Consider the following 57671-nt stretch of genomic DNA (forward strand, 5'->3'; position numbering starts at 1 on the left):
TCTGTTGTTCTGACGTGCTGCTGCTTTTACTGCTGCTTGCGGTTGTTGTCGATACGCTAATACTGCTGATTGTGTTTGACATCTTCCCTCCTGAAAATATGCCTAATACCCGAATTATTAGGGGTACAAGCCCTTATATCGGCAATTTAAACACTTTCTCGAAGGTGACATTGTTGGCAATGAAACATGAAAGACTCACTTTCCTGATAGCTAATGTAACAAAATATATCTACCAGGAAAGGGAGAGAAAAAAGGGGGGGAATACGTCAGAGATTGCGATCAGACGTAGATATCAACGCCGCCTTTTTTTCCTTTATTTTCTACAGGTTGTGATGTGTTGTCTGACGCCGCGCTAAGCGCTTTCTTTTCTGCTTCTTCTTTTTGGATGCGGGCAATTTCGGCATAGAGTGCTTGTATTTGCGCCTGGATCATCTGCTGCTGCTGTTTGATGAGTTTGCGTTCATCTTCACTTGTCGCATTGGTGGCTGACTCACCCAACTCTTTTAGCTTTTTAGTTAGCTGTTGGATTTGATTTTGTAATGCGGCAATCTTTTGCTGAGCCCCACTGCCACCACTTGTCGCAGCCTTACTCTCTGTAGTCGATGCAGCCTTGCTTGAGGTTGCTTTATTGGTTGTCGGAGCCACCGCGGCTTTTGACACCGTATGCATAGTAATCCGGCTGATATCGTTAGACATCACTTCCTCCTGAAATAAGTCAATTCTGCGGTTATTATCGGCAGTCTCGCTCTTTTCTTTACGAAAAGCTTACAAATGGAATGGGTAAGGGACTGTCAGGCGTGTGTTGCAAGGAAAAGGGGGCGCTGGCAAGAGTGTTTCCTTACTCCCTTGCCAGTAATCGCGATGAGATGACGTTAATTAACTACCGTACACGTTAATCGCGCTGTTTAGTCGCTTAGCCTGAAGGTTTAGCCCTTCTGCGGCATCGGTTGATTGCGTAACCATATCGGTGTTGCCCTGTGTCATTTGTTCTATCTGTGCAATCGAGGTATTGATCAGGCCCAATGCGGAAGTCTGCTCATGCGTTGCATTGCTGATCTCTTTGATCATGGTAGAAACCTGGAATACTTCATCAACGATGTCGCTGATATGTTTACCCGCGGTTTCTACCATTGTGCTGCCCTGTTTCACACTTTCAACGTTGGCATCGATCAGGGTTTTGATTTCTTTGGCCGCAGAAGCGGAGTGCTGCGCCAGATTGCGGACTTCGGCGGCGACCACGGCAAACCCTCGCCCTTGCACGCCAGCGCGAGCGGCTTCAACGGCGGCATTCAACGCGAGGATATTGGTCTGGAACGCAATGCTGTCTATTACACCAATAATATCGACGATCTTATCGCTGGCGCTGGAAATGGAATCCATCATGCCGATGGTTTCCTTCATGATATTGCCACCTTTAAGCGCGGTACTGCTGGCCGCTTCTGCCATTACTGTCGCCTGTGCCGCCGTTTCTGCACTCTGCTGCACCGCAACGGTAATTTCCTCAATGGCAGCGGCGGTTTGTTGCAGATTTGCCGATGTTTCTTCTGTGCGGCTATTCAAGTCGACATTGTTTTCCGCCAATTTACGGCTGACATTCGTGATGCCGTTAACTTGCGTACTGACGTCATCGACAAGCGAATGCAGATTCAGGCCAAACTGGTTAACTGAACGTAGCAGTAAGCCAATTTCGTCTACCCGATTGAGGTGGATATGTTTTACTTTACGGCCTGATACCACATGCTGCGCCTGTTTGAGTATCATCCTGATTGGCTGTGCAATTTGCTGCTGCAAAAACTGATCCATGATGACGATGAGTAGTAATGTCAGCGCCAACAGCCACAGGGGATTCATGCCACTGAAAGCAAGTAATGCGGGAATAAGCCCTGCTGCCAATACCGCGGCACGCAAGCGCCAGCGGACTGATAATTTCTGCAAAAGCGACAGCGGAGAGAAAAGCCCGGTGCGAACCACCAATCCTTTGTAGAATTTACGGCTACCTGCCTGCTTTTTCTGCACGGCGCTGTACAACATTTCGGCCGCTTTTATTTCTTCGGCGCTGGGCGTGTTACGTACCGAAATATAGCCTGCGAGCTGCTCTTGCTGGTAGACCGGCGTAACGTTGGCGCGAACCCAATAGTGGTCACCGTTGTTACGACGGTTTTTCACTAATCCGGTCCAGCTATCGCCTTGTTTCAATGTAGACCACATGTCGGCATAGGCTTCTACCGGCATGTCGGGATGGCGCACAATATTGTGCGGCTGGTTGATGAGCTGCTCTTCGGAAAAACCGCTAACCGTAATGAAGGCAGAGTTGGCATAGGTAATGTGGCTGTGAATATTTGTCGTGGACATCAATATGGTGTCCATGTCTAACAGATACTCCTGCTGTGTAACAGGTGTATTCAATCTCATTAGAAACCCCGGCGTACGTATCCCGCTCAGTTTCCAGGCTCAGCCATGCCGGCCGCTTTTCTCGCCTCAGCGGTTCTGGCTATTCCAGAGGCTAAGACGTTGCAAGGCTGCCGCGTGGCGATACTGTGAAATCTGTCAGGCATATTGCTGTGTAAATATTCAAGTTATTCAAATAGGTATACTGAAATTTTTTGGGTGGTTTACTCGCTTATATAAAATAATGCCAGTCACTATTTATAATGAGCGGGCTATTAACCCTATATTGTGCGTGATGGAGATTTTGTAACTGTATCCGTCATACTTCAAGTTGCATGTGCGTTGGCTGCGCTACTCGGTCCACTTACGTGAACTCCGCCCTGCTGGGGCCGCTGCAAGCAGCGTTCAAACCTACCTCTGGCAGATTTATCAGTCACCCGAATCACTTACTCAAGTAAGCTCATCGGACTTCTTTTCTTGCCGCCTGCCTGAAACTCGAATTATTTAGGATATATATATTTGTAACAAATATTTCATCAGTGTTAGCACGCTTTTTCAGCAAGCGTAAATTTATGATGAGGATGATTACCTGTCAATTGATTCATTTTATTGGCAATAAATAATTAGAGAAAAAATGATGAATAATAGGGGAGTAGAACATAGAATTTTTACGTGAAATGTGTTCTATATAAACATTGTTTCTGATTAAGAATAATCACTTGTTAATTTTTTTATATTGTTTCATTGCATCAATGAAATGAAATGTTGCTGCATTGCTATTTGTTATTCTTTTTCTCCGTTTTTTCACCTTCTCATTAAAGCGGAATTTATTGCAGATCAAATATACCCGTCATACTTCAAGCTGCTTGTGCGTTGGCTGCCCTTGTTACTCGGCTCATCCATGAGCCTCGCCCCGTTGGGGCCGCTGCAAGCAACGTTCAAATCTGCTCCCGGCAGATTTGTCACCCCAGTCACTTACTTGAGTAAGCTCCTGAGGACTCGCTCGGTTGCCGCGTTACAAGGCCATAAATGGGCCTTGCCCTAAAGGGTCAACGCAGAGCGTTGTTCAAAACGCTAACGTTTTGTCACGCAACTCGAATTATTTAGGGGATAACGCCATCCGCAGGCCGGAGAATGACTCTGGCCTGCGGGGAAAGATAATCAGGTTACCGGTGCTGGGTTGAAAACGGCCAAGGCGTTATGAAGTCCCCATTGATCGGACCAGGTTTTTTTCCTGCCGCTGGCGATATCCAAAATGAAATGGAAAAGCTGCCAGCCGACGTCTTCAATTGTGGCTTCTCCGGTCGCAATCGTACCCGCGTCAATGTCCATCAGATCGTGCCAGCGGTTTGCCAATGCGGTTCGGGTTGCCATTTTGATCACGGGTACGGCCAGCAGACCATAGGGTGTACCGCGGCCGGTGGTAAAGACCTGTACGGTGATGCCAGAAGCGAGCTGCTGTGTGCCACAGACAAAGTCGCTGGCTGGCGTTGCTGCGTAAATCAACCCGCGTTTGGTGGGGCGTTGACCGGGAGACAGGACTTCGACAATTGCACTGGTGCCTGATTTAGCGATAGAACCAAGCGCTTTTTCCACCACGTTTGCGAGGCCACCTTTTTTGTTGCCCGGCGATGGGTTGGCGCTACGGTCGGTCTGACCGCTGTCGAGATAATTATCGTACCAGGCCATCTCTTCCAGCAGACGTTTACCCACGTCTTCATTGATGACGCGTGGCGTTAACAGATGAATGGCGTCGCGTACTTCGGTTACTTCAGAGAACATGACGGTTGCGCCGCAGCGTACCAGCAGGTCGGATGCAAAACCAACGGCCGGATTAGCGGTGACGCCAGAAAAAGCATCGCTGCCGCCACACTGCATGCCGACAACCAATTCTGATGCCGGGCAGGTTTCACGCTGGCGTTTGTTCAATCGTTGCAGGTGCTTGTCTGCCATCGTCAGAATGTCATCCACCATCGATCGGAAACCAACGTGGTGTTCATCCTGCAAGCGGACAATACTGGTGTCATCAAGGGAGATTGCCTGCACATCCGGCGTCCCTTCCAGCAGGCGTTCCGGCTGTAATTTTTCACAGCCCAGACCCACCACCAGTATTTCGCCGCCAAAATTTGGGTTCAGTGCCAGATTGTGAATGGTGCGGATGGGAACCACTGCGGCAGGGGCATTAATTGCTACGCCACAGCCATAGAGGTGATTGAGTGCGACCACGCCATCGACGTTGGGATATCTCGGTAATAAATCGCGTTCGATAATTTTGACCACATAGTCCACTACGCCTGCGACGCAATGCACGCTGGTGGTAATGCCTAACAGGTTTTTCGTACCTACGCTGCCATCGGCGTTGCGGTAACCTTCAAAGGTGTAGCCTTCCAGAGGGGGAAGCGCGGGGGGGATTTTGGTTGCCAGCGGCAGGGTTTCTAGCGCAGGAGCCTGAGGCAATTCGACCAGGGATTCATCAATCCAGCTTCCCTGGGCAATATCGCGCAGTGCATACCCGATAATTTCGCCATAGCGGATGATTGCACCTGCTTTGGCGATATCAACAAGGGCAACTTTGTGCCCCTGTGGAACATGCTCAATTAATTCCAGATCATCATTAAAACGGGTTCCGGCACGTAAGCCATTATTATTAACAACAATGGCAACATTATCAGAATCATGAACCTTAATATAAAGTGGCTGCTCTTGTGCAGCATTACTTTCTGATTTATCTGACATGATGCAAGCCTTTATTATTGGTTTATCAGAAACGCAGTAGTCACTATTACCACGCTATTACTTCATTGCTCGCTAATGAGTATACGTGAGGTTCTCTTCTCGTACATTATGCAATTGACCTAAGCCGGCGTTTTTTGTTTCTGATTTATCAGGCTAAGTGCCAATTTTCGGTGAGTTTGATCACATTCTGCCTACACCTGGTTTCTAAGGCGGAAATGAAAATAATGTGTATGAATGTAAATAGAGAATAACGGCATTTTTCGTGAAATACCTCGCACTATATAGGGCAAGTGCACCAACATATTCCAAAGGGGATTTTTAATGTTGTGCTTTTATCTAGTGAGCACTCAGCAGGTAAAAATTATAATGTTCCTGCGAGTTGAAAATGTCAGCTAATTACTCTGAAGCTATATAGCCTGGCTATTCGCAAAAAAAAATAAAAATGGGAATTTAACTATACCCTAAATAATCCACTGATCTTCATTCTGATAACCCTACACCGTTATCTGTTATTTGGAATGAATGAGCGAACCGCGATTGAAGCAGGAGTTCATCATGAATACAGTAAGCTCAGCAGCTGGCGCGATACAAAAGAGAACAAACGCCCGCTACTGGATTGTCGTGATGTTGTTTATTGTCACGTCATTTAACTATGGAGACCGTGCGACCTTGTCCATTGCTGGTTCAGCAATGTCTAAGGAAATTGGGTTGGATGCGGTGGGGATGGGCTATATCTTCTCTGCGTTCTCCTGGGCATACGTTATTGGTCAAATACCTGGAGGCTGGCTGCTCGATCGCTTTGGCTCAAAGAAAGTCTACTTCTATAGTATCTTCACCTGGTCGATTTTTACCTTATTACAAGGGTTTGTCGATATATTCAGCGGCGCGGGCATCGTTATTTCTCTGTTCCTTTTACGCTTTATGGTTGGCCTGTGTGAATCGCCTTCCTTCCCAGGAAATAGCCGTATTGTCGCTGCCTGGTTCCCTGCACAAGAGCGTGGAACCGCCGTCGCGATATTCAACTCGGCACAGTACTTTGCGACGGTGATCTTCGCCCCTATCATGGGCTGGCTGGTACATGCTGTGGGTTGGGCGCATGTGTTCTGGTTCATGGGTGGGTTGGGTATTATCCTTAGCTTTGTCTGGCTGAAAGTGATCCATGATCCGAAGGATCACCCTAGCGTGAATCAGGCTGAACTGGATTATATTGAAGCCGGTGGCGCACTGATTAATATGGATGCCAAAGGGTCGAAGAATGCGACCGTGAAGGGTGAAAAATGGCATCAGATCAAGCAATTAATGCAGTCTCGTATGATGCTTGGTGTTTACATCGGTCAATATTGCATTAACGCATTAACCTACTTCTTTATCACTTGGTTCCCGCTTTATCTGGTTCAGGCGCGCGGGATGTCGATCCTCAAAGCGGGATTTGTCGCCTCGGTGCCTGCTATCTGCGGTTTTGTCGGCGGCGTTCTGGGGGGCATCATTTCTGATTATCTGATGCGCCGGACTAATTCACTGACCTTTGCCCGTAAAACACCTATTGTTCTCGGTATGTTGCTCTCCATGTCGATGGTGATTTGTAACTACGTTGAAACCGAGTGGGTCGTCATTGCGGTGATGTCTGCTGCCTTCTTCGGCAAAGGTATTGGTGCGCTGGGCTGGGCGGTTATGGCCGATACTGCACCGAAAGAAATCAGCGGGTTAAGCGGTGGGCTGTTCAATATGTTCGGTAATGCGTCAGGTATCGTAACGCCGATTGCAATTGGCTACATCATCGGGATGACCGGCTCTTTTAATGGTGGTCTGGTGTATGTCGGGATTCACGCGCTGGTTGCTATCGTTAGCTACCTGTTCATCGTGCAAGATATTAAACGTATCGAATTGAAGCCGTTCGTTAAGCGTTAAAGCCATTCGCTACGGCATTAATCTGCGGGTAGGAAGTAACACAAAACGCTGCGCTGTCATATTGATGGCGCAGCGTTTTGCCATTTATTTATGTCATGAAAAGTAGGGGGATATTTCTTCAACGTCGGGTGCCAATGGTACGTATTCCGGTGTTTATCAGGCAGAAATTCGCTTTTCCTCGTTTTCGTGAAACATCTCCCATTCGACTGTGATAATGACATATTTAATCTGTATTTAGACGGGGAATGCTGTGCTATTGCCCAATGAGTTGTGAAATAAGAAAACTTATACTTTTTACTGAGGTTGGTAAGGCGGTACGGATTACAACATCGCTTTCCTGACTGGTTTATTTCGGTATCGGGACAGTTATAACCTGTTTTTATTCTGATAACCCTACAAGCATGGTTCATTCCAAATCAGAGTAAAAACAAGGTCGCGCTAATAAAGTAGGAAAACAACATGAAATCATCTACTGGTGCACCATCTGTTTTTTCTTTCTGTATGACTGAATTATTTTCATCTGCCTCAATGTGTACCTGCGTTTTGGCAAACATCGGAAACCTAAGCGTAAACCCTGTGCGCTCCATTCATGACGGGAGCCTGTGATGACAAGCTTTTCAGCGACGCCTGTAATTACCGATATGAAAGTCATCCCCGTTGCAGGCTATGACAGCATGCTGCTGAACATCGGCGGCGCACATGGCGCTTACTTCACCCGTAATCTCGTCATTCTAACCGACAGCGCCGGGCATACTGGTGTCGGCGAAGCGCCCGGTGGTGAAGTCATTTACAACACGCTGGTTGAAGCGATTCCCCGCGTAAAAGGCGAACAAATCGCCCGCATGAACCGTCTGGTTCATGATATTCATCTCGGCAACCAATCTTCTGATTTTGATTCTTTCGGCAAAGGTGCCTGGACGTTTGAGCTGCGCGTGAATGCGGTGGCAGCACTCGAAGCGGCACTGCTCGATCTGCTGGGACAATTCATGGGTGTCCCTGTTGCTGAACTGCTGGGGCCGGGTAAACAGCGTGATGAAGTCACCGTGCTCGGTTATCTGTTCTATATCGGCGATCGCATGAAGACGGATTTACCTTATCTGTCGGGTGAGAAAGTATCAGGTGAGAAAGGCAAGCACGAGTGGTATCACCTGCGTCACCAGCAGGCGATGGACAGCGAGGCGATTGTGCGTTTGGCCGAAGCCACGACCGACCGCTACGGATTTAAAGATTTCAAACTCAAAGGCGGCGTGCTGCCCGGCGAGCAGGAAATCGATGCCGTGAAGGCGCTGAAGAAACGGTTCCCGGATGCGCGTATTACCGTCGATCCCAACGGCGCCTGGCTGCTGGATGAAGCGATCGGATTGTGCAAAGACATGAAGGGCATTCTGACTTACGCGGAAGACCCGTGTGGTGCCGAGCAAGGTTTCTCTGGCCGTGAAGTGATGGCGGAATTCCGCCGTGCTACTGGGCTACCAGTCGCGACCAACATGATTGCCACCAACTGGCGTGAAATGAACCATGCCGTGATGTTGCAGGCGGTCGATATTCCGCTCGCCGATCCCCATTTCTGGACGATGCACGGTGCGGTGCGTGTCGCCCAACTGTGTGATGAGTGGGGCCTGACGTGGGGTTGCCATTCAAATAACCATTTCGATATCTCCCTGGCGATGTTCACACACGTGGGTGCGGCGGCACCGGGTAACCCGACAGCGATTGATACGCACTGGATCTGGCAGGAAGGGCAGCATCTGACCAAAGAGCCGCTGCAAATTGTCAACGGCAAAATTAAGGTGCCGGATCGTCCCGGTCTGGGCATTGAGCTGGATATGGCACAGGTGATGAAGGCTCACGATCTGTACAAAAAATTACCGAGCGGGGCACGTAATGATGCCGTCGCCATGCAGTATCTGATTCCTGGTTGGAAGTTTGATCGCAAACGCCCGGTTTTTGGCCGCTAACCCTACATAGAAAAATTAGAGAGATAAGGATAAGAAAATGACATTGCAAAGTTCAACGCCGGTTATTACCCACATGCAGGTTATTCCGGTTGCAGGTCACGACAGTATGCTGCTTAACCTGAGTGGCGCACATGCGCCCTATTTCACGCGCAACATTGTGATTCTGAAAGATAACGCTGGGAATACCGGTGTCGGTGAGATTCCCGGCGGTGAAAAAATCCGCCAGACGCTGGAGGATGCTGCCGCATTGGTGGTGGGGAAAACGTTGGGTGAATACAAAAACGTGATGACGGCGGTGCGTGCGCAGTTCGCTGACCGTGATTCATCCGGGCGCGGTTTGCAGACGTTCGATCTACGTACCACCATCCATGTCGTTACAGGGATTGAAGCCGCCATGCTTGACCTGCTGGGGCAATTCCTCAATGTCAGCGTGGCTTCGCTGCTAGGTGATGGCCAACAGCGTGATGCGGTAGAAATGCTGGGTTATCTGTTCTACATCGGCGATCGTAATAAAACCGATCTGCCTTACCAGAGTCAGGCTAACGAGAAATGCGACTGGTATCGCCTGCGCCACGAAGAAGCCCTGACGCCAGAAACCATCGTGCGTTTGGCAGAAGCCGCGTATGAAAAATACGGTTTCAATGATTTCAAACTGAAAGGCGGCGTCTTGGCGGGTAGCGAAGAGGCCGAAGCGGTGACTGCGCTGGCGAAACGCTTCCCGCAGGCGCGCATCACGCTAGACCCGAACGGCGCCTGGTCGCTGGATGAAGCTATCGGTTTGGGCAAACAACTGCGCGGCGTGTTGGCGTATGCGGAAGATCCGTGCGGCGCGGAACAAGGTTTCTCCGGTCGTGAAGTGATGGCGGAATTCCGCCGTGCGACGGGGCTGCCTACTGCGACTAACATGATCGCCACCGACTGGCGACAAATGGGCCACACCATCTCGCTGCAATCGGTCGATATTCCGTTGGCCGATCCGCATTTCTGGACGATGCAAGGTTCTGTTCGTGTGGCGCAGATGTGCCACGAATGGGGCTTAACCTGGGGTTCTCACTCCAATAACCACTTTGATATTTCACTGGCGATGTTTACCCAGGTTGCCGCAGCGGCTCCGGGTAAGATTACGGCGATTGATACGCACTGGATTTGGCAGGAAGGCAACCAACGCCTGACGAAAGAACCATTGCAGATTGTTGGCGGCATGGTGGAAGTGCCGAAGAAACCGGGTCTGGGTGTCGAGCTGGATATGGATCAGGTAATGAAAGCACACGAACTGTATAAAAACATGGGATTAGGCGCACGTAACGACGCAATGGGAATGCAGTACCTTATTCCTGAGTGGACGTTTGATAATAAACGTCCGTGTCTGGTTCGCTAACGTTCTACTTTTCCGTTTTTTTAGCGCGCCGCTTCAGGTAAGCGGCGCTGGAATGACCGAGGATAAAAAATGAAGACTCCGCTGTTACCTAACCGTTTTCGCCAAGATTTGCAGCAGGGGAAAACGCTGATTGGCTGCTGGTGTGCGTTAGGCAATCCGATTTCAACCGAAGTGCTGGGGCTGGCGGGATTCGACTGGCTCGTGCTGGATGGAGAGCACGCGCCTAATGATATCGTGACGTTTATTCCTCAGCTCATGGCGCTGAAAGGCAGCCACAGCGCGCCCGTCGTTCGTCCGCCATGCAATGAGCCAATCATCATCAAACGGCTGCTGGATATTGGGTTCAATAACTTTCTGATCCCCTTCGTGGAAACGGCGGAAGAAGCCGCGCGTGCGGTGGCCTCCACCCGCTATCCGCCAGCGGGGATTCGCGGCGTTTCCGTGGCGCATCGTAGCAACAGCTATGGCACTGAGCCGGACTATTTCGCCAAGATTAACGACAACATTACCGTCGTGGTGCAAATCGAAAGTCAGGACGGCCTCGACAATCTGGATGCGATCATCGCGGTTGATGGCGTAGACGGCGTATTTGTTGGCCCGAGCGATCTGTCTGCGGCGCTGGGCTATCTCGGTCAGCCTAACCACCCCGACGTGCAGAAGGCGATCCGCCACATCTTCGATCGCGTTGCGGCGCATAACAAACCGTGCGGCATTCTGGCACCGGTTGAAGCCGATGCGCGTCGCTATCTGGAATGGGGCGCAAGCTTCGTCGCGGTCGGTAGCGATCTGGGTGTGTTCCGCAGTGCAACACAGGCGCTGAGCGACAAGTACAAGAAGTAATTCAGACCGTTGACAAACCTATTTACGGAACGAGAACGATGGTAATGGGATAGAAGAGTAAAGCGTCCGCGCCAGGGATGGCGCGGCTCGAGCTTACAGGGACGTACTTGCAGCGTCTTTACGATCTACCCATTACCATTGCTCGGTGTATTTTGTCAGCAAATTCAGTCATTCCGCCGCGAATTGGACCCGCCATGATGCGGGCCATCGTGAATTGAAGTGATATCTACATCAGACAATGAGGTTAGGGCGATGAAAATTGGTTTTATTGGATTGGGCATCATGGGAAAACCGATGAGTAAAAATCTGCTAAAAGCAGGTTACTCATTAGTCGTGATGGATAGAAATCTGGACGCGGTTGCGGAAGTCGTGGCAGCAGGCGCAACGGCGGCTGAAACGCCGAAACAGGTTGCGGAACAGAGCGACGTTATCATCACCATGTTGCCTAACTCTCCACACGTTAAAGAGGTGGTGCTGGGCGAAAATGGCGTTATCGACGGTGCGCGTGCCGGAAGCATTGTGGTGGATATGAGTTCCATCGCACCGCTTGCCAGCCGTGAAATTGCTACCGCGCTGGCGGTGAAAGAGATCGCTATGCTGGACGCCCCGGTTAGCGGCGGTGAACCCAAAGCGATCGACGGCACGCTGTCCGTGATGGTGGGCGGTGACAAGGCGCAGTTTGACCGCTGCTTTGAAATTCTGAAGTCAATGGCAGGTTCCGTTGTACATACCGGCGATATCGGTGCGGGCAACGTCACCAAACTGGCGAACCAGGTCATTGTGGCACTGAACATTGCCGCGATGTCTGAAGCGCTGGTATTAGCGACGAAAGCGGGTGTTAACCCCGATCTGGTTTATCAGGCGATTCGCGGTGGGTTAGCGGGCAGCACTGTATTGGATGCGAAAGCGCCAATGGTGATGGATCGTAACTTCAAGCCGGGGTTCCGTATCGATCTGCATATCAAAGATCTGGCCAATGCATTGGATACCTCACACGGCGTTGGTGCACAGTTACCGTTAACGGCGGCGGTGATGGAAATGATGCAGGCGCTGAAAGCGGACGATCTGGGATCGGCTGACCACAGTGCACTGGCGTGTTATTACGAGAAACTGGCTAAAGTAGAAGTTACGCGATAAGCCGTGAAGCGATAGTCACGAGGCTGGCACAGGATGCCAGCCGACTGGCAGATAAGCATTCTGATCTACCCAAGAGATTTCAGGATCTCTGCCCTGAAAGCTGATGGGTATAAGCGCTATTTCATGAGCGCGCGGATTATTGATGCAATCGGAACGTTGATGAAATCGGATCGTTTATGAAAATAGTGATCGCACCGGATTCTTATAAAGAAAGCCTGTCTGCACAAGAGGTTGCTACGCAGATTGAAAAGGGATTTCGTGAAATATTTCCCGATGCCTGCTATGTCAAATTGCCCGTTGCAGATGGTGGAGAAGGCACGGTTGAAGCCATGGTTGCTGCGACCGATGGCAAGATTGTGAATGTTAAGGTGACAGGACCGTTAGGCGATAATATTGACGCGTTCTTTGGCCTGTCTGGCGATGAAAAAACGGCGTTTATTGAAATGGCGGCGGCAAGCGGCCTAGAGCGCGTACCTTCGCAACTGCGTAATCCGTTAAAGACCACTAGCTATGGTACAGGCGAGTTAATTCGCTGTGCGTTAGATCACGGTGTTCAGCACTGCATCATCGGGATTGGCGGGAGCGCAACCAATGACGGCGGGTCGGGCATGGTACAGGCGCTGGGCGCTAAGCTGTTGGATAAGCAGGGTGAGCAGATTGGTTTTGGTGGTGGTGAACTCGACAAACTTGCCCGCATTGATATCAGTAAGCTGGATGAGCGTATCAAAGGCTGCCGCTTTGAAGTGGCCTGTGATGTGACCAACCCGTTGACGGGGAAACAGGGCGCATCAGCGATTTTTGGTCCCCAGAAAGGCGCAACGCCGGAGATGATCGAACAGTTGGATAACGCGTTGAAGCATTATGCCGCAGTGATCCGTCACGATCTGGACATGGACGTGGAACAGGTTCCCGGAGCGGGTGCCGCAGGGGGGATGGGGGCGGCGTTACAGGCCTTTTGCGGCGCTGAGCTTCGTCAGGGAATAGAAATTGTCACGGAAGCCCTGGGGCTGGATGAACTGGTTCGAGATGCCACGTTGGTGATTACTGGGGAAGGGCGCATCGACAGCCAGACGATCCATGGCAAAGTACCGATTGGCGTGGCACGAGTCGCCAAGCAGTACAATAAACCGGTGATTGGCATTGCAGGTAGCCTGACGGCAGATGTCGGCGTGGTGCATGAGCATGGGTTGGATGCCGTATTCAGTGTGCTGTACAACATCTGTTCACTCGAAGAGGCGTTGGATAATGCGGCAGAGAATGTACGAATGACGGCGCGCAATATCGCCGCGACGATCCGGTTGGCGCAGTCAGTGTCGCGCTGAGCGCTATGTGATGCGGTAGCAGGATTGTTAATCAGCGCCTTTTATCTACACGTTTTTATGCAGATGCGGAGGCGGTTTCGTGCGCTCGTCCCTTAAACGTTCAGCGTTAGGTTCTCCCTCTGTCAGGCTGCTGTTTCTTATACGAATGCAGCGACATTGTGGGTTTTGCCGTTATCCGGCGTAAAAAATTATGCTGAGGAGATAGCTGGCTTCGGATGAGCCGCAGGACGCGGCGAAAGCTTGCGCCACGTCGGGAACGTGTCGCAAGCGGTCCGTAAAGCCAGATACCGACGAAGGCCCCGCGTTAGCGGCATAATTTCCGCCAAAAAGCCTGGGGTCACGGGGCGAGCGGCGCTTGAGCCGTCCCGTGTCGGGCGCGTGCTGCGGAGTAGCATGGAATAGCCATATTGTAAGCGCACGAAACTGTCTCCGCAGTGGGGATATTGATTACGAATGCATAGATTTAACATGCGGCTGGGCGGCGTTGTTAACGTTGTCGATCTCGTCCAGCAGCTCTAGCCATTCCGGTTCCAGATCGCTGGCGTGAACGCCTTTACGCAGTTGTTGTTCCAGATAGCGACAGATGCGCTTCAGACGTGGGACCCCGCTGTAGCTGCAACTGCCGTGCAGTTTATGAACCAGTTCAATAATGTCGTCATCCGTCTGGCCGTTCAGTACGTTCTCGATCTTTCGTCGCACTTCCGGTAGGAAATCCAGCAGCATTTGTAACAGATCACGCGCCAGTTCCGGCTTGTTAGCGGCCTGTTGCTGTGCCAATGCCCAGTCGAGTGACAGTTGGCTATCATCGTGCTCGTTCAGCAGACTTGTAATATCGCCTCGATCGCGCTTCAACGGATCTTTTCGTGCATGACGTGTCAGCACGCTTTTCAGCATTTGCTCGTCTATCGGTTTAGCCAGATAGTCATCCATACCTGAGCGCAATAGATGATCGCGTTCACCCGTCATGGTCTGTGCCGTTACCGCGATAATGGGCGTAGTCGCATGATGAGGGATCTGGTGGATCAGCTCGCTGGCGCAAATACCGTCCATCCCCGGCATCTGAATGTCCATGAGGATAATATCGAGCTGATGTATTTGCGCCTGTTCAATCGCATCTGTTCCGCTTTCGCACAAGATAATCGTTTCGACCTGTTCTTCCAGCAGTGTGCCGATCAGTTTCAGATTTGCGGGGTTGTCATCTACCGCCATCACGCTCAGCGGCAGACGAGCTGGGTGGCGTAGTGCATTCTGGTGCACAGCAGTGTCGCCTGGCAGGAAAGAGAGCTGGAACAGCGTGTTATCCTGTAGTAGTGGCAACAGGCGTGATGAGGCAAGCGGCTTGCTCAGACAGGCATGCACGCCGAAGGTTTTCAACTGCTCGGCATCCATCTGCGCCAGACTGGGTAGCGCCAGAATTACGCAAGGCGCACGGCGACAGATATCACGCAGTCTGGGGGTATAGTCGAGCAGCGTATTGCGATATTGCACAGGAATACCGAGCAGTAGAATATCAAACTCCCCCTCTGGCAATTGCTCAAACGTCGGACTGTAACTTACTATCAACGGCGTCTGGCTCAGGATGTCCAGCGTGGCCTGTGCGGCGATAGGATGGTACTCCACGTAGGCCAGATGTTTACCTTGCAGCATCGTATAGGCCGGCTCGGTTGGTATGGCGTGGGGATTGAGCGGCAGCGTGATGTGGAACCAGAAGGTCGAGCCTTTATTGAGTTGGCTTTGGAAACTGATATCGCCGCCCATCTCTTTGACCAGACGCTGAGTGATGACCAACCCAAGCCCTGTGCCGCCATGACGACGTGAAATACTGGTGTCAGCCTGACGGAAAGCCTGAAACAGTTGCGATTGCTGCAACTCGGCGATACCGATGCCAGTATCGCGTATTTGCACCTCTAGCTGAATCTGATGATGTTCCTGCCGCCGCTTCTCTACTCGAATGTCAATGTTGCCCTGTTCGGTAAATTTAATCGCATTGCCCAGCAGGTTAGTGATGATTTGCTGTATCCGTAGCGGATCGCCGACATACTGTTCAGGAACATCATTCTGAATACTGAGCGTCAGCTCTAACCCTTTTTCATGTGCCGTATGTGCCAGCAACATCACAACGTCGTCCAGCGTGCTGTGCAGGGAGAATGGAATATCCTCCAGTACCAACTTTCCGGCCTCTAGCTTAGAGAAATCCAGTACATCGTTAATAATGTTCAGCAGGTTATTGGCAGATCGTTCGATAGTGAGCAAATAGTCAGTCTGGGTGGTGTTCAGTGGGGTTTTCAATGTCTGGCGGGTGAAACCGATCACGCCATTCAGCGGCGTTCTCAGTTCATGTGACATATTCGCCAGAAACTCGGACTTGATGCGTGCGGCTTCCTGCGCCCGCTTTTTGGCGAGATCCAGTTCAACGTTTTGGATCTCCATCTGCTCCAGCGTCTCTCGCAGATCGTAGGTCGCCTGATCGATGTTTTGCTGCATTTCTTCGTGGTAGGCGGTCAGCGACATCGCCATGGAGTTAATGCCATTTTTCAGCATATCTAGCTCGCCGAGCATGTAGCCTTCCACCCGACTATCCAATTGCCCTCGGCGAATGCGATCGACGGTATCCACCATATTGCGGATCGGGGTGGTGACATCGCGCATCAGACGATAGGCGAAGAGGACGGCAGCACCTAAAGATAACAGCAGCAGGAGTGCGGCGATAAAGATTTCCTGGTACTGCTGAAGCCGAATGGTGCTGGTATCCAGCTCAATAACCAGATAGCCGAGAGGCGTCGCTGTACCAGGGAATAGGGGCGCTCCTCCACCAGGCATGAATTCGCTGTCATTGACGATCGGCATGTGCAGAATCAGCGCATCACTCGTGTGGTGCAGATGCAGCTTATTGTATGAAAACGCATCGCTGCTGAGCGGCTGTAATGCCACATTATTGCGTACATTGGTGGTGGCCAATAGCTGATTACGGGCATCGAATACGCTAATGGTGCGAACGATCGCGGAGTGGCGGCGATGAAGTGTATTGATTAACGCAGGGATCGTGTCCATCTGGCGATGGGTAATGGCGTAAGCGCTGATGGTCGCCAGCGGTTCAATAATGCTGGTGCCCGAATCGGCCAACTGCGACTGCAACTGATTGTAACGATGGATAACGAAGAACGAGCTGAGCAGCAGCCCGATCATCAACGTCGGTGCCAAAATCAGTATCAACATCCGTGCACGAAGACTGTATTTGGTCATGAGGTTCCAATGTGGGAGAATTAGAGGATGCTGAGTACCCTAATGTTTATTGGGTACTACGTTTATCTGTTACAGCCGTTCAACTCAAGAGATCAATCGATAGTACATTATGGCGCAATTCTACTCTCCAAACCGGCGTGTGACGACCCGGAAAGCAGTTCCAGCGAAAAACCTCACTGTCACGGTGGCGTCACTTGACCCGTTTGGGCAGGGCGTGGCGCGTCACGAAGGCAAGACGGTTTTTGTCACAGGTGTGCTGCCGGGAGAGCAGGCCGAGGTGCAACTGACGGAAGAGAAGCGTCAGTTTTCGCATGCAAAACTTAAACGCTTGCTGACGCCTAGCCCGCAGCGCGTTGAGCCGCAATGCCCGCATTTTACCCGCTGTGGCGGCTGTCAGCAGCAGCATGCAGACATTACGTTGCAACAGAGCAGCAAAACGGCGGCATTGATGCGCATGATGACGCGGGAAACGGGCGTTGAACTGCCAGCAGCATCGCTGATTGCTGGCACACCTTATGCCTATCGGAGGCGTGCGCGGCTTGCGTTATACTTTCAGGCAAAAGAGCAGCGATTGTTGATGGGCTATCGGCAGTCAAATTCTCACGATCTGGTGGATATCAAAGCCTGTCCGGTATTGCGTCCCGAGCTTGAAGCGCTGCTGCAACCGCTGCGCGACTGTTTGAGTCGACTAAAAGCGGCAAAGCGTCTTGGGCATGTAGAACTGGTGCAAGCGGAGAACGGTCCGTTGCTGGTGCTGAGGCATCTTGATCCGTTTCATCCATCGGATGAGCAGGCGTTGCGTGATTTTGCCCAGCAGCAGAGTGTCTCGGTTTATCTGGCACCGGATGCCGATTCGCTGACGCGTCTACACGGCGAAGAGCCGGTCTATCACGTCGCCGGGCTGACGCTGGCATTTAGCCCGCGTGATTTTATTCAGGTCAATGACGCGGTTAACCAGCAGATGGTCACGCAGGCGCTAACGTGGCTGGATGTGCAACCGCAGGATAGAATATTGGACCTGTTTTGCGGCATGGGCAATTTCACGCTGCCGCTGGCACAGCGTGCTGCCAGCGTTGTCGGTGTGGAAGGGGTTACCGCGTTAGTCGAGAAAGGGCGAGAGAATGCCCGACGCAATGCGCTGTCGAATGTCACATTTTTTCACCAAAATCTTGAGGATGACGTCACGCAGCAGCCGTGGGCGGCTCAGGGTTTTGATAAGATATTACTTGATCCGGCACGTGCGGGCGCAGCAGGCGTGATGGAGCAGATAACCAGACTGGCACCGAAACGGGTGGTGTATGTTTCCTGTAACGCCACGACGCTAGCACGCGACAGCAAAGTATTACTCGCAGCCGGTTACCGGCTGGCGAATGTCGCGATGTTGGATATGTTTCCACATACCGGACACCTTGAATCGATGGCACTGTTTTTGCACGATTCCGGCACGCGGAAGGCGTAATAAGCAGAAGTACAGCGTCGCTTGCAAGGTGAAGGGGAACGTAGGGAGAAATTATGGTTGCGGTAAGAAGTGCGCATTTGAATACGGCAGGTGAATTTGTCCCTGACGCGTGGATTGCTTCACTGGGCATTGCCAGTCAGCAATCGTGTGAACGTTTAGCCGAAACCTGGCGTTACTGTGAACAGCAAACGCAAGATCACGCCGATGCCTCGTTATTGCTGTGGCGCGGCATCGAAATGGTGGAAATCCTGTCCACGCTGAGCATGGACAATGACAGCATGCGCGCGGCGCTGCTTTTTCCGCTGGCAGATGCGAACGTGGTCGATGAACCGACGCTGGAAGCCGCGTTTGGGAAAAACATCGTTGATTTGGTGCATGGCGTGCGCGATATGGATGCAATCCGCCAGCTCAAAGCGACGCAGAATGATTCCGGCGCGTCTGAGCAGGTCGATAACATCCGCCGCATGCTGCTGGCGATGGTGGAAGATTTTCGCTGCGTGGTCATCAAACTCGCCGAGCGGATCGCACACCTGCGAGAAGTGAAGGATGCCCCGGAAGAAGAACGGGTATTGGCGGCCAAAGAGTGTACCAATATCTATGCGCCGCTGGCTAACCGCTTAGGTATCGGCCAGTTAAAGTGGGAGCTGGAAGATTTCTGCTTCCGCTACCTGCATCCTGATGAATATAAAAAAATCGCCAAACTGTTGCACGAGCGGCGTATCGATCGTGCGCAGTACATTGACGATTTTGTCAAAACGCTGCGCGATGCGATGAAAGAAGAGGGCGTGCAGGCAGAGATCTACGGCCGTCCCAAGCATATCTACAGCATCTGGCGCAAGATGCAGAAGAAAGCACTGTCGTTCGATGAACTGTTCGATGTGCGTGCGGTACGCATTGTTGTCGAGCGTTTGCAGGATTGCTACGGGGCGCTCGGTATCGTGCATACGCACTATCGCCATCTGCCGGACGAGTTTGACGACTATGTGGCTAACCCCAAACCGAATGGTTATCAATCCATCCACACCGTGGTGTTAGGGCCGGGCGGGAAGACGCTCGAAATTCAGATTCGTACACGTCAGATGCATGAAGACGCCGAACTGGGCGTCGCAGCACACTGGAAATACAAAGAAGGCACCGCCGTGGGCGGGCGTTCTGGCTATGAAGGCCGTATTGCCTGGCTGCGTAAACTGCTTGCCTGGCAGGAAGAGATGGCCGACTCGAATGACGTGCTGGACGAAGTCCGTAGCCAGGTGTTCGACGATCGCGTCTATGTCTTTACGCCAAAAGGCGACGTGGTCGATCTTCCCGCCGGTTCCACGCCGCTGGACTTCGCTTATCACATCCACAGTGATATCGGGCACCGCTGCATCGGGGCGAAAATCAGCGGACGGATTGTGCCATTTACCTACCAACTGCAAATGGGCGATCAGATTGAAATTATCACCCAGAAGCAGCCAAATCCAAGTCGTGACTGGCTGAATCCGAACCTGGGGTATATCACCACCAGCCGCGGACGATCCAAGATCCAGAACTGGTTCCGTAAGCAAGATCGCGACAAGAACATTCTGGCGGGTCGACAGATTCTGGATGACGAGCTGGCGCATTTGGGGGTTAGCCTGAAAGCGGCGGAAAAACTGCTGCTACCGCGCTACAACGTGAATTCGCTGGATGAATTACTGGCTGCGATTGGCGGCGGTGATGTTCGCCTGAACCAGATGGTGAATTTCCTGCAATCGCAGCTAAAACAGCCGAGTGCGGAAGAACTGGATCGCGAAGCCCTGCGCCAACTGACGCAAAAAACACATCAGCCGCCAGCGCGCAGCAATAACAAAGACAATGGCCGTGTGGTCGTTGAAGGTGTTGGCAATCTGATGCATCACATTGCCCGCTGCTGCCAGCCAATTCCGGGTGATGAAATCACCGGATTTATCACACGCGGGCGGGGAATTTCGATTCACCGTGCTGACTGTGAACAGTTGGACGAACTGCGCGCCAGCTCGCCGGAGCGGATTGTGGATGCGGTATGGGGTGAAAGCTACTCCAGCGGTTATTCGCTGGTGGTGAGGGTGATTGCTAACGATCGCAGCGGCCTGCTGCGCGATATCACCACGATTCTGGCGAATGAGAAGGTCAATGTACTGGGCGTCGCCAGCCGTAGCGACACCAAGCAGCAACTGGCAACGATTGATATGGATATCGAGATCTACAATCTGCAAGTGTTAGGCCGCATTCTGGCGAAGCTCAACCAACTGCCGGATGTGATCGATGCGCGGCGTCAGCAGGGGGCATAAATATTGATTTCATCATCAGCAGACAACTGAAGCGTTTTTGTAGGTTTGGTGAAGGGTTTCGTGCGTGAGTAGCTGTGTTGTTCTTTTGTAGCTCCGTAGCCACGCCCGACTGAGGGATGCTCAGACGCCGCATCCCTCAGAACCCTGGCTTTTGGCGAGAATTGTGCCGCGATGCGGTTACTTCGATGTACATGCCCGCTGTCGAGCCACCTGTGACGCGCTCCCGGCGCGGCACAGGTTTTCGCCGCGTCCATGCGGCTCACTCGGCGGTCATGTGCATCTCAGCACAATTTTTTACGCCGTTGAAATAAAAATAGTGATGTCTTTGCGATTTTTAGCCGAAGTTGGCTGCCGTATTTTGCTATTTCACACAAATTTTTTTCAGGAATATTATGACTTTACCTTTGACGAATTTATCCTCCGTCGAGCGCCTGCTCGCCATCATGAAAACCCTGCGCGATCCTGAAAATGGTTGTCCGTGGGACAAGAAACAGACGTTTGACACCATCGCGCCTTATACGTTGGAAGAAACGTATGAAGTGCTGGATGCCATCAGCCGTCAGGATTTTGATGATTTGCGCGGTGAGTTAGGGGATTTACTGTTTCAGGTGGTGTTTTACGCGCAAATGGCGCAGGAAAAAGGCCTGTTCGATTTCTCCGATGTCTGTAACGCCATCAGCGACAAGCTGGAACGCCGGCACCCGCATATTTTCGGCGATCTGACGCTGACGGACAGCGATGCCGTGCTGGCAAACTGGGAGCAGACCAAAGCGCAGGAGCGGGCGGAGAAAGATCGTCATTCGCCGTTGGATGACATTCCTGATGCGCTGCCTGCCTTAATGAAAGCGCAAAAAATTCAGCAGCGTTGTGCCTCTGTTGGCTTCGATTGGGACAGCCTGGGGCCGGTGCTCGATAAAGTGTACGAAGAGATCGACGAGGTGATGTTTGAGGCGCGGCAAGCCGTTGTCGATGAAGAAAAATTAGGTGAAGAGATTGGTGATTTATTGTTCGCCACAGTCAATCTCTCTCGTCATCTGGGGCACAAGGCTGAGAATGCATTACAGGCGGCAAATCGCAAGTTCACGCGTCGTTTTCGCGAGGTAGAACAAATTGTTACGGCATCGGGAAAAACGCTGGAACAGGCGACGCTGGATGAAATGGAAGCCGCATGGCAGCAGGTGAAAAAACAGGAAATAGGCCATTAATCCGTTTTTAATCACAAACCCTGTTTTTATCGATTTTAATGAATATATTTTATTGTTATTAAAGGTAATTATTGGTTGTGGTGAGAGCGGTTTTACTTCACCTTCGAGGGTGTTGGAATCGCCACATTGTGTAAAACGAACATTTGTGGCGTTCATCAGGTTCAGGTATACTACTTTCCCGTCTTGGTACCTCCATCGTCTTTAAACCTAAACTCTCAGGTTCAGCATGACAACTAATTATATTTTTGTGACCGGCGGGGTCGTTTCCTCTCTGGGTAAAGGCATTGCCGCAGCCTCTCTGGCGGCTATTCTTGAAGCCCGTGGCCTCAACGTTACCATCATGAAACTGGACCCGTACATCAACGTGGATCCGGGCACGATGAGCCCGACGCAGCACGGTGAAGTGTTTGTCACCGAAGACGGCGCCGAAACCGATCTGGACTTGGGTCACTACGAGCGGTTCATCCGCACCAAAATGTCTCGCCGCAACAACTTCACCACTGGCCGTATCTACTCTGATGTCCTGCGCAAAGAGCGCCGTGGCGATTATCTGGGCGCGACCATTCAGGTGATCCCGCATATCACCAACGCGATTAAAGAGCGCATCATTGAAGGTGGCGAAGGCCACGACGTCGTTCTGGTCGAAATCGGCGGTACCGTCGGCGATATCGAGTCTTTACCGTTCCTTGAAGCGATTCGGCAGATGGCGGTGCAAGTGGGCCGCGAACACACGCTGTTTATGCACCTGACGCTGGTGCCGTATCTGGCGGCGGCGGGCGAAGTGAAAACCAAGCCGACGCAGCACTCCGTTAAAGAACTGCTTTCCATCGGTATTCAGCCTGATGTGCTGATTTGCCGTTCCGACCGCACCGTGCCGGCCAACGAGCGTGCAAAAATTGCTTTATTCTGTAATGTGCCAGAAAAAGCAGTAATATCCCTTAAAGACATTGATTCGATTTATAAAATCCCGTCGCTATTGAAATCACAGGGGCTGGACGATTATATTTGTAAACGATTCAGCTTGAACTGTCCCGAAGCCAACCTGTCAGAATGGGAACAGGTTGTGTATGAAGAAGCGAATCCGGGCGGCGAAGTCACTATCGGTATGGTCGGCAAATATGTTGCGCTGCCGGATGCCTACAAGTCTGTGATTGAAGCACTGAAACACGGTGGTTTGAAGAATCGCCTGACGGTGAACATCAAGCTGATCGACTCACAGGATGTTGAAACCCGTGGTGTCGAAGTATTGAAAGATTTGGACGCTATCCTGATTCCTGGCGGTTTCGGCTATCGTGGCGTCGAAGGGAAAATCATGTCGGCGAATTACGCCCGTGAGAACAACATCCCTTACCTGGGCATTTGCCTGGGGATGCAGGTCGCATTAATGGAATTTGCCCGTAACGTTGTTGGGATGGAAGGGGCAAACTCAACGGAGTTTGTGCCAGACTGTAAGTACCCTGTCGTTGCGTTGATCACGGAATGGCGTGATGAGAACGGCAATGTTGAAGTCCGTGATGAAGCCAGCGATCTGGGCGGCACCATGCGTGTTGGCGGGCAGCAATGCCATCTGACCGAAGGTAGTCTGGTGCGTCAGATGTACGGTGAGCAAACGATTATCGAACGTCACCGTCATCGTTATGAAGTTAACAACATGCTGTTGAAACAGATTGAAACGGCGGGATTACGGGTTGCTGGTCTTTCCGCCGACCGCAAACTGGTGGAGATTATCGAGTTACCCGATCATCCTTGGTTCGTTGCCTGTCAATTCCACCCGGAATTCACATCAACGCCGCGAGATGGACACCCCCTGTTTGCCGGCTTTGTCAAAGCCGCTGGCGCGTACCAGAAGCGTCAGGTGAAGTAAGAGTTATATCAGCAACGCGCGATCGCTATCGCGCGTTGCTCGTCTAGGGTTTTAGTTCTATCTAAAGTTTTAGTTTAACTTGTACTGAGGAAAATCTAATGTCCAAAATTGTTAAAGTCATCGGCCGTGAAATCATCGACTCACGCGGAAACCCAACTGTTGAAGCTGAAGTTCATCTGGAAGGTGGTTTTGTAGGTCTGGCTGCTGCGCCATCAGGGGCTTCTACTGGCTCTCGCGAAGCGCTGGAACTGCGTGACGGTGACAAATCCCGTTTTCTGGGCAAAGGCGTAACGAAAGCCGTTGCTGCGGTTAACGGCCCGATTGCTCAGGCTGTACTGGGTAAAGACGCGAAAGATCAGGCTAACATCGACAAGATCATGATCGACCTGGACGGTACTGAGAACAAATCTAAGTTCGGTGCTAACGCCATTCTGGCCGTGTCTCTGGCTGCCGCTAAAGCTGCTGCTGCGTCAAAAGGTCTGCCACTGTATGCTCATATCGCTGAGCTGAACGGCACCCCAGGTAAATATTCTATGCCTCTGCCAATGATGAACATCATCAACGGTGGCGAGCACGCGGATAACAACGTTGATATCCAAGAGTTCATGATTCAGCCTGTTGGCGCAAAAACGCTGAAAGAAGCCATCCGTATGGGTTCTGAAGTGTTCCACACCCTGGCTAAAGTTCTGAAATCCAAAGGTATGGGTACTGCTGTTGGTGACGAAGGTGGCTATGCGCCAAACCTGGGCTCCAACGCTGAAGCGCTGGCCGTTATCGCAGAAGCGGTAAAAGCAGCAGGCTACGAGCTGGGCAAAGACATCACGCTGGCGATGGACTGCGCAGCGTCTGAATTCTACAAAGACGGTAAATACGTTCTGGCTGGCGAAGGCAACAAAGCGTTCACCTCTGAAGAATTCACCCACTTCCTGGAAGATCTGACCAAACAGTACCCAATCGTGTCTATCGAAGACGGTCTGGACGAATCTGATTGGGCTGGCTTCGCTTACCAGACTAAAGTTCTGGGCGACAAAATCCAACTGGTTGGTGACGATCTGTTCGTAACCAACACCAAGATCCTGAAAGAAGGTATCGAGAAAGGCATCGCTAACTCTATCCTGATCAAATTCAACCAGATCGGTTCTCTGACCGAAACGCTGGCTGCAATTAAAATGGCGAAAGACGCAGGCTACACGGCTGTTATCTCTCACCGTTCAGGCGAAACTGAAGATGCAACCATCGCTGACCTGGCAGTAGGTACAGCAGCGGGCCAGATCAAAACGGGTTCTATGAGCCGTTCTGACCGTGTTGCTAAATACAACCAGCTGATCCGTATTGAAGAAGCACTGGGCGACTCTGCGCCGTTCAACGGCCTGAAAGAAGTTAAAGGTCAGTAATTACGTCTCTGGTGTAATCCGGTAGCCGAGAAGGCAGCCTGATACGCACCAACGTGATTAACCATAAAAATCCAGAAGCGCGAAAGCGTTTCTGGATTTTTTTATGGCGGACATCCTTGTCCGCCACCCTCCGGGCCGTTGCTGCGCAACGTTGAAAAACGCTCCTGACGTTTTTTTATGGCGGACATCCTTGTCCGCCACCCTCCGGGCCGTTGCTGCGCAACGTTGAAAAACGCTCCTGACGTTTTTTTATGGCGGACATCCTTGTCCGCCACCCTCCGGGCCGTTGCTGCGCAACGTTGAAAAACGCTCCTGACGTTTTTTTATGGCGGACATCCTTGTCCGCCACCCTCCGGGCCGTTGCTGCGCAACGTTGAAAAACGCTCCTGACGTTTTTTTATGGCGGACATCCTTGTCCGCCACCCTCCGGGCCGTTGCTGCGCAACGTTGAAAAACGCTCCTGACGTTTTTTTATGACGGACATCCTTGTCCGCCACCCTCCGGGCCGTTGCTGCGCAACGTTGAAAAACGCTCCTGACGTTTTTTTATGACGGACATCCTTGTCCGCCACCCTCCGGGCCGTTGCTGCGCAACGTTGAAAAACGCTCCTGACGTTTTTTATGGCGGACATCCTTGTCCGCCACCCTTCGGGCCGTTGCTTGCGCAACGTTGAAAAACGCTCCTGACGTTTTTTTATGGCGGACATCCTTGTCCGCCACCCTCCGGGCCGTTGCTGCGCAACGTTGAAAAACGTTCCTGACGTTTTTTTATGGCGGACATCCTTGTCCGCCACCCTCCGGGCCGTTGCTGCGCAACGTTGAAAAACGTTCCTGACGTTTTTTTATGACAGGCATCCTTGTCCGCCATCCTGCGGGCAGCTGCTGCGCAACGTTGAAAACGCTTTCGGCGTTTTTTCGACAGGACATTCCTGTCCGCCCTATTTCCTGTTACAGGGAGGAAGATACCTACAATTTAGTACTCTTCATACACCCTGTTTTTATATTTGAATATTTAAAATTCAACGTTTTATAAAATAAATCCCTCTATCGCTCTCCTTATTTTCTTCTTGTCATGTCTGTATAGTATGCGTCGATATATAAATAATTACATATCGATAATTGACATAATATTGACTAACAGGGATATAGCGGATGAAAGCCCGAAAAAATAATAGAAAAAAAGCACAGTGGTTATTGCCAGCATTAATGGTGGTTGTTCCACCCGTATTGAGCGCCGAATCAGCAACAATCAAGGACAGCGAAAAGACAAAAGCGGCTGATGTGATGGTCGTCAAGGCCGATCGCAGCGAGGCGAATGCGAATCTGGCTGGTGCAGGTATGACGGTCGACGATGTAGAGATCGGACCATTAGGCAAACGCTCAAGGTTGGATACGCCATATTCGACCACGACCGTGACGGAAGCCATGATAGCCAATCAGCAGGCAAAAAATGTTAACGATCTCCTCAAATATAACGCGTCCAGCCAGATGCAGGCGCGCGGCGGCATTGACGTAGGTCGTCCTCAAAGCCGTGGTATGCAAGGAAGCGTGCTGGCGAACAGCAGATTGGATGGGTTAAATATTATTTCCACCACCGCTTTTCCGGTTGAGATGCTGGAGCGACTGGATGTGATTAATAGCCTGACTGGCGCACTGTATGGGCCTGCCAGCCCAGCCGGACAGTTTAACTTTACGCAGAAAAGGCCAACGGCGCAGACGTTAAACCGCTTTACCGTCGGCTATTCCGGTAAAGGTGCGGCGATGGGTCATGCCGATCTGGGTGGGCATCTGGGAGACGAAAACCAGTTCGGTTATCGTATAAACCTGCTACAGGATGAAGGTGAAGGAAGTATCAGCAACAGCACGTTGCGGCGGCAATTAGCCAGCGTGGCGTTTGATTGGAACCTCTCGCCTGATACGGTGTTGGAAGTCAACGCCAGCGAGTACCGTTTCCGCAAAATGGGCTATGCGGGGGATTTTGCCTATGGGCCGACGATGCAGCTACCCAAAGCGCCGGATATTACGAAACAGGGATACGGGCAGAGCTTCGCAGGACTCGATCTGATAACCAAAACGGCCAGCACACGCCTGAAACACTACTTCAATAATGACTGGTACGCTTCGGGTGGGGTGGGCTATCAAGTCGCCGATCGCGGTATGCGTTCGCTGTCGCATAATATTTTGCCATCAGGGGATGTGGAAACCACGCTGGAGCAGCAATACTCATCCGCGCGTTTCCGGGTTCTGAGCAATACGCTGCAACTGAACGGTCATATCGATACGGACGGGCCTTCCCACGATGTAGTATTTAGTACCACCGGGTATCAATGGACGATGTTTTCTTCTCCCGGCAATGATAATGAATATACGCTAGGGACCTCGCCTATTAATGCGCCGCAGCGCTATAACGATCCCAGCGATGGGCGTTTTTATGTCGGTTCTGGTCATGATAAATCCAGCCGTGCCAGCCAACAGGCTATCACCGCGGGTGATACGATCACCTTCAACGATCGCTGGTCGGCCATGGGCGTGGTGAGCCAAAGCTGGTTGACCTCACGCAACTTCACTAATGGTAATGTGCAGCGTGCGACGGGCACGAGTCCGACGCTGTCGCTGATGTACAAACCCTTACCAAACGTGATGACCTATGTCGCCTATGCTGATTCTCTGGAGCAGGGGGATACCGCTCCTAATAGCGCGGTGAACAAAGCGCAGACGCTGAAGCCTTACCGCAGTACCCAATATGAAGCGGGCGTGAAATCCCAGTGGGATGGGGTGAACCTGAATGCGGCGGTGTTCCGTCTGGAACGGCCTTTCGCCTATGTTGATCCTGCCGATAACGTGTTCAAAGAGCAGGGGAAACAGGTTAACACCGGGTTAGAGTTGACAGCGGATGGTGAAGTACTTTCCGGTTTGCATGTCTATGCCAGCACGACGCTGCTGGACCCCAAGCTGACGGATACAGGGATTGAGGCGACGACGAATAAACGGGTGGTCGGGGTGCCGAAGTTTCAGGCTAACCTGCTGACGGAATACAGCCATCCGTCTTACCCCAATATGGTCTATACCGCGAACCTCCATTACACCGGTAAACGTGTGGCCAATAATACCAACACAGCGTGGGTAGATAGCTATATGACGCTGGATCTGGGCACACGCTATGGCTTCAAACTGTACGACAAGCCGGCAGCGTTTCGCGTTTCGCTCAATAACGTCACCAATGAACATTATTGGAGCTCGCTCTTCCCTTATCGTCAGAACGGGGAGAATCGAGCCTCCAGTGCGTTTGTCGGTGACCCGCGTGAAATCCGCGCTTCTTTGACCGTTGACTGGTGAGTGTGATGCAGAAACGTAACCTTACCACGCGCTATCGCGAGTATTTGCTCAATGCGTTAGTGCTGCTGGCGGTGAGTTTCTCCGGCGTGCATCTGGTTCAGGCGGAAACGCCTGAACCCGCGCAGCGGACGATTCACTATTACGGCGATCGCACTGTGACGGTGCCCGTGACGGTTGAGCGGGTTGCCACCTCGTGGAATGCGCAAAACTCGATACTGGCGATGCTCGGCTATGGCGATCGTATTGTCGGGACGACGAAGCTCGTGCGCGATATGCCGCTGTTCCGCCAGTTTGTGCCGTCCATTACGCAGGCTTCGCTGGTTTCCCAGAGTGGAAATATGGGAATTAATACTGAAGCATTGATTGCGCGCCGTGCTCAGGTCTTTTTCGTGTCGGAAAGTGTGCCTATTGCTGAAGCCGAGGTATTGCGTAAAGCCGGAATTGCTGTGGTGCCACTGCGTTACAATTCGCTGGCGGCGATGGTGGAACGCACGTTGATTACCGGTGAGATTTTGGGGCCGGAAGCGTCGCGTCGGGCACAGGATTTTGCCGCCTACTATCAGGACAACGTCAGGCGAGTGACGGAGGTTATCCAGCGCATTCCGCCACAGCAGCGTGTAAAGGTCTACCATTCGGTTGGCGATCCGTTGACTACATCTGGACGTCCCTCATTGAATCAGGATTGGATGGATCTGGGCGGCGCGATTAACGTGGCTGAGCCGTGGTTCAGCCAAAGTGGTGTGACAACGGCACCTGTTTCACTTGAGCAAATTTTTCAGGCCGATCCCGATGTGATTATTACGATGCAGGCTGAAGATGCGAAAGCAATCCGTCAGGATGCAAAGTGGCAGCAACTGCGTGCGGTAAAAGAAGGGCGTGTTTACGTCAATCCGCTGGGCATGTTCTGGTGGTGTCGAGAAACGTCTGAGCAGGCGCTGCAATTTCTTTGGCTGGCAAAAATGCTCTATCCACAGCAGATGCAGCACATTGATATGGCAAAAGAGACGCATGATTTTTATCAGCGTTTTTACGGTATCGATTTGACTGCGCAACAGGTAGCGTTAATTTTGTCTCCCCCTGTACATTAGGGGCTTCAGTTGATGGCAGGGCCGCATTGTGATGCGGCCCTGTTTTTTTAGACACAGACATGAGGGGATGACGCTGATTACGCCAACTTCTTGAGGATTGCTTTGGCGACGACTTCTGAACTAGCCGGGTTCTGACCGGTGATCAGCTTGCCGTCTTCAACGAGGTACGGTGCCCAGTCTGGGCCTTTTTCATACAGACCGCCGAGTTTCTTGAACTCATCTTCAATCAGGAAAGGCACCACGTCCGTCAACTGAACCGCCGCTTCTTCACCGTTGGTGAAGCCTGTCACTTTACGACCTTTAATCAGCGCATCGCCATTTTCTGCTTTCACGTGAATCAGTACGCCCGGTGCGTGGCAGACAAAACCGGTCGGCTTGTTGGCGCGAACAAAGGCTTCGATGAGCGCGATAGAGACCGGCGATTCCGCCAGATCCCAAAGCGGGCCGTGACCGCCGGGATAGAAAACGGCATCAAAATCCTGTTCGCTGACGGTATCGAGTTTTACCGTATTGGCCAGTTCCTGCTGTGCGGCAGGATCGGCTTTAAAACGGTGCGTCAGTTCGGTTTGAAAATCAGCGAGATCGCTTTTCGGGTCGAGAGGTGGCTGACCACCGGCAGGTGAGGCGAGCACCAGCTCGGCGCCTGCATCTTTAAAGGTGTAATAAGGGGCGGCAAATTCTTCCAGCCAGAAGCCGGTTTTATTGCCCGTGTTGCCCAGTTCGTCGTGAGAAGTCAGTACCATCAAAATTTTCATCATTTTTCTCTCTAATTTCAGGATGAGCAGGTGAATAGACGCCGGTTACCCTTTCAGGGCGGCGACAATCGCGTCTTGTTTCTCATGGTAAGGCGCACGCAGTGTCAGGTTAGACGCGCCATCTTCACTTTGTATGACAATCGGTTTGGCGTGGCTGAAACGGCGGAATCCGTGGATGCCGTGGTACGCGCCGATGCCGGATGCGCCAACGCCGCCGAACGGGAGTGTGTCGATAGATACGTGCGTCATTACATCGTTGATGACCAGCGCGCCTGATGTCGTTCTGCTGGCGAAGCGTTGCTGCATGGCCTCATCGTTGCTGAACAGATAGGCCGCCAGCGGACGTGGATGCGCATTGATGTAGTGAATCGGTTCCTCTGCGGCCTGATAGGTTTTGATGGGCAGCAGCGGGCCGAAAATTTCTTCCTGCATGATCGTCATCTCATCGCTTACGCCGAACACCAGATGTGGGGCAACCTTGCGGCTTTTGGCGTCGTAGGGTGCTTCGCCTTCCGGTGCCAGACTGACGACGGTCGCGCCTTGCTGCTCAGCCTCTTTCAGGATGCGGATCAAACGATCGTAATGTCTGTCAGCAATGATAGATGTGTAATCCGGGTTCGCCTGTAGTGTCGGGAAACTTTTCTGCATAAACGCTTTCGCGGCATCGCGGAAGGCTTGCTCTTGACCTTCGGGCAGCAGCACATAATCCGGTGACAGGCAGATTTGTCCGGCGTTGAAGGTTTTCACCGTCAGCGTGCGTTCAACGGCTTCGGTGATGTCCGCGCTGCGATCAATCACGACAGGGGATTTGCCACCCAGCTCCAGCGTGACCGGCACCAGATTCTCTGCCGCCGCGCGCATCACCTGTTTCCCAACGGCGGTGCTGCCGGTGAAGACCAGATGATCGAACGGCAGTTCGCTGAATGCCTGACCAATTTCTGCATCACCCAGCACCACGGCCAATTCCAGCGGGTCAAAATAGTGAGCGATCAATTCCGCCAGCAGCTCAGACGTGCGCGGTGTGAGTTCTGACGGTTTCAAAATCGCAGTATTGCCAGCGGCAAAAATGTCAGCCAGCGGGCCGAACGACAGGTTCACCGGAAAGTTCCACGGACTGATTACGCCAATCACGCCCAAAGGCTGATGTTGAATCCACGCCTGCATACCGGGAGCGGGTTCATCCACGGCTTCTGGCTGCATCCAGCGTTCAACGTTGTCGATGGCGTTCTGGAGTATTTTCAGCGTGATGCCGATGTCGGCGGCGAAAGAGTGATACAGGCTGCGATGGCCGAAATCCTCACTCATGGCCTGCGCGAGAGCCGCATGGTTTTCACGGAGCAGATTGATGCTGCGCTGTAAGCGATCTTGACGCAGCGCGGCATCGGCGGGGCCAGAGGCAATGTGAGCGCGCTTCATCGTATTCAGGATGGCTTGTAAATCCTTTTTGGATTGTTGTGTCGACATATTTTGTCCTCTTTTATTCATCGAGTACCAGAGAAAACAGCAAGTTAGCCAGAATTTCCAGGTCATTCAGCATGGGTAAAGGATACGGCAGGGGTTGATCCGTCCGCCAACAAGATTATTATTCGAGGGGTATAAATAATTTTATAGGTATCATCGTATGTCGCTTATCCGTCTACGCACGTTTGTGGAAGTCTATCGGCAGCGCTCGATTAGCGGCGCGTCACGTGCGCTTAATCTGACCCAGCCGGCGGTGTCGCAGCACATTGCCGGGCTTGAGGTCGCAGTGGGGCGTCGTCTCTTTGAGCGTCAGGCTAACGGCGTGACGCCAACGTCGGCAGCAGATGATCTGGCGGCGGATCTCGGAGATAAGCTGGATGAAGCCGAAGCCGCGTTAGCCTCTGCCCGTGCGAGGTCAATGGACGTTGCGGGGACACTGCATATCATCGGTCATGCGGACTTCATGGCTGAAGTGGTGTCAGAACAGCTATTGCCGCTACTTGAGGCGGGCGTGCGGGTACACATGCATACCGGTGACGGTGACTTGATCAAGCAAATGTTGCTCGAAGGACATTGCGATCTCGGCATAACGGCGCACCCGGTGACGGATAAGCGGCTGAAAAGCGATCTGTTAAAGAGTGCGACCCTCCAGGCGGTGGCGGCGCCTGCGATTGTCGAGCGGCTATTGCGGACGGGCGATCTGCCGCAGGCGCTGGCGCAGGAACCGATGCTGGCGTATGACCTTGAGTTTCCTCTGATCGATCGCTGGTTGAAGAAGAACCGCATACAGGACAGAGGGCTGGTGCCTGCCGTGGTGAGTCAGGATCTGCGTGCGCTGCGTCGCGTGCTAACCAGAGGATTTGGCTGGACGGTGATGCCGGTGTATTTATGTCAGGATCTGCTGGATTCGGGGGAACTTGTCATTATCCCGCCGCCTGTCGGCACCACGCAGCTGGATTACTATCTGGTCTGGGTGCCGGGCGCGCTGCGCCAGCCGCGTTTAGCCCACGCGCGGCAAACCTTCCTGTGGCGCTTGCAGCACGCGGAGTAACCTCGTCCTCGGTTAAAAAAATGCTGTTTTTCAAGAGATAATGAGGCGTAGCTCGTTACCAGTTCCGCCTTCCTTTTTGCTTGCTCCTCACTTTCCATCCTGTGATCGCCATAAACGAACTGCTGGTTTCGTTCAGTTAAAATCGCTTTTTATAAAATCTTTGAAGCGGATCGCATCAATCTTCCCTGTGCTGCCAGCGTGGGGCGCGTGGTGGCAAAAGCGCAAAGGTTTTCACGATCGCCGGGCGCTACCGTATCAGCGTGACACCTTCATAATGAAAAATGTTCGGGGAAGGATGGCGATGAAAACGCGTAAGATCGGTTTGGCTAACTATTTAGCCTACGGTTCAGGGGACTTTCTTGGTGCGGGTACAACGGCGCTGACGGCCGCCTGGTTACTCTATTTTTACACCACGTTTTGTGGCTTAACGCCGATTGAGGCAACGTTTATTTTTGCGATGGCGCGCGTGCTCGATGCTGTCGTCAGCCCGCTGATGGGTTTCCTGACGGATAACTTCGGTTCAACCTGGCTGGGCAAACGCTTTGGCCGCCGTAAATTCTTTATTTTGCTCGGTATTCCCTTCGTGTTCAGCTACAGCTTCATGTGGGTGGGGGATATGAGCTATTGGTACTATCTGCTGACCTACCTGCTGTTCGATATCGTCTATACGATGGTGCTGGTGCCGTATGAAACGCTGGTGCCGGAAATGACTGACGATTTCAAACAGAAGACCAAGTTCTCCGGCGCACGCATCGCGCTGGCGCAGCTGTCTGCGATTTTGGCCGCGTTTCTGCCGGGCATCCTGCTGGGCTACTTTGGTAAAGACAACGCCATTTCCTTCTTCTATTCGAGCCTGGTGTTCTCCGTTATCTGTGCGCTGGTGCTGACGCTGGTCTATTTCTTTACCTGGGAACGGCCACGCGATCAGATGTCGGAAGCGTCGCTGCGGGCGGAGAAAGAGCGCCAGTCTCTGACGTTAGGCCAAAGCCTGAAACGGCTGAACGTTGAGCTGGTTTCCACGCTGCGTATTCGTATTTTCCGTCAGCATCTTGGGATGTATCTGGGCGGGTATATCGCGCAGGACGTGTTTAACGCCGTGTTCACCTATTACGTGGTCTTTGTGCTGATGCAAAGCCCGACGATGGCGTCTAACCTGATGGGCACCATGGCGATTCTGCAATTCATTGCGGTAATTGGCATGATCCCGCTGTGCATCCGTTTTGGACCAGCCCCATCTTACCGCTTGGTCGTGTGCCTGTTTGGCGTGAGTGCGCTTTCCTACGCGGTCCTGTGGTACAGCGGCCTGCATGACACCTTCTCTCTGCTGCTGTTGATTTCTGCGTTGGCGGGCATCGGACGCGGCGGGATCAACTACGTACCGTGGAACACCTACACTTACATCGCAGATGTGGATGAAGTGATCACCGCGCAGCGTCGTGAAGGGATCTTCGCCGGGATTATGACGCTGACTCGCAAAGCCTCTCAGGCTGGCGCGGTGATGCTGGTGGGGATTGTGTTGCAACTCTCCGGCTTCGTATCCGGGCAGAGCGTACAAGCGCCGGGCGTCAGCCACACGATTCTGATGATTTTGAGCTTCGGCACCGTAGGCGTGCTGGCGCTGGGCTTCCTGGTGTCTCTGCGCTTTAAACTCAACCTGCAAACGCACAGCGTGCTGCGGGAAGAGACGCTGAAAATGCGTGAGGCTGGGCGTCCTGTGCCGGAGAAGATTACCCCGCAGGCGCGGGCCACGGTCGAGATGCTGGCGGGTATGCCGTATGAATCGCTGTGGGGCAATAACAACATCGGCTACCTGAACCGTCATAAAGGTGACAAGCCGGTCACGCACGCCACGCAGTCGTAACTGTATTGAACTGTTAACTGATAACTCAATTGGATGAATGACTATGACCGTATTCAGTGTAAAACATAGCCCGCTTTTACGTCAGCCAGAACGCTTCATCTCCCGTGAGGATCTGAAGGCGCTGATTTGCCGTATCACCGACAATCTGGTGAATATCGAGGATAAAACCGGTGAGTTCTTGTTACGGCTGGACGATGGTCGGGTGATTGATACCAAAGGCTGGGCGGGATGGGAATGGACGCACGGCATCGGGCTGTACGGCATTTATCAGTATTACCAGCAAACGGGTGACGAGCAGATGCGCGCCATCATTGACGACTGGTTTACTGAGCGTCTGGCGGAAGGCACGCCGACGAAGAACGTGAACACCGTGTGCCCGTTCCTGACGCTGGCTTATCGCTATGAAGAAACGGGCGATGCGCGCTGGCTGCCGTATTTGGAGCGCTGGGCAGAGTGGGTGATGTACGAAATGCCGCGCACGGACAAGCAGGGCTTGCAGCACATTGTTTATAACAATGAAAACCATCAGCAGATGTGGGACGACACGCTAATGATGAGCGTGCTGCCGCTGGCGAAAATCGGCAAGCTGTTAAACCGGCCTGAGTTTGTGGAAGAAGCTACATATCAGTTCCTGTTGCATGTGCAATATCTGATGGATCGCGAAAGCGGTCTGTGGTTCCACGGCTGGACGTTTGAGGGGCAGCACAACTACGCGAAAGCGCGCTGGGCGCGTGGCAACAGCTGGCTGACGATTGTTATTCCTGAATTTATTGAACTGCTGGATCTGCCGGAAAACAACGCGACGCGTCGCTTCCTGTTGCAGGTGCTGGAAAGCCAGATTGAAGCATTGGCGAAATATCAGGATGACAGCGGCCTGTGGCACACGCTGATAGACGATCCGAATTCGTACCTGGAAAGCTCGGCTACAGCCGGTTTTGCCTACGGTATCCTGAAAGCGGTGCGCAAGCGCTACGTCGATCCGAGCTATGCTGAAGTGGCGGAGAAAGCGATTCGTGGCGTGATTAATCACGTCAATAAGGACGGTGAGTTGACGCAGGTGTCATTCGGCACCGCGATGGGCAACGATCTGGATTTCTACCGCAACATTGCGCTGACCTCCATGCCTTACGGTCAGGCGATGGCGATCCTCTGTCTGGCGGAATACCTGCGGGTGTATTTGTAAAGGGTTAACGTGAGCGTTGCCTCTTAGTCATATCGGTTATGCTGGCTAAGAGGCTCGTTTCGTGCGCGATACCGCCGCTATTCATATGCGATACCGTATACGCGCCCGACACAGGGAGGCTCAGTCGCCGCCACCCTGTGAACCCTGGCTTCCTGCTAAATTATGCCGCTGTGCGGTGCCATCGGTGTTCATGACCGCGATTCGAGCCGTCAGTGACGCGTTCCCGACGCGGCACTGACTTTCGCGGCATCCATGCCGCTCACTCGGCGGTCACGCCCACCGCTGCATAATTTTTACGCTGGATAACGGCAAAAACCGTAATAATTGGCAGCATTTGTGTATAAGAAATTAGCGAAGATAAGAGGGATGTTTTATTTCCCGCCCGCGAGGTCGATAAAATTCCCAGTGACATAGGACGCCTCGTCCGATAACAGCCAGCCTATTGCTTGCGCCACTTCCATCGGGTGACCACCCCGTTTCATCGGCAGCGAATGCTTGATGCGATCCACTCTCGCCGGTTCTCCGCCGTCAGCGTGCATATCGGTATAAATAAAACCAGGTCGCACGGCATTAACCCGAATGCCCTGATCGGCGACTTCCAGTGATAAACCAATCGTTAAGGTATCGAGTGCGCCTTTTGACGCCGCATAATCAATGTATTCATGCGGTGAGCCCAGACGGGCGGCTGCGGATGACACGTTGACGATAGCACCGCCTTTTCCGCCATGCCGGAACGCCATACGCTTGACCGCTTCCCGGGCACAGAGAAAACTGCCCACCGTATTGGTGGCAAAAATATTGTTAAGCCGCACGGCATCGAGTTGTTCAATGGTAGCTTGTGGTTTAAGCATCGCGGCGTTATTCACCAGACCTGTCAGGCAACCAAGTTCTTTATCCGTTCGCTTAAAAAGCTCGATGACCTGCTCTTCATCCGCGATATCGACCTGAACGGCGATGGCGGTTCCGCCGCTCGCGCGAATCTCGTCGAGGACGCTATTCGCACTGTCCTGCTGGGTGCGATAGCCGATGCAAATCTTATGACCTTTTCCTGCCAGATAGCATGCGGTTGCGCGACCAATGCCGCGCGAACCGCCAGTAATCAACGTAATGAATTCCATTCTGCCCCTTAGTTTTTTAGCCCCGCCATACTGTAATTCGCCGGGAGCCAGCGATAGCCGTTTGGTTTACCGTTAGCATCATACACGGCTTTAACCTGGCCTAAACCGGGGAAGGAAATGTGTGCTGCCCCAATCCATTCATTATTGCGTGCGGCCTCTGCCAGAATCTGTAAACGTGCCTCTGCGGCTTCATCCATATTGCGATCGAAGTCGATCGTGGTCAGGGGGCGAGGAAATTGTACGGCTTCGGCATGGATCGTATCGCCCCAGAGCGTCAGCTTTTGGCCGTCGCTTTCGATCTGATAAAGGCTATGCCCCGGTGTATGTCCCGGTGCTGGCACGGCGGTAATGCCAGGGAAAAGCCGCTGTTTACCTGCGAAGGTTTTCAGCCGGTTGGCGGCAAGCACGGGTTGCAATGAGTCCTCAGACTGCCCAAACGTGTGTTTTTCGCTATCCCGCACATGGTCGCTGTTAGCCGGGTTGAGCCAGAAATCCGCATCCTTCTGGTTAACATAAACGGTGGCATTAGGGAAAACCAGCTTGCCGTCACGCGAGACACCGCCGGAATGGTCAGCATGAATATGGGTTAGCAGAACGGTATCGATCTTCTCGGGTGGATAACCTGCGGCACGCAGGTTGTCGGGTAGTTTTCCACCCAGTTTACCGAATAGTGGCCCAGCCCCCGTGTCTACCAATATCAACTGTTTACCCGTATTAATCAGATACGCATTAATGGAGGTTTCCGCCTGTGGCTGGAGATTCTTTTGCGCCAGCAGGTGCAGCATTTCCTCATGGGAAATATGGGTGAGCAGCTTATCCAGTGGAATAGTGACCGTGCCGTCAGAAAGAGCCGTGATTTCAAACTGGCCTAGCATCATCCGGTAATAACCCGGTGCCTGCGTTCTTTGTTGAGGCACCGATTCTGCCTCAGCTAAAAGGGGCGTTCCCGCCAGTAAGGCGACCGATAATAACGTTTGTTTCAGAAGATTCATTTTCATCGCACACTCTTGGAAGGTGATCCTGCTTGTCAGGGACTGGAACGATTATTCTGCTGGCGGTACCATTGTTCAAATTGATTAATTTGATACTGCCTATCATGGAAAATGATTTTCGCGGCGTGGATTTAAATCTGCTGGTGACATTTCTGGTGTTGTATCGTGAGAAAAGCGTCTCTGCGGCGGCGGATAAGCTGCATTTAGGGCAACCCGCCGTGAGTGGGGCGCTGGCACGTTTACGTACGCTGTTTGACGATCCGCTTTTTATCCGCACGGGACAGGTGATGCGCCCGACGGCGCGTGCAGATTATCTGGCGGTCCAGCTGTCGCCCGCTTTTGAACACTTGCAGTCGGTGCTGGGCGAACCCGAAAAGTTTGATCCATTAACCGATTCACGCGTGATCACGCTGGGAATGACCGATTGGGTGGAAATATGGCTAATGCCGCTGCTGCTGAAACGGCTCAAAGCGAAGGCACCCGATTTGCGCATCAACCTTGTTGCCACCGATCCGTTTTTGGATGTGGCTCGGCTGGAAAATGACAGCGTCGATCTGGTGATTTCCGTTGCCAGCGCACAGGCAGGCTGGCTGAAGCAGCGTGCCTTGCTATCGTCAGGGTTCAGAGCACTTTGGCATCCGCAGCAGCTTGATCTGCCGCGTCCTCTTCCTTTAGCCGTATACAGCCAGCAGCGCCATTTATTGGTGACCTACCGTGAACGCGCACATGGCGTCGTGGACGACATGTTGGAAAAACAGGGCATGACGCGGACGATTCATTACACCACGCCACATTTCTCCGCTCTGCCGGGAATATTGCAGCAAACGCCGTCAATCGCTACCGTGCCGGAAAAGCTGGCGACGCAGTGGTGTCAGTATTATGGCTTGATCGATAGCCCTGTGCCGCTTGCGTTACCGACCTATACGCTCTCGGCGCTCTGGCATGCCAGGCAGGACAGTAATCCGGCGATAACGTGGCTGTATGGGCAAATTGCTGAGGTGGTGGCAGAGCAGGGGACGGAACCGCCCCCTGCTTGAGTGACGGCAAGGAAATTATTGAGATAATCCTGCCACACTGTAATTCGCCGGAAGCCAGCGATAGCCGTTGGTGGTGCCGTTGCGTTCCAGACGCGTGCCAACGTGGCCGATACCGGGGAAGGGCAGGTGAGCGCCCGCGACCCAGTAACCTTGGCTGGCGGCGTCAGCCAGCGCTTTATTACGGGATTCCGTCGCCTGATCCATATTTGAGTCAAAGCTGATGGTGGTAGTCGGTAAACTCATCTGTACCGCTTCTGCATGAATGATATCTCCCCATACCAGCAGTTTTTTCCCCTCACTGTCGACCATAAACGAGGTGTGTCCCGGCGTATGGCCTGGGCTTGGGATCGCGGTGACGCCGGGTAACAATGTTGCCTGCTGAGCTGGGAACGTTTTCAGCTTGTTCTCTTTGCGAATGACATCAAAGGTGTTTTGCACGCGTTGGAACGCCGCCTTTCTGTTCTCAGGCGCGTTCTTCAGGTTTTCCGGGCTGAGCCAGAAGTCAGTTTCTGGCTGGCTGACATACACCGTGGCATTTGGGTAGTTCAGCTTATTGTCCTGTACCAAACCACCAAAATGGTCGCCGTGCAGATGAGTCATCAAGATGGTATCGACCTGCTCAGGTTTGTAGCCCGCGGCAATCAGATGCGGCAGCACTTTCCCGACCGTAGGATTGCTTTGCTTGCCGTTGCCCGTGTCTATCAAAATCAGGTGTTTCCCGGTATTGACTAAATAGGCGTTGATCGAGGTTTCCACCTGCGGCGTCAGCGATTTCTCTGCCAGCAGTTCGGTGATTTTTTCCGGTGGGGTGCGCTGCAACAGCTTATCCATCGGCATGGTGTTGGTGCCGTCAGACAGGGCGGTGATTTCAAACTGTCCGAGCATGATGCGGTAATAGCCTGGTTGCGTTTTAACCTGAGCAATATCCTGTGCCTGCGCAATCGCAGGGACAAATGCACACGAGGCGAGTAATAAGGCTAATGGTTTCAATAACTTCATTTATTGTTGTCCTTGTTAATAATGAAACATAAAAAGCAGGTGAAATCGTAACAACAGATTGATTATTGACGCATGTTCCGAATTACTCAACTGTCCCCAGACTGGCGTGTTTCCGCCGCATTTGTCGCCGCATCGCCACTGTCCTGCAACGCGAAGGATTTAGGGTATACTGCGTTTTTAAGTGAGCGAGACAGTGAAAACCATGCAGTACCCGATTAATGAAATGTTCCAGACGTTACAGGGCGAAGGCTATTTTACCGGTGTGCCGGCGGTGTTTGTACGCCTGCAAGGGTGTCCGGTAGGCTGTAGCTGGTGCGATACCAAACATACCTGGGACAAACTGGCAGAGCGGGAAACCTCATTGGATCAGGTGCTGGTAAAAACGGAAGAAAGCGATGCCTGGGGCGCAGCGAGTGCGGACGATATTCTGGCACTGATGGCGCAGCAGGGCTATACGGCACGCCATATTGTGATCACCGGCGGAGAACCCTGTATCCATGATTTGGCACCGCTGACGCTACAGCTGGAAAAGCAGGGCTTCAGCTGCCAGATTGAAACCAGCGGCACGCACGACGTGCGCTGTTCGCCCAAAACCTGGGTGACGGTATCGCCGAAGGTGAACATGCGTGGCGGCATGAAGGTACTCGATCAGGCGTTACAGCGGGCGGATGAGATCAAACACCCGGTGGCGCGTGAACGTGATATTGAAGCGTTGGATGCGCTGCTGGCGCGGCTTGATGATGATAAGCCGCGGATTGTGGCGCTACAGCCGATCAGCCAGAAAGACGATGCGACCAAACTGTGTATTGAGACCTGTATCGCCCGCAACTGGCGGCTGTCTATGCAGACACATAAGTACCTGAATATTGCCTGATATCAGAGGGCGTGAGAAAGGGGCTCACGCCAGACGATAACCGCATTCACTCGCCTTTATAGACGCAGCCAGCGGTACAGGTTTCTTTCACCATCACGGCGCTGAGCAGTGGTAACGTCGGTTTCAACTGCTGCCAGATCCAATGCGCCAGCACTTCGCTGGTCGGGTTCTCCAGACCGGGGATCTCATTCAGATAGTGATGATCCAACCGCTCCCAGGTCGGTTTAAACGCGGCTTTCAGCTCAGAGAAATCCATCACCCAGCCGGTATACGGATCGACTTCACCAGTAATTTCCAGTCTCACCATGAAAGAGTGCCCGTGCAGTCGACCGCACTTGTGGCCTTCCGGCACGTGAGGCAAGTGATGTGCAGCTTCGAACTGAAAATCTTTAAAGAGTGTAGTGACCATAGCGAGGTTCCCGGTTTCGTTCTGAAAAAGGCGCTTTCAGAACATAGTATGCAAAAAGCCGTCGCATACTACCCGAAAGTCCTTATTCTTCCAACTGCACGATCGCGGCGTGATGCCAGCCGGATGGCAGCGGATCGGGGCGGTGGATCGTCATGTGGCTGGTGGTCAGGTTCAGTACGCCGCGGGCAAAGAGTGCGGGCATGCCGTTAGGGTAGCGCTCAACACCGAAGGCGCAGCCCGTTTCAGGATCGACCCGATAGGCATTGTCCAGCCCCATTCCTGTTGGTCGCTCCGGGTTGCAGGGCGGGCGCACATCGTACATGCCCTGTTCCGGTGAATCGCTCTGCCGCTGTTCGAGATGCACCGCGTGGAAATGGATATCACGAATGTAGCCTGCGGGCGTGCTGTGCAGGTTAATCGCCCCTTCGCTGATCCCCGCGATCTGAGAAAACTGTACTGCTTCGATCCGACCGGGTTCGATGGCCGGATCGCGATAACGCACGGAGATAAAGATCGGATCGGCTTTGCCCCAATGGCACGGGTGCGCGGCGACGCACTGGAACGTGATGTTGCTGAATTGCAGGCGTCTGAATGTGCCGCCATCGCGGGAGATCAGGCCGATTGCGCGGTTAGTGTCGTAAATAGCGCAGTTGCTGACGGAAATATCCTCAATATCGGCAAAGGTTTCGGTACCAATTTTCAGCGCACAACTCTTGGAACGCAGCAGGCAGTTACTGATGACAACCTGCTGCACTTTACGTTGTAGATGGGGCGGTTTATGGGTGGTTTTGATACACAGCGCATCATCGGCGGCACTCAATGAACAGTTGCTGATTTGCACCTGCTGGCAGCTATCAAGATCCAGCGCGTCGGTATTCGCCATGCTCAGATCGTTATCAATTGTCAGACGTTCGACAATGATCTGGCGACAACTGACCAGATGCACGGTCCACATCGGCGCATGTTCAATCGTAAAATCACACAGGCGGACGTGTTCGCAATCCTCAAAGACCACAATGCGTGGGCGATGCTGCGCGGGTAGGCGATAGCCCTGATCGTCCGGCTCCGCAGAGAAATAGGCGTCGGCATTTCCCATGATCTTACCTTGACCGCAGATCGTGATATTGCGCTGTTGATAGGCATAAAGAAACGCACGGTGCGACAGTTCGGCCATGCTGATCGTCTTGGCCTGCGTAAACTGTTCATAGTCCCCGCTGACGATGAGCTCCGCACCCGCCTCCAGTTGCAGACAAAAATTGGAGGGCAACAGTAATCCCCCTAACAGATAACGTCCTGGCTCCACCGTCAGGGTGCCGCCGCCCTGTGCCGCAATTCGATCGATAGCCTGCTGAAAAATGGCAGTATCCGGTGTGACGCCGTCGGCGGCAGGGGAGTATGACTGAATAGAGTGTTTCATGATGAGATCCAATGTTGTCCTTCATGATCGCATTGCAGCACGTTTTGGCGTGTTCGGCAGGAGCTGTCACGATGAAATCTGCGGTGCTTGGAGCAGGCTTCACAGCGCAGGGCATACTGCTCAAGAGAATGTGAAAGGCATAACGAAGAGGGCGGTGCAGTGCTTCATACCGTGTGTGTTTCATCACGCTTTTACGTCGACTTTTCTTTTTTGCAGCATACCTGAGGTGGTCTTGTTGTTTTTGTGTGTCTTATTTGTGAATTAAATCTCTTTTTGGTGTGATGCGTCGGTTAATGATGTGAGGCACCTCCCTACTGCGCCAGATAGCGCTCACGCGGTGTGATTGAAACGCTCACTAACGCTGCGTTGTCAGCGATATTTCTTCCGCCAGCCCCGCAAATCACGCGTTTTCTCGCTGTGGCGACTGGCGCGATAAAAAAGGTTCTGCCTATCTTGTCAGGGGCGAGAAATGTAGCCATGTACCCTACCTGTTCTCATCTATACGCCACACCAGACACACCACAATAATAATGTCGTTGGGGGAAAAATGAGATTACCTGGACTGATTGCCATCGCCTTCTCTGCGCTCTGTTCGTTCGCGCAGGCTGCTGAACCCGTGGAATTACGCCTCTCCTGGTGGGGAGGAAACAGCCGTCATCAGGCAACATTGACCGCGCTGGAAGCGTTTCAGAAACAATATCCGCATATCAGCGTAAAGCCCGAATACACCGGTTGGGATGGGCACTTATCTCGCCTGACGACGCAGATTGCCAGCGGCGAAGAACCGGATGTGCTTCAGGTTAACTGGAACTGGCTGCCGATTTTTTCCAAGACGGGCACCGGGTTTTATGACCTGAATAAGCTGACCGGTACGCTGAAATTGCAGGATTTCCCCGAAGATGCGCTGAAACCGGCGACCATCGACGGCAAGGTGAACGCGATTTCCACCTCGCTGAATGCGCTGGTGATGTACTACAACACGGAAACCTGGAAGAAGGCCGGGCTACCGTATCCCACCACCTGGGATGAGCTGTTCCATGCGGGTAAGGTATTTAAAGAAAAACTGGGTGATAACTATTTCCCCATTGCTTCGCCTGCGCAGGATAGCGGTGAAGGCGTGCTGGAATTGATCAACTACTACATGACGCAGAAATATCAGATCGGCATGATTGACGAAAAGAACAAGCGCTTTAACTACAGCGAGGCGCAATGGATCGAAGCATTCCGTTTCTACAAGCGTTTGATCGACGAACATGTGATGCCGTCCTCGAAGTATTACAATGCGTTTGGCAAAGTTGGCATGTATGAAACGCGCCCCTGGATTAACGGAGAATACGGTGGTGCGCACCTGTGGATTTCGGTGGTGAAAAAATACGCCGATCCGCTGGTCGCGCCCGGCAAGCTCGAATTAGGACCGTACATCATGACGCCGGGATCGGAGAATTCAGGACAGTTCTTCAAACCGTCGATGTTGTTTGCCATTAGCAAAAATACCAAACACCCGAAAGAAGCGGCGCTGTTGCTGAACTATCTGATGAACGATCCTGAAGGCGCGCTGCTGATGGGCACCGAGCGCGGTATTCCGCTCAGCCGCATCGCCAGACAAGCGCTGGAAGAAAAGCAGAAGCTGGATACCAACGATCTGTCGGTTGCCGGATTATCGCTGGCGCTGCAAAAACCGATGCAAACGCCCGTTTCCTCTTATCTTGAAGATCCGCAGCTTGCTAGCCTGATCCTACAAACCATTGAACAGCTCGATTATGGCAAAAAGAGCGTGGAAGAATCGGCGAAAAATTTCAGCAGTTCAGGTGAGCGTATTCTGAAACGGGTGGTTCGCTAATCGAATGAAGGGCTAAGATCGTGACTGGCCGGTGCGTTACGTGAGTTCAGCCAACTGCTGTTGCAGGCTATCGGCTAACGCGCGTGGACGCCCGGCATCAAACATCACATGCAGACTCACCGGATAATCCCGGTGTTGCAGACAGAAATCCTCCATCTCATGTCCAATGCCGTATAGCGCCTGAATATTGGTTTTGGCGATTTCCCGCAGCGTCCAGTTGTTCTCCACCCGTTTGCCGTAGTGCAGCGTAAAGAAGGCTTTCTGCGCGTGAACAAAGGCGCGGCAATACAGCGTCAGACCGCGCCATTCCTGCTGCCAGCGTACTCTCAGTGCTTCCGGCATCGTGTGTTCGCGGGAGAATTGCAGTGCGGCCTGCTGGCACTGTTCCGCCAACTGCCAGGCGGCATCTTTCTCTTTCGCAATGTGGTAGAGGTTCTGCGACGCCAGCTCCGCATGCTGCGGATCGAACGTAATGTCCTGACCGGAGCCCGGCAGCCAGTGGTTACGATTGAGCTGACCGTACAGGCTCCAGATCGCCTGACCAAAGCTGGTCGGCAGCAGGCTGTGGCGATGAAAAACGTGGTGGCGGGCATAGAGCGACAGTGAAATGGCCTGATGCGCCTGATCCAACAAGGTCTGCATGGTGTGCAGTATGTTATCGTCCGGCTGCCACTGGTAGCGTGCCAGTAGCCACTGTGCAAACAGCGTATTTTCGTTTGCTGATGCAGTCTGGTTCGTGAGTAATCGGGAGCAGGCGAACAGGGTGAATTCACTTAGTGTACCTATCACGCTGTGATTATCTACGCCTTCCCAACTGATGCGGCACAGGGCGCTGACAATCGCGGGATTTTTCTCCCGACACCACAGTAGTCGACCCTGAACTTCGGTGTAGCGTAGAAAAGGGAGATTGCCCCAGCCGACTTCTTCGCCTGCCAGATCCAATTCAACCCAGACTTCACGCCCGCTGACGTCCAGCAGCGTCGGATTATTGGGAAACTCAGGCCAGAAGCGTTCTGGCGTGACTTTGATCGCGACGGAAACGGACTCCGGCAGTGTGCGAATCGCGTTCAGAACGTTACCGATATCCTGATGGCTGGCGGGAAAGGCGCGCAACACCAGATGGCGCTGGTGATAGTGCATCACACGGGCGACGGCAGAGAATAAGCGGTGATAGATCTGCTCGCTGGTGGCGTTGGTCGGCCAGTGTGTGGTGACGGGAACGGTGCCGTTAATCTCATCGCCGGAAGGCGCGGAAAAGCGCAGCAGGCTGTCGCTGTTGGAGATCGCCAGCAGCAGGCCGCTCAATCGCGGAATTTGCTGCATCAGCAGTTCGACTTTGGCGGCAAGGTAGTCGCACCAAAAATCGGTATCCATGCGGAGGCTATGTGTGTCGTCCAACAATTCCGGGTGATGAAGCAGGAGATCCGTGGGAAACGACAGCTCTTTGCATTGCAGATACAGCGCCAGACCCTGTTCACGGCAGTGCGCTGCGATCTGATTCAGGTAAACACAGCGGGAACGCTGCTGGCTGCTGATGCGATCGTCAAAACGCGCGTTATTGTAGGCTTCTGGCGTTACCAGCTTATCCAGCAAATCTGCCGCACCCAGCACTAGCGTATTGAAGCCGTGTTCACGGGCGTAATCGATGACCGAGAGGACCTGTTGCCAGTGCCAAATATCCTGCGTATTGAGTTCCAGCGCGCGCCGTTGCCACATCATTTTTCTCCCGTTGCCACTGGCGTGAGTATCGCATTGATGTGTTATCGCAAAGGATAAATTCCTGCGGCGAACGCCAGAAATGTGAGCCTGTTCGCTAATGTTGATTGCCTAAGAGGCTAGTCGCGGGGGATTTGTCGTGGGCATTGATGCCACAAATGCGTTGACCAACGGGGAATTAGACAGCTGAAACCGAGCATATACCCCAAATAATTCGAGTTGCAGGAAGGCGGCAAGAGAGGGAGTCCCGATGAGCTTACTCAGGTAAGTGATTCGGGTGAGTGAACGCAGCCAACGCACCTGCGGCTTGAAGTATTACGGGTATATCAGTTAAAACCCTTCCAGCAGCCTTAATTGGCTGAATGTTAATGGGCGATAGAAAATATATCCTTGAATCCCAATGGGATGGTATTTATTTAACCGATTCAAATCGGTGGCCTTTTCAACACCTTCACAGATAATATTAACCCCAAGTGGAATAAGTTTGTTCAATAAGGCTTTTAGCTTTTGTGATTTTGTCTCTTCTTTACCGATGCCATCGATAATGGAACGATCGATTTTTATTGTATCAAAGTTAAACAGGCTCAGGCTGTCTATCTGTAGATTTCCTGCGCCGAAATCATCTAATGAAATCATAAAACCATATTGTTTTGCTTGGTGTAAAAAGGGAATTCCATCAATTAACTGTTGTCGGGTCGTTTTTTCACTGATCTCTATTTCTATATTCTGCGGTCTGACTTTATGCATTACGCATTTTTGATACAATTTTTCCAAATAGGCAGTGTTATTAAAAAGCAAGTGTGACAAATTAAATGATATTGTCATGCTGCTTTTGTTTTTTATTACCTGGCAGACCACATCAAACATAAAGTCTGTTACTTCATCAATTGCTTCACACTGCTCAATTTTATCTATTGTCTGTTGGGTTGGTGCTAACACACCTTCTGAGTTATAAAACCTGGCAAGAGCCTCATAACGGAATATTTTATTTTGAGGGAGATGGATAATAGGCTGAAACTCTGCTGTCAGCCTAAAAATTTTCCCATCGATATTCAATGTTGTTGTATTCATTTTACTGATTACTCACCCTCTCCATAGAAATAGCAATTCCATAACATTGCTCGTCTGGATTCTACACAGTAATTTGGAATGTTTGGAAATTGTTTTAAATGATCAATAATTCTTGTTTGATAGTCAATGGCTATTGATTAAAAAATAATGATCGTTTAAATCTATGTATGTATTGGTTTTTTATTCCTTTTATTTGTATTTTAATGGTGTTTAATGTTGGTTGTTTTTGTTTTATTGGGTTTAATATTCTTTTTGCTCTAATTTTAGTCAGTTTTTGGGGCGTGTGTGGCCGTTGTGACTTCTGAGCATCCTTGTTAGGATGATAAACAAGGATGAAATCGTCGTTTCGTAATGATATTGGGATGAGAAAAAATAAGAGATTGAGCCTGGTTGACGTTTTACCCAGGGAGGTAGGCATTTTTATAAATCATTAAACCCTACGATAGAATTCGTTTTTATTAAAAAGAGAGAAGTCCTTTTTGGGATTTTTTGGGATATATCACCATCGCGTTAATAGGTGGATCTTATAGTGGAAAAGTTTTCTCCCCCTCCCGCTAAAGTGATTAGCGCATTGCTGCAACATACCTATGTGATGTCTATCTATGCCAAAGATATGCTATATGCATTAAAGGCAGATGTTGCGGAACTGAATCTGGATAAAAGCCGAATCGTGTTGGATGTGGAATATTCTGGCTCGGATATCGACAGATATCTTGCAGATGGTGGTTTGAATTTTGATCTGGAGGCACTCAAAGGGACGGAGAACATCGAACGAGAAACTTACAGTCTTTGTAATATTCCCACACAGTTATTCAAGATGGACAGTATGTTTTATCGTCTGGAATGTCGTCTGCCGGAGTCTGTTTTCGTTACGGAAAACAGAGGGGCGATTCGTATTCCTTTTATTCTTGGCATGCAGGCTCGTGCTCGCATTGAAGTCTATATGCACACGCTTAATGTGCCTGGAACGTTGCGCAATTTATCGACCGGTGGGTGTATGGTCGAAATCGATCTGGTTGAGAGCATTGCGATTGAAGTGGGTCAAGACATCCCCGGCGTCGCACTTGAATTCCCTAACGGAGAAAGCTTTTATGCTGAGGGGAAAATTCGCCATATACGGCCTTTTGGGAATAATGGCTACGCCGCTGTTGGCATCCAATTTATCAATTTGTCTTCATCACAGTCTGAAGCGTTGCTCCGTTATACGAATGAATCGGAAAGAGAAGCCGCATACCGAACCGGCGTGACTGGCAGCATGGTGTATTCATCCCCCTTGTTCATTCCGGGCACTAAGGAGAAAAGTCTATTGCTGCGAGAAAGTCAGGAGCGAGAGAAACGTACCCGGCAGACGCCGATGGAACGCGGGGTAATGGAGGTCGCCCATCGGCTTCAGATTGGGCTGATGTACATGAAAACGCGCAATCAACTGCCCGTTGAGATCTTCTATGACTGTGTTGACACTCTGCTTTATATGGTCAAAAAAGAGAGAAAGGCTTTTTTGTATGCGCTGTCGTTCCTGCGTGATGAGGCGGATTGGGTCAGACATGCCGTGCAGGTCGCGGGGAAACTGGCCGATATGCTGTTACTTTCCGATCCCCATGCGCCTCACGTGCGTGAGGCGGTGCTAGGCGCGTTACTCCACACCATGGGCAAGCCGCTGCTGGTGAACGCCAGCCTTCCGTCGCTGAAAGTGAATATGAACCCGGCGCAGAAAGCGATCCTGAGTGGTCATGTGGGTGTGCTGTGCGCGAAATTACGTGAGCTAAATTGGGTGATCACCCCCACGTGTCGTGATGTGATTGAGAATGCTAACGAACGTTTGGACGGCAGCGGCTATCCACAGGGCAAACATGCCGATCGGCTATCGGAACTCGCCCGCTTAGTCTCCGTGATTAAGGCGATTAATAAGCTAAGGCATACGCGCAATGGCATTTCTCCTCGCACGCCATTGGCAGCCTACCGGAAAATCTATGAGGCGAACGGTGCCTATGATAAGGCTGTATTGGTCAATTACGTGCAGATTTACGGTCTCTATCCAATAGGCAGTCTGGCTAAATACTCGGGCGGATTTCTTGGCTGGGTAATGGATATTGATAAAAAGGGTAAACCGATCGTGGTGCATCTCGTCAAGAATCTGCGCTTTCCTGATACCAATATCAGCAGCGTCGTCTCTAAAGGAGATTTGTTGCAGGTCGGTCAGCTCGAAAACGTCGTACATCCCGACGATTTTGGCATGAAAGTCCTGAAAATTTAACCCACATCCTGTTTATATGGGGCTGCGTGGCAGCTCCTTCTTCCGCATGAATTTCTACCGATATCGCCACGCAACGCCCATGCCATCGGCTATAACACTTTAAGCAATAAGGGCTATCAGAAAAACCATTTAGTCATTTTGGTTATTTAATATTTCCATCATTTCTTTAATTGTTAAGATGCAGATCGTTACCCTTATCCTCCATCCATCTTTTTATTGCATGTTTTTGTATTAGCGTCGTTGGCTAACTGCACAGGCACAAGGAAACAGAAATCACAATGACTACTCCGGTTTCCCCCACTTCATTGCTTCCGCTGAGTGCGGAGCAATTAACGCGTTTACAGGCGGCAACCGGTGATTTCTCATCGACGCAGCTGGCCTGGCTATCCGGCTATTTCTGGGGGTTGGTACAGCAGCCTGGGAACGTGCAGCCAGGCGCGATAACCGCCACGGCCACGGCGGTGTCCGCAGTCACGGTGCCAGTGCAAACCATTACGTTGATCTCCGCCTCGCAGACCGGCAACGCGCGCCGGGTCGCAGAACAGCTGCGTGACGATCTGCTGGCAGCCAAGCTGTCCGTCAATCTGGTCAATGCGGGCGATTACAAATTCAAGCAAATTGGGCAGGAAAAACTGCTGCTGATTGTGGCCTCGACGCAAGGTGAAGGGGAGCCGCCGGAAGAGGCGGTCGCGCTGCACAAGTTCCTGCTGTCCAAAAAAGCCCCAGAGATGAAAGACACTGCGTTTGCCGTGTTTGGCTTGGGTGATACTTCTTATGAATTCTTCAGCAAGGCGGGTAAGGATTTCGATAACCGTCTGGCTGAGTTAGGTGCGGAACGTCTGCTGGATCGTGTTGATGCGGATGTCGATTATCAGGGGCTTGCCGAACAGTGGCGACGCCAACTGGTGGATATTTTACAGGCGCGGGTGCCGGTTCAGGGAACGGCGGTAGCACAGATTGCCGCTCAGGGCGCACTGGATGAAATTACCAGCAGCCCGTATAGCAAAGCTTCACCGCTGCATGCCACGTTTGCCGTCAATCAGAAAGTGACCGGGCGTAACTCCGAAAAAGATGTTCGCCATATCGAGATCGATCTGGGCGATTCTGGTTTGCGTTACCAGCCGGGAGATGCGCTGGGCGTGTGGTTCGATAACGATCCGGAACTGGTGCAGGAATTGCTGGGATTACTGTGGCTGAAAGGCGATGAGTCCGTCAGCGTTGACAGCAAGACGCTGCCATTATCGCAGGCGTTGAAAAGCCACTTTGAACTGACGCAGAACACCGCACCGATTGTCGAGAAATATGCGGCACTATCGCGTAATGAAACGCTGTTGTCGCTGCTGGCCGATAAGCCTGCGCTTCAGCAGTTTGCACAGCGAACGCCGCTGGTTGATATGGTGCGACAAGCGCCGACTGAACTGACGGCGGAGCAACTGCTGGGCCTGCTGCGTCCGTTGACGCCGCGTCTTTATTCTATTGCTTCCTCGCAGGCGGAAGTCGAAAGCGAAGTGCATATCACCGTTGGCGTGGTGCGCTACGAATACGAAGGCCGCGAGCGCGCCGGTGGTGCCTCCAGCTATCTGGCCGACAGGTTGAGCGAAGACGACGAAATCCGCGTCTTCATCGAACATAACGATAACTTCCGTCTGCCTGCCAATTCTGACGCGCCGGTCATCATGATCGGGCCGGGAACCGGGATTGCGCCGTTCCGCGCGTTTATGCAGCAGCGCGATGCCGAAGGAGCTGAAGGGAAAAACTGGCTGTTCTTCGGTAACCCACACTTTACGGAAGATTTTCTGTATCAGGTGGAATGGCAGCGCTACGTCAAAGATGGCCTGCTGACTCATATCGACTTGGCCTGGTCACGCGATCAGGCGCATAAAGTTTACGTGCAGGACAAACTGCGGGAAAAAGGCGCGGAAGTGTGGCGCTGGATTCAGGATGGCGCGCACCTGTACGTGTGTGGTGATGCCAACCGTATGGCGAAAGACGTCGAGCAGGCGCTGCTGGATGTGATAGTTGAGCATGGCGGCATGGACAGTGAACAGGCCGATGAGTTTTTAAGCGATTTGCGCCTTGAGCGCCGTTATCAGCGAGATGTGTACTAATGAGTGAAAAATACGTTTTCAGTGAAAAACACCCCGGTCCCTTGGTGGTAGAAGGGAAACTCGCTGATGCTGAGCGCATGAAGACAGAAAGTAACTTTCTGCGCGGCACGATTGCTGACGATCTGAACGACGGTCTGACCGGCGGCTTTAAGGGCGATAACTTCCTGCTGATCCGTTTCCACGGTATGTATCAGCAGGATGACCGCGATATTCGTGCCGAACGTGCCGAGCAGAAGCTGGAGCCGCGCCATGCGATGCTGCTGCGCTGCCGTCTGCCCGGTGGCGTGATGACGCCAGAACAGTGGCTACGGATCGACAAATTTGCGACTGAAAATACGATCTACGGCAGCATTCGCATCACGAATCGTCAGACATTCCAGTATCACGGCATTCTCAAATCGAACGTGAAACCGGTACACCAGATGCTGAATAGCATCGGTCTGGATGCGCTGGCGACGGCGAACGACATGAACCGTAACGTGCTGTGTACGTCTAATCCGATAGAATCCGAACTGCATCAGCAGGCCTATGAGTGGGCGAAAAAGATTTCTGAGCATCTGCTGCCGCGTACACGCGCCTATGCTGAGATCTGGATGGATCAGGAAAAAGTGGCAACGACGGATGAGGAGCCGATTCTGGGCTCGACGTATCTGCCGCGTAAGTTCAAAACCACGGTGGTGATCCCGCCGCAGAATGATATCGATCTGCATGCGAACGATCTCAACTTCGTTGCGATTGCCGATAACGGCCGTCTGGTGGGCTTCAACGTGTTGGTGGGCGGCGGGCTCTCTATCGCGCACGGCGACAAAGAAACCTATCCGCGTACCGCCAGTGAACTGGGCTACATTTCCATTGAGCATACGCTGGCCATCGCGGAAGCGGTGGTGACCACGCAGCGCGATTGGGGTAACCGGACCAACCGTAAAAATGCGAAAACCAAATACACGCTGGAGCGTGTGGGTGTAGACAACTTCAAGCAGGAAGTGGAAGCACGTGCCGGTGTGAAATTTGAAGCCGTGCGCCCTTATGAATTCACCGGGCGTGGCGATCGCATCGGCTGGGTAAAAGGCATCGACAATAAATGGCATCTGACGCTGTTTATCGAAAACGGTCGTGTTCTGGATTATCCAGGCCGTCCGCTGAAAACCGGCCTGGCGGAAATTGCCAAGATCCACAAAGGGGATTTCCGGTTAACGGCGAACCAGAATTTAATCATCGCGGGGGTTCCTGCGCGTAGCAAAGCGAAGATTGATGCGCTGGCGCGTGAGCACGGCCTGATTGATGACAGCGTCAGCGAGCAGCGCAAGAATTCGATGGCCTGCGTGTCGTTCCCAACCTGTCCATTGGCGATGGCAGAAGCCGAGCGCTTCCTGCCGGAATTTGTCACGAAAGTGGAAGGGATTATGCAGCAGCACGGCGTGGGCGATGAACATATCGTTCTGCGCGTGACGGGCTGCCCGAACGGCTGTGGCCGCGCGATGCTGGCGGAAATTGGTTTAGTGGGCAAAGCGGTAGGGCGTTATAACCTGCACCTCGGTGGGAATCGAGAAGGAACACGTATTCCGCGTATGTATCGCGAAAACATTAACGAAACCGAGATCCTTGCAGAAATCGACAGGCTTATCGGGCTGTGGGCGCAAGATCGCCAGCCGAATGAAGGCTTCGGTGATTTCGTGATTCGTACCAACATCATTAAACCGGTGCTGGACCCCGCCCGCGATTTTTATGACTGACAGGAGAGCCTGATGGCCGAATTTAATCTTGAGGCGCTCAACGCGTTACCGAAAGCGGAACAAGTAGCTGAGTTGGCTACGGTGAACAGTCAGCTTGAAGCGCTGTCTGCGCAGGAAAGAGTGAGCTGGGCGCTGGAGAATCTGCCTGGCGACTATGTTTTGTCGTCCAGCTTCGGCATTCAGGCTGCGATATCGCTGCATCTGGTGACGCAACAGCGGCCGGATATTCCGGTCATCCTCACGGATACCGGTTATCTGTTTCCTGAAACCTATCAGTTTATTGATGCACTGACGGAACAGCTTAAGCTGAACCTGCAAGTGTATCGCGCCGCTGAATCGGCAGCCTGGCAAGAAGCGCGCTACGGCAAGCTGTGGGAGCAGGGCGTGGAAGGCATCGAACGCTATAACCTGCTGAATAAAGTCGAGCCGATGAACCGTGCGCTGAGCGAGTTAAAGGCGAAAACCTGGTTTGCTGGTCTGCGCCGCGAGCAGTCCGGCAGTCGGGGGGAATTGCCCGTGCTGGCGATTCAGCGCGGCGTCTTCAAATTCCTGCCGATTATCGATTGGGATAATCGGACGGTGTATCAGTATCTGAAAGAAAACGGCCTGAGTTACCATCCACTGTGGGATCAGGGCTATTTATCCGTCGGCGATACCCACACCACCCGCAAATGGGAACCGGGCATGAGTGAAGAAGAAACGCGCTTCTTCGGCCTGAAACGCGAGTGCGGCTTGCACGAAGGGTAAAAGGCGTCTGACACATTGTCGTTTGCCTGCCAGTCTCTTAGCTATATTTTTATGCAAACGCGGAGACGGTTTCGTGCGCCATAACACCGATATTTTTATGCTATCTCGTAGCACGCGCCCGACTCGGGACGGCTCAAACGCCGCTCGCCCCGAGACCCCAGGCTTTTGGCGGGAATTATGCCGCTACGCGGTGCCTTCGTCGGTATCTGGCTTAACGGACCGCTTGCGACACGATTACTCGCCCCATAAATGGGGCTCGCCCTTCGGGCCAGCACGTGGCGCAAGCTTTCGCCGCGTCCCTGCGGCTCATCCTAAGCCCGCTATCTCCTCAGCATAATTTTTTACGCCGGAGAATAACAAAATCTGCAAAGCCTGTGGATTTGTGTATAAGAAACAGTCTTTGTTAAGGGGGAGCCTCCACCCAATCACAGTTGTAAACGTGGTGTTATTCCATTACGGAACTTGTCATTCCAATTCGGCATTTCATAAGTGTTCTGTCCTCACCGTATAGTCGCATTATCTACTTTTTTGCTTAGTTAAGGCGATTGTGAACTATCTCCCTATATTTGCCGATCTTCGTCAGCGCCCGGTATTGGTCGTCGGTGGCGGCGAGGTTGCTACGCGCAAAATCGATCTGCTGCAACGCGCAGGTGCGGAGATAAAAATCGTCGCGCAGGCGCTGGCGGAGCCGTTGGCGGCGCAGCATCAGGCCGGGCAGGTTGAATGGCTGGCGCATACTTTTACGCCTGAGCTGTTATCTGGCGTGTTTCTGGTGATTGCTGCAACGGATGACGCTGAGCTGAATGCGGCCGTGTTTGACGCGGCGAACCAGCGTCATTTGCTGGTGAACGTGGTGGACGATCAGCCGAAGTGCTCGTTTATTTTCCCCTCGATTGTCGACCGCTCTCCGATGGTAGTGGCGATTTCTTCAGGGGGGCAGGCACCGGTGCTGGCGCGGTTACTGCGTGAAAAACTGGAATCATTACTGCCTGCCAGTTTGGGTACGATGGCGGACATCGCCGGAAGCTGGCGCAACAGGATTAAAACCCGACTGCATTCGATGCCAGCCCGTCGCCGCTTTTGGGAACGGCTATTTGTTGGACGTTTTGCGTCGCTGGTGTCTGCCGGACAGTTGGCGCAGGCCGAAGATGAATTGCAACAACAGTTGGTTAATCAGCAAGATGAACAGCAGCTGCCAGCGGCATCACGCGGTGAAGTGGCACTGGTTGGCGCAGGCCCCGGCGATGCGGGGTTGCTGACGCTGCGCGGATTACAGGTAATGCAGCAGGCGGACGTGGTGCTGTATGACCATCTGGTCAGCCCCGATGTGCTGGATCTGGTGCGACGCGATGCCGAACGCATCTGCGTTGGAAAACGTGCCAGTGCGCATTCGCTGCCGCAGGATGAGATTAATCAACTGCTGGTAACGCTCGCGCAGGAAGGCAAGCGGGTGGTGCGCTTGAAAGGCGGCGATCCCTTTATTTTTGGCCGCGGTGGCGAAGAACTACAGGCAGTGGCACAGGCGGGGATCACGTTTCAGGTGGTGCCCGGTGTGACGGCCGCAGCGGGCGTCACGGCGTATGCGGGGATTCCGCTGACGCACCGTGACTATGCACAGAGTGTACTTTTTATTACCGGGCACTGTCGCCCCGATGGCGATGCGCTGGACTGGTCAACGCTGGCGCGTGGGCGTCAGACGCTGGCGATTTATATGGGAACAATGAAAGCCGCGGAGATTTCACAGCAGCTGATCGCGCATGGCCGTTCATCGCAGACGCCCGTTGCCGTGATCAGTCGCGGCACCCGACACGATCAGCAGGTGCAAATCGGCACGCTGCAAGAGTTAGAACATTTGGCACGGCAAGCGCCGACACCGGCGCTGCTGGTGATTGGCGAGGTGGTGGATCTACATCACCAGATTGCCTGGTTTGGTCAGACAACGCCGACGGTGCCGCAAGACAGCCGCCCTGCGGTAGTAAACTTGGCTTAAGGAAAGGGTATGGACGAGAAACGACTCACGCATTTACGGCAGCTTGAAGCCGAAAGCATTCACATCATCCGCGAAGTGGCGGCCGAGTTCAGTAATCCGGTGATGATGTACTCCATCGGCAAAGACTCTTCGGTGATGCTGCATCTGGCGCGCAAGGCGTTCTATCCGGGATCGCTGCCTTTCCCGCTGCTGCACGTTGATACCGGCTGGAAATTTCGTGAAATGTACGAATTCCGCGACCGCACGGCGAAGGCCTACGGCTGTGAACTGCTGGTGCACCGCAACCCGCAGGGTGAAGCGCTGGGGATTAACCCTTTTGTACACGGCAGCGCCAAACACACCGACATCATGAAAACCGAAGGGCTGAAGCAGGCGTTGGATAAATACGGTTTTGATGCCGCATTTGGCGGGGCGCGTCGCGATGAAGAGAAGTCGCGTGCCAAAGAGCGTATTTACTCCTTCCGCGACCGTTTCCATCGTTGGGACCCAAAAAACCAGCGCCCAGAGCTGTGGCACAACTACAACGGTCAAATTAACAAAGGCGAGAGCATCCGCGTTTTCCCGCTCTCTAACTGGACCGAGCTGGATATCTGGCAATATATCTATCTGGAAAATATCGATATTGTTCCGCTGTATCTGGCCGCGCCGCGTCCGGTGGTCGAACGCGATGGCATGCTGCTGATGGTGGATGACGATCGCATCGATCTGCAACCAGGTGAAGTGATTGAACAACGCATGGTGCGCTTCCGCACGCTGGGCTGCTGGCCGCTGACCGGCGCGGTGGCATCTGAAGCGCAGACACTGCCAGAGATCATCGAAGAGATGCTGGTTTCTACGACCAGTGAACGTCAGGGAAGGGTAATTGACCGCGATCAGGCCGGTTCAATGGAGCTGAAAAAGCGTCAAGGGTATTTCTGAGGAATCGTCGAATGAGCCAAATTTCTTTAAAAGATGCAGCGGCAGACAATGCGGCTGAGAAAGATGCAGTCGTCATCAATAATGCGATTGCACAGCAGATCGCCGAGCAGGGCGGTGTGGAAGCATATTTACATGCGCAGCAGGATAAAACGCTGCTGCGTTTTCTGACCTGCGGTAGCGTTGACGATGGGAAAAGTACGCTGATTGGTCGTTTGCTGCACGATACGCGCCAGATTTATGAAGATCAGCTCAGCACGCTGCACAACGACAGCAAGCGTCTGGGTACGCAGGGCGAGAAATTGGATTTGGCACTGTTGGTCGATGGGCTTCAGGCCGAGCGTGAACAGGGCATTACAATTGACGTGGCCTATCGCTATTTCTCGACGGAAAAACGCAAATTCATCATCGCGGATACGCCGGGACACGAGCAATACACTCGCAACATGGCAACCGGCGCATCAACCTGCGAGCTGGCGATCCTGCTGATTGACGCCCGTAAAGGCGTATTGGATCAAACTCGTCGTCACAGCTTCATTGCGACCCTGCTGGGGATTCGTGATTTGGTGGTGGCGGTGAACAAAATGGATTTAG

General features: G+C 52.5%; 41 protein-coding genes (2 of these 41 only partly in view). 26 read left to right on the plus strand and 15 right to left on the minus strand.

The window, feature by feature from the left end; all coding sequences use genetic code 11:
- The 4 genes from EDI29_RS13395 to garD all read right to left on the minus strand — a co-directional run.
- A protein-coding gene (locus EDI29_RS13395; RefSeq protein ID WP_137741277.1) for a FlxA-like family protein crosses the window boundary here: on the minus strand, nucleotides 1-82 show its 5' end (the start). It extends 275 nt beyond the left edge of the window; 82 of the gene's 357 nt are visible here — the first part of the coding sequence; its start codon is at nucleotides 80-82; its stop codon lies beyond the left edge, outside the window.
- A 197-nt stretch (nucleotides 83-279) separates the two neighbouring features.
- On the minus strand, nucleotides 280-696 hold the full coding sequence (locus EDI29_RS13400) for a FlxA-like family protein (RefSeq protein WP_137741278.1): 417 nt from the start codon (nucleotides 694-696) through the stop codon (nucleotides 280-282).
- Between the two features lie 180 nt (nucleotides 697-876).
- Nucleotides 877-2412, minus strand: a complete 1536-nt coding sequence (locus EDI29_RS13405) for a methyl-accepting chemotaxis protein (RefSeq protein ID WP_167494510.1) — start codon at nucleotides 2410-2412, stop codon at nucleotides 877-879.
- Nucleotides 2413-3549: 1137 nt separating this feature from the next.
- A complete protein-coding gene (gene garD, locus EDI29_RS13410; protein WP_137741279.1) occupies nucleotides 3550-5124 on the minus strand; it encodes a galactarate dehydratase in 1575 nt (524 codons plus the stop codon).
- A 555-nt stretch (nucleotides 5125-5679) separates the two neighbouring features.
- On the opposite strand from garD, the gene EDI29_RS13415 reads away from it, so the two are divergent.
- The 6 genes from EDI29_RS13415 (at nucleotide 5680) to EDI29_RS13440 (ending at nucleotide 13667) form a co-directional block, all read left to right on the plus strand.
- Nucleotides 5680-7032 (plus strand): MFS transporter, encoded by a 1353-nt coding sequence (locus EDI29_RS13415; RefSeq protein WP_107170035.1) that lies wholly within the window; start codon nucleotides 5680-5682, stop codon nucleotides 7030-7032.
- 605 nt (nucleotides 7033-7637) lie between these two features.
- Nucleotides 7638-8990: an enolase C-terminal domain-like protein gene (locus EDI29_RS13420; protein WP_137741280.1), complete on the plus strand. Its 1353-nt coding sequence runs from the start codon at nucleotides 7638-7640 to the stop codon at nucleotides 8988-8990.
- Nucleotides 8991-9027: 37 nt separating this feature from the next.
- Nucleotides 9028-10368 (plus strand): glucarate dehydratase, encoded by a 1341-nt coding sequence (gene gudD / locus EDI29_RS13425; protein ID WP_039470246.1) that lies wholly within the window; start codon nucleotides 9028-9030, stop codon nucleotides 10366-10368.
- A 69-nt stretch (nucleotides 10369-10437) separates the two neighbouring features.
- Nucleotides 10438-11208 carry a 2-dehydro-3-deoxyglucarate aldolase gene (gene garL, locus EDI29_RS13430; RefSeq protein ID WP_137741281.1) on the plus strand — a complete coding sequence of 257 codons (771 nt, stop codon included), beginning with the start codon at nucleotides 10438-10440 and terminating at the stop codon, nucleotides 11206-11208.
- 222 nt (nucleotides 11209-11430) lie between these two features.
- Nucleotides 11431-12345, plus strand: coding sequence for a 2-hydroxy-3-oxopropionate reductase (gene garR / locus EDI29_RS13435; protein ID WP_273856053.1), 915 nt, complete (start codon nucleotides 11431-11433; stop codon nucleotides 12343-12345).
- A 176-nt stretch (nucleotides 12346-12521) separates the two neighbouring features.
- Entirely contained in the window at nucleotides 12522-13667 is a 1146-nt protein-coding gene (locus EDI29_RS13440) for a glycerate kinase (protein WP_137741283.1), read from the plus strand.
- Between the two features lie 447 nt (nucleotides 13668-14114).
- On the opposite strand, the gene barA is transcribed toward EDI29_RS13440, so the two are convergent.
- Nucleotides 14115-16910 (minus strand): two-component sensor histidine kinase BarA, encoded by a 2796-nt coding sequence (gene barA / locus EDI29_RS13445; protein ID WP_137741284.1) that lies wholly within the window; start codon nucleotides 16908-16910, stop codon nucleotides 14115-14117.
- Between the two features lie 109 nt (nucleotides 16911-17019).
- Between barA and rlmD the strand changes: the two genes are divergently transcribed.
- The 7 genes from rlmD to EDI29_RS13485 all read left to right on the plus strand — a co-directional run bounded on the left by rlmD (nucleotide 17020) and on the right by EDI29_RS13485 (nucleotide 29546).
- Complete coding sequence (gene rlmD / locus EDI29_RS13450) at nucleotides 17020-18369, plus strand: 23S rRNA (uracil(1939)-C(5))-methyltransferase RlmD (RefSeq protein ID WP_137741285.1); 1350 nt, start codon at nucleotides 17020-17022, stop codon at nucleotides 18367-18369.
- Nucleotides 18370-18422: 53 nt separating this feature from the next.
- Nucleotides 18423-20660, plus strand: a complete 2238-nt coding sequence (relA, locus tag EDI29_RS13455) for a GTP diphosphokinase (RefSeq protein ID WP_137741286.1) — start codon at nucleotides 18423-18425, stop codon at nucleotides 20658-20660.
- A gap of 392 nt (nucleotides 20661-21052) precedes the next feature.
- On the plus strand, nucleotides 21053-21865 hold the full coding sequence (mazG, locus tag EDI29_RS13465; protein ID WP_137741287.1) for a nucleoside triphosphate pyrophosphohydrolase: 813 nt from the start codon (nucleotides 21053-21055) through the stop codon (nucleotides 21863-21865).
- 226 nt (nucleotides 21866-22091) lie between these two features.
- Nucleotides 22092-23729 carry a glutamine hydrolyzing CTP synthase gene (pyrG, locus tag EDI29_RS13470; protein ID WP_137741288.1) on the plus strand — a complete coding sequence of 546 codons (1638 nt, stop codon included), beginning with the start codon at nucleotides 22092-22094 and terminating at the stop codon, nucleotides 23727-23729.
- A 98-nt stretch (nucleotides 23730-23827) separates the two neighbouring features.
- Nucleotides 23828-25123 (plus strand): phosphopyruvate hydratase, encoded by a 1296-nt coding sequence (gene eno / locus EDI29_RS13475; protein ID WP_107170045.1) that lies wholly within the window; start codon nucleotides 23828-23830, stop codon nucleotides 25121-25123.
- A gap of 1151 nt (nucleotides 25124-26274) precedes the next feature.
- Nucleotides 26275-28458 (plus strand): TonB-dependent receptor, encoded by a 2184-nt coding sequence (locus tag EDI29_RS13480; RefSeq protein ID WP_137741289.1) that lies wholly within the window; start codon nucleotides 26275-26277, stop codon nucleotides 28456-28458.
- A 5-nt stretch (nucleotides 28459-28463) separates the two neighbouring features.
- Nucleotides 28464-29546 carry an ABC transporter substrate-binding protein gene (locus EDI29_RS13485; protein WP_137741290.1) on the plus strand — a complete coding sequence of 361 codons (1083 nt, stop codon included), beginning with the start codon at nucleotides 28464-28466 and terminating at the stop codon, nucleotides 29544-29546.
- Between the two features lie 77 nt (nucleotides 29547-29623).
- Here EDI29_RS13485 and EDI29_RS13490 read toward each other — a convergent pair whose 3' ends face one another.
- Together EDI29_RS13490 and EDI29_RS13495 are read right to left on the minus strand one after the other, a co-directional pair.
- Nucleotides 29624-30301 carry a type 1 glutamine amidotransferase domain-containing protein gene (locus EDI29_RS13490; RefSeq protein WP_137741322.1) on the minus strand — a complete coding sequence of 226 codons (678 nt, stop codon included), beginning with the start codon at nucleotides 30299-30301 and terminating at the stop codon, nucleotides 29624-29626.
- A gap of 45 nt (nucleotides 30302-30346) precedes the next feature.
- Entirely contained in the window at nucleotides 30347-31765 is a 1419-nt protein-coding gene (locus EDI29_RS13495) for a coniferyl aldehyde dehydrogenase (protein WP_137741291.1), read from the minus strand.
- Between the two features lie 157 nt (nucleotides 31766-31922).
- Between EDI29_RS13495 and EDI29_RS13500 the strand changes: the two genes are divergently transcribed.
- The 3 genes from EDI29_RS13500 (at nucleotide 31923) to bglB (ending at nucleotide 35857) form a co-directional block, all read left to right on the plus strand.
- Nucleotides 31923-32813 carry a LysR family transcriptional regulator gene (locus EDI29_RS13500; protein ID WP_137741292.1) on the plus strand — a complete coding sequence of 297 codons (891 nt, stop codon included), beginning with the start codon at nucleotides 31923-31925 and terminating at the stop codon, nucleotides 32811-32813.
- 301 nt (nucleotides 32814-33114) lie between these two features.
- Complete coding sequence (locus EDI29_RS13505) at nucleotides 33115-34674, plus strand: MFS transporter (protein WP_137741293.1); 1560 nt, start codon at nucleotides 33115-33117, stop codon at nucleotides 34672-34674.
- Between the two features lie 43 nt (nucleotides 34675-34717).
- Nucleotides 34718-35857 (plus strand): beta-galactosidase BglB, encoded by a 1140-nt coding sequence (gene bglB / locus EDI29_RS13510; RefSeq protein ID WP_095700449.1) that lies wholly within the window; start codon nucleotides 34718-34720, stop codon nucleotides 35855-35857.
- Nucleotides 35858-36228: 371 nt separating this feature from the next.
- On the opposite strand, the gene EDI29_RS13515 is transcribed toward bglB, so the two are convergent.
- Nucleotides 36229-36975, minus strand: a complete 747-nt coding sequence (locus tag EDI29_RS13515; RefSeq protein ID WP_137741294.1) for an SDR family oxidoreductase — start codon at nucleotides 36973-36975, stop codon at nucleotides 36229-36231.
- Between the two features lie 8 nt (nucleotides 36976-36983).
- The gene (locus EDI29_RS13520) at nucleotides 36984-37967 is read right to left on the minus strand and encodes an MBL fold metallo-hydrolase (protein WP_395303359.1); all 984 of its coding nucleotides are present in this window, start codon (nucleotides 37965-37967) and stop codon (nucleotides 36984-36986) included.
- Nucleotides 37968-38071: 104 nt separating this feature from the next.
- Here EDI29_RS13520 and EDI29_RS13525 point away from each other — a divergent pair, with 104 nt between their 5' ends.
- Complete coding sequence (locus tag EDI29_RS13525; protein WP_137741323.1) at nucleotides 38072-39004, plus strand: LysR family transcriptional regulator; 933 nt, start codon at nucleotides 38072-38074, stop codon at nucleotides 39002-39004.
- A gap of 15 nt (nucleotides 39005-39019) precedes the next feature.
- Here the strand turns inward: EDI29_RS13525 and EDI29_RS13530 are convergent, their stop codons facing one another.
- The gene (locus EDI29_RS13530; protein ID WP_137741296.1) at nucleotides 39020-40003 is read right to left on the minus strand and encodes an MBL fold metallo-hydrolase; all 984 of its coding nucleotides are present in this window, start codon (nucleotides 40001-40003) and stop codon (nucleotides 39020-39022) included.
- Between the two features lie 202 nt (nucleotides 40004-40205).
- Here EDI29_RS13530 and queE point away from each other — a divergent pair, with 202 nt between their 5' ends.
- A complete protein-coding gene (gene queE / locus EDI29_RS13535) occupies nucleotides 40206-40877 on the plus strand; it encodes a 7-carboxy-7-deazaguanine synthase QueE (protein WP_137741324.1) in 672 nt (223 codons plus the stop codon).
- A gap of 46 nt (nucleotides 40878-40923) precedes the next feature.
- On the opposite strand, the gene queD is transcribed toward queE, so the two are convergent.
- The 3 genes from queD to EDI29_RS22770 all read right to left on the minus strand — a co-directional run bounded on the left by queD (nucleotide 40924) and on the right by EDI29_RS22770 (nucleotide 43182).
- Nucleotides 40924-41286, minus strand: a complete 363-nt coding sequence (gene queD, locus EDI29_RS13540) for a 6-carboxytetrahydropterin synthase QueD (RefSeq protein WP_039306667.1) — start codon at nucleotides 41284-41286, stop codon at nucleotides 40924-40926.
- An 82-nt stretch (nucleotides 41287-41368) separates the two neighbouring features.
- Nucleotides 41369-42703 (minus strand): glycoside hydrolase family 28 protein, encoded by a 1335-nt coding sequence (locus EDI29_RS13545; protein ID WP_137741297.1) that lies wholly within the window; start codon nucleotides 42701-42703, stop codon nucleotides 41369-41371.
- A gap of 311 nt (nucleotides 42704-43014) precedes the next feature.
- Entirely contained in the window at nucleotides 43015-43182 is a 168-nt protein-coding gene (locus tag EDI29_RS22770; protein ID WP_167494511.1) for a hypothetical protein, read from the minus strand.
- A 68-nt stretch (nucleotides 43183-43250) separates the two neighbouring features.
- Here EDI29_RS22770 and EDI29_RS13550 point away from each other — a divergent pair, with 68 nt between their 5' ends.
- Entirely contained in the window at nucleotides 43251-44543 is a 1293-nt protein-coding gene (locus tag EDI29_RS13550; protein ID WP_137741298.1) for an ABC transporter substrate-binding protein, read from the plus strand.
- Between the two features lie 36 nt (nucleotides 44544-44579).
- Here EDI29_RS13550 and EDI29_RS13555 read toward each other — a convergent pair whose 3' ends face one another.
- Together EDI29_RS13555 and EDI29_RS13560 are read right to left on the minus strand one after the other, a co-directional pair.
- Nucleotides 44580-46259 carry a hypothetical protein gene (locus tag EDI29_RS13555; protein ID WP_137741325.1) on the minus strand — a complete coding sequence of 560 codons (1680 nt, stop codon included), beginning with the start codon at nucleotides 46257-46259 and terminating at the stop codon, nucleotides 44580-44582.
- A 330-nt stretch (nucleotides 46260-46589) separates the two neighbouring features.
- Nucleotides 46590-47330 (minus strand): EAL domain-containing protein, encoded by a 741-nt coding sequence (locus tag EDI29_RS13560; protein WP_137741299.1) that lies wholly within the window; start codon nucleotides 47328-47330, stop codon nucleotides 46590-46592.
- A 529-nt stretch (nucleotides 47331-47859) separates the two neighbouring features.
- Between EDI29_RS13560 and EDI29_RS13565 the strand changes: the two genes are divergently transcribed.
- The 7 genes from EDI29_RS13565 to cysN all read left to right on the plus strand — a co-directional run.
- Nucleotides 47860-49584, plus strand: coding sequence for a PilZ domain-containing protein (locus EDI29_RS13565; RefSeq protein WP_137741300.1), 1725 nt, complete (start codon nucleotides 47860-47862; stop codon nucleotides 49582-49584).
- Nucleotides 49585-49862: 278 nt separating this feature from the next.
- Entirely contained in the window at nucleotides 49863-51692 is a 1830-nt protein-coding gene (gene cysJ, locus EDI29_RS13570; RefSeq protein ID WP_137741301.1) for an NADPH-dependent assimilatory sulfite reductase flavoprotein subunit, read from the plus strand.
- A complete protein-coding gene (gene cysI / locus EDI29_RS13575; RefSeq protein ID WP_137741302.1) occupies nucleotides 51692-53425 on the plus strand; it encodes an assimilatory sulfite reductase (NADPH) hemoprotein subunit in 1734 nt (577 codons plus the stop codon). The genes cysJ and cysI overlap by 1 nt, the downstream gene beginning before the upstream one ends.
- A 12-nt stretch (nucleotides 53426-53437) precedes the next feature.
- Entirely contained in the window at nucleotides 53438-54172 is a 735-nt protein-coding gene (locus tag EDI29_RS13580; protein WP_137741303.1) for a phosphoadenylyl-sulfate reductase, read from the plus strand.
- Between the two features lie 547 nt (nucleotides 54173-54719).
- The gene (gene cysG, locus EDI29_RS13585) at nucleotides 54720-56162 is read left to right on the plus strand and encodes a siroheme synthase CysG (RefSeq protein ID WP_137741304.1); all 1443 of its coding nucleotides are present in this window, start codon (nucleotides 54720-54722) and stop codon (nucleotides 56160-56162) included.
- Nucleotides 56163-56171: 9 nt separating this feature from the next.
- Entirely contained in the window at nucleotides 56172-57080 is a 909-nt protein-coding gene (gene cysD, locus EDI29_RS13590; RefSeq protein ID WP_010299862.1) for a sulfate adenylyltransferase subunit CysD, read from the plus strand.
- Nucleotides 57081-57154: 74 nt separating this feature from the next.
- Nucleotides 57155-57671, plus strand: the start of a protein-coding gene (gene cysN, locus EDI29_RS13595; protein WP_137741326.1) for a sulfate adenylyltransferase subunit CysN. It continues 911 nt past the right edge of the window; 517 of the gene's 1428 nt are visible here — the first part of the coding sequence; the start codon lies at nucleotides 57155-57157; its stop codon lies off the right edge, out of view.

The organism is Pectobacterium polonicum (genome assembly GCF_005497185.1).
Classification (GTDB): domain Bacteria; phylum Pseudomonadota; class Gammaproteobacteria; order Enterobacterales; family Enterobacteriaceae; genus Pectobacterium; species Pectobacterium polonicum.

Bases quoted from the DNA above. Each gene is read 5' to 3' on its own strand.
- queD (WP_039306667.1), bottom strand. From the start codon at position 41,286: ATGGTCACTACACTCTTTAAAGATTTTCAGTTCGAAGCTGCACATCAC.
- EDI29_RS13485 (WP_137741290.1), top strand. From the start codon at position 28,464: ATGCAGAAACGTAACCTTACCACGCGCTATCGCGAGTATTTGCTCAAT.
- EDI29_RS13525 (WP_137741323.1), top strand. From the start codon at position 38,072: ATGGAAAATGATTTTCGCGGCGTGGATTTAAATCTGCTGGTGACATTT.
- EDI29_RS13505 (WP_137741293.1), top strand. From the start codon at position 33,115: ATGAAAACGCGTAAGATCGGTTTGGCTAACTATTTAGCCTACGGTTCA.
- EDI29_RS13500 (WP_137741292.1), top strand. From the start codon at position 31,923: ATGTCGCTTATCCGTCTACGCACGTTTGTGGAAGTCTATCGGCAGCGC.
- EDI29_RS13560 (WP_137741299.1), bottom strand. From the start codon at position 47,330: ATGAATACAACAACATTGAATATCGATGGGAAAATTTTTAGGCTGACA.
- EDI29_RS13545 (WP_137741297.1), bottom strand. From the start codon at position 42,703: ATGAAACACTCTATTCAGTCATACTCCCCTGCCGCCGACGGCGTCACA.
- cysD (WP_010299862.1), top strand. From the start codon at position 56,172: ATGGACGAGAAACGACTCACGCATTTACGGCAGCTTGAAGCCGAAAGC.
- cysJ (WP_137741301.1), top strand. From the start codon at position 49,863: ATGACTACTCCGGTTTCCCCCACTTCATTGCTTCCGCTGAGTGCGGAG.
- gudD (WP_039470246.1), top strand. From the start codon at position 9,028: ATGACATTGCAAAGTTCAACGCCGGTTATTACCCACATGCAGGTTATT.
- EDI29_RS13555 (WP_137741325.1), bottom strand. From the start codon at position 46,259: ATGTGGCAACGGCGCGCGCTGGAACTCAATACGCAGGATATTTGGCAC.
- EDI29_RS13490 (WP_137741322.1), bottom strand. From the start codon at position 30,301: ATGAAAATTTTGATGGTACTGACTTCTCACGACGAACTGGGCAACACG.
- EDI29_RS13420 (WP_137741280.1), top strand. From the start codon at position 7,638: ATGACAAGCTTTTCAGCGACGCCTGTAATTACCGATATGAAAGTCATC.
- EDI29_RS13550 (WP_137741298.1), top strand. From the start codon at position 43,251: ATGAGATTACCTGGACTGATTGCCATCGCCTTCTCTGCGCTCTGTTCG.
- rlmD (WP_137741285.1), top strand. From the start codon at position 17,020: ATGGCGCAATTCTACTCTCCAAACCGGCGTGTGACGACCCGGAAAGCA.
- bglB (WP_095700449.1), top strand. From the start codon at position 34,718: ATGACCGTATTCAGTGTAAAACATAGCCCGCTTTTACGTCAGCCAGAA.
- barA (WP_137741284.1), bottom strand. From the start codon at position 16,910: ATGACCAAATACAGTCTTCGTGCACGGATGTTGATACTGATTTTGGCA.
- EDI29_RS13400 (WP_137741278.1), bottom strand. From the start codon at position 696: ATGTCTAACGATATCAGCCGGATTACTATGCATACGGTGTCAAAAGCC.
- EDI29_RS13405 (WP_167494510.1), bottom strand. From the start codon at position 2,412: ATGAGATTGAATACACCTGTTACACAGCAGGAGTATCTGTTAGACATG.
- EDI29_RS13580 (WP_137741303.1), top strand. From the start codon at position 53,438: ATGGCCGAATTTAATCTTGAGGCGCTCAACGCGTTACCGAAAGCGGAA.
- mazG (WP_137741287.1), top strand. From the start codon at position 21,053: ATGACTTTACCTTTGACGAATTTATCCTCCGTCGAGCGCCTGCTCGCC.
- relA (WP_137741286.1), top strand. From the start codon at position 18,423: ATGGTTGCGGTAAGAAGTGCGCATTTGAATACGGCAGGTGAATTTGTC.
- pyrG (WP_137741288.1), top strand. From the start codon at position 22,092: ATGACAACTAATTATATTTTTGTGACCGGCGGGGTCGTTTCCTCTCTG.
- eno (WP_107170045.1), top strand. From the start codon at position 23,828: ATGTCCAAAATTGTTAAAGTCATCGGCCGTGAAATCATCGACTCACGC.
- garD (WP_137741279.1), bottom strand. From the start codon at position 5,124: ATGTCAGATAAATCAGAAAGTAATGCTGCACAAGAGCAGCCACTTTAT.
- EDI29_RS13440 (WP_137741283.1), top strand. From the start codon at position 12,522: ATGAAAATAGTGATCGCACCGGATTCTTATAAAGAAAGCCTGTCTGCA.
- EDI29_RS22770 (WP_167494511.1), bottom strand. From the start codon at position 43,182: ATGGCTACATTTCTCGCCCCTGACAAGATAGGCAGAACCTTTTTTATC.
- EDI29_RS13515 (WP_137741294.1), bottom strand. From the start codon at position 36,975: ATGGAATTCATTACGTTGATTACTGGCGGTTCGCGCGGCATTGGTCGC.
- EDI29_RS13495 (WP_137741291.1), bottom strand. From the start codon at position 31,765: ATGTCGACACAACAATCCAAAAAGGATTTACAAGCCATCCTGAATACG.
- queE (WP_137741324.1), top strand. From the start codon at position 40,206: ATGCAGTACCCGATTAATGAAATGTTCCAGACGTTACAGGGCGAAGGC.
- cysI (WP_137741302.1), top strand. From the start codon at position 51,692: ATGAGTGAAAAATACGTTTTCAGTGAAAAACACCCCGGTCCCTTGGTG.
- garL (WP_137741281.1), top strand. From the start codon at position 10,438: ATGAAGACTCCGCTGTTACCTAACCGTTTTCGCCAAGATTTGCAGCAG.
- EDI29_RS13480 (WP_137741289.1), top strand. From the start codon at position 26,275: ATGAAAGCCCGAAAAAATAATAGAAAAAAAGCACAGTGGTTATTGCCA.
- EDI29_RS13520 (WP_395303359.1), bottom strand. From the start codon at position 37,967: ATGAATCTTCTGAAACAAACGTTATTATCGGTCGCCTTACTGGCGGGA.
- EDI29_RS13415 (WP_107170035.1), top strand. From the start codon at position 5,680: ATGAATACAGTAAGCTCAGCAGCTGGCGCGATACAAAAGAGAACAAAC.
- EDI29_RS13530 (WP_137741296.1), bottom strand. From the start codon at position 40,003: ATGAAGTTATTGAAACCATTAGCCTTATTACTCGCCTCGTGTGCATTT.